Origin of the sequence: Pseudoalteromonas sp. CO109Y (assembly GCF_004208935.1) — a bacterium.
In the GTDB taxonomy this organism is placed as follows: Bacteria; Pseudomonadota; Gammaproteobacteria; order Enterobacterales; family Alteromonadaceae; genus Pseudoalteromonas; species Pseudoalteromonas shioyasakiensis.
Genome location: NZ_SGPD01000022.1, coordinates 1 through 57,671 on the forward strand (window position 1 = coordinate 1; position 57,671 = coordinate 57,671).

The window sequence follows — 57,671 nt, forward strand, 5'->3', positions numbered from 1 at the left end:
TTGGCTCCCCCTCCCCGACTCGAACGGGGGACCTGCGGATTAACAGTCCGTCGCTCTAACCAACTGAGCTAAGGGGGAACAATCATATTCATAAACTTGGCTCCCCCTCCCCGACTCGAACGGGGGACCTGCGGATTAACAGTCCGTCGCTCTAACCAACTGAGCTAAGGGGGAAGCGTCATGCCTTTCAACGGGGCGAAATATTAATGACAGCATTGCAAAGTGTCAACATAAAAACTTCATAAATTCAAAAAAGAAGCTTATTCGATGTTTTTATGTTCGATCTGAGCAAAATGTGGCTGAAAAGCTCAACATTTTTTGCTTAGCAGCGGGGGATCTATGTCGAATGCATCACTTTTTTGCATGCTTTTTGAGCTGAGTCATTTTTCAAAAATATAAAAAAGGTTTATTTGCTAAGTCATTCTTTACCAAATCGAGGAAATCACTATTTATGTAATGTTTTTTTCGGATGGCAAAAAATAGATCTAATTCTTTTCGTGGCAGTTCCCACTCCTGATATTTTTTCGTGTATTTCCTTAATGAGGTAAAGGTAGGCTTCCCCGATTTTTGATAGAAAATTCTAAAATTAGTTGGCTTCAATTATACACAAGGTAATTTTAGTTCTTTTTATCAGATGGTTAGCTTGTAATCTTTCCTTGTATTTTAATTGTCATACTTAAGTTCACGTTGCTGTAGAACATTTTTTGCGCCTTCTTTTCACTAAACTTATAAAACGGTTAAAACAAGATGCTTTGCTATTTATAGTATTGTGCGTTTCAGGCTAGCCTTAAAAGCCTTTATATTTGCGGCTTCTAGAGAGTTATCCACGGTTTCTGTGGATAACTCTGTTTATTAAACTTTAAGAACAGCTATAGTGCTAGGATTTTCGAGGGCTACAGCAATTTCAAGTATTTAATTCACTTTTTTTAATTCATTTTAAATCAATGTGTTAGTGTTTTTATCTGAAGCCTTGCTGAATTGATGAGTAAATTTATTCGTGACGATGAAATGGCGCTATTTATTGTGTAAAAAAACAGCGAATACTGCCTTTTAATTGTAACAAAGCTATTAAACTTGTTTTTATATTGTTTTTTATGAGGGTTAGTGGTTATTTTTATGTCAAAGCGCCAAAAGTAATAGTTTTGTGTATGAATTTTGATTCTGTTAATAAAGCATAGCTTGCAAGAGAAGGATGCTTTAAACTTACAGGTTCAGAAAAAGAGGCAAAGTATTCCCATGAGCGTGAAACCGCAGAGCAAAACTAAACCTGATCTTTTAAACTCACCCATTCTGCCAACCTTGAAAAAAATGACCATCCCAATGATCTTTGGCATGATCACCCTAATGATGTTTAATTTGGTTGATACCTTCTTCATTAGTTTGTTAGGTACAGAGCCTCTCGCCGCTGTCAGTTTTACCTTTCCTGTTACTTTTACTGTTATTAGCCTTGCAATTGGTTTAGGGATAGGTACCTCTGCGGTGATAGCTAAAGCACTAGGTAGTGATAAGTTAGATGAAGCACGTTTTGATGCCAGCATGTCGTTGTTGGTATCGGTGGCGATGGTGTTTAGCTTATCTGTAGTAGGTTATTTATTAATAGATCCGATCTTTAAGTTATTGGGTGCTGGCGAATTAGTCTTACCGCTTATTCATGAGTATATGAGTGTGTGGTTCTTAGGCAGCGTATTTCTAATTACCCCTATGGTTGGCAACTCTGTACTTAGAGCCAGTGGCGATACTAAAACGCCAAGTATTGTTATGGGGGGAGCAGGGCTGATTAATGCTATTTTAGACCCTATACTTATTTTTGGCTTTGGACCTGTTCCGGCATTAGGTATTCAAGGCGCAGCTATTGCCAGTGTTATTGCATGGTCAGTTGCTGTCGTTATCATTTTATACATCCTTGCGGTAAAAAATGGTCTATTGAGTTTACATGCTGGTGTACAAACGCCGCTTAGCTCGATTCGTAAAATTCTTAAAATTGGTTTACCTGCGGCTGGCGCAAATATGCTGACACCTATTGCCATGGCGGTCATGACAGCATTAGTGGCTAAACATGGTCCTGAAGCGGTAGCGGCGTTTGGTGTGGGAAGCCGAATTGAATCTATTGCAAGCCTTGTGGTGCTTGCTTTGTCGATGACCTTGCCGCCATTTGTGAGTCAAAACTTTGGGGCAGGCAAGTTTGAGCGTGTTAAAGGAGCCTACACAAAAACCTTGAAATTCGTGATGATTTGGCAGTTCGCTATTTATATTTTACTGCTGTTAACCTCTGGCTTTATCGCTGATGTATTTGGTAAAGAGCAAGCAGTAATGGATGTAATTAAGTTATTCATTTATATCTTGCCATTGAGTTATGGCTTGCAAGGGGTGATTATTTTATCTAACTCTTCATTTAATGCCCTGCATAAACCAATGAATGCACTGATTTTAAGTGTAGTACGTCTGTTTGTTTTTTATGTACCTTTTGCTTATATAGGCAGCGAAATCGCAGGCTTAACCGGTTTATTTATTGGTGCGGCGATTGGTAACTTATTTACTGCAATGGTTGCCTATAAATGGTTTATCAAAGAAGTTGATGGGTTAAGTGAGTCATATATGAAGGAGTGTCATTCATGAGCGACCATTTCCAACTAGTTTCGAAATTTCAGCCAAGTGGTGACCAACCAACGGCAATCGCACAATTAAAAGATGGCCTAGAGGCTGGGCTTGCGCATCAAACATTATTAGGGGCTACGGGAACGGGTAAAACCTTCACCATGGCCAATATTATTAATGATTTGAATCGTCCAACTATCATCATGGCACACAACAAAACACTCGCTGCACAGCTTTATGGCGAAATGAAAGAGTTCTTCCCTCATAATGCGGTTGAGTATTTTGTATCTTATTACGATTATTACCAGCCAGAAGCCTACGTTGTTGCCAGCGATACCTTTATTGAAAAAGATGCGTCTATCAATGAGCACATTGAACAAATGCGTTTAAGTGCCACCAAAGCGCTGCTTGAGCGACGCGATACCATTATTGTGGCTTCGGTGTCTGCTATTTATGGTTTGGGCGACCCTGACTCATACATGAAGATGATGCTCTTGCTTAAAGTGGGTGAAACCGTCGATCAGCGCGATATGCTGCGTCGTCTTGCTGAACTGCAATATACTCGAAACGATATTGAATTTAGCCGTGGTACTTATCGTGTACGTGGTGAAGTGGTCGATATATTTCCTGCTGAATCGGATACTTACGCAGTTCGTGTGGAAATGTTTGACGATGAAATTGAGCGCTTAAGTATTTTTGATCCGCTTACGGGGGCTGTTGAAAAGCACATTGTACGCGCGACTATTTATCCGAAAACCCACTATGTAACACCCCGTGAAAAAATTCTTGATGCCATTGATAAAATTAAAGATGAGCTTAAAGACCGCCGAGCTCAGCTACTTAGTGCCAACAAGCTTGTAGAAGAGCAGCGTATTGCTCAGCGCACCCAGTACGATATTGAAATGATGACCGAGCTTGGTTATTGCTCAGGCATTGAAAACTACTCGCGTTACTTATCAGGTAGAACACCGGGCGATCCACCTCCGACATTATTAGATTACTTACCTGATGATGCATTGATGATTATTGATGAATCACACGTTACTGTGTCGCAAATTGGTGCTATGTATAAAGGCGACAGAAGCCGTAAAGAAAATCTTGTTGAGTATGGCTTTCGCTTGCCATCGGCATTAGATAACCGCCCATTACGTTTTGAAGAATTTGAAGCCATTGCGCCGCAAACTATTTATGTGTCGGCAACACCTGGTGACTTTGAGCTTGAGCGCTCATCAGGGGAGGTTGCTGAGCAGGTCATTCGTCCAACCGGGCTTATAGACCCTGAAATTGAAGTGCGCCCTGTGGGCACCCAGGTTGATGACTTACTTTCTGAGATCTATAAACGAGTTGAAGTGAACGAGCGGGTACTTGTTACTACTTTAACTAAGCGCATGGCAGAAGATTTAACCGACTATCTCAACGACCATGATGTAAAAGTTCGCTACTTGCACTCAGACATCGACACCGTTGAACGAGTCGAAATTATCCGTGATTTACGTGCCGGTGTGTTTGATGTGTTAGTGGGCATTAACTTATTGCGAGAAGGTCTCGACATGCCAGAGGTTTCACTTGTTGCGATACTTGATGCTGATAAAGAAGGCTTCTTACGTTCGACTCGCTCACTTATTCAAACCATTGGTCGTGCTGCGCGTCACTTAAATGGTAAAGCGATTCTGTATGGCGACCGCATAACTAACTCGATGCGACAAGCCATTGATGAAACAGACCGTCGCCGTGAAAAACAACAAGCTTATAACCTTGAGCATGGTATAGAGCCGCAAGCACTGGTTAAAAGTATCACCGATATTATGGATGTGGGTGAAGAGGCAAGTCCGAAAGATAACCTTAAGTTGGTGCGTAAAGAGTCTAAACAAGTGCTCAGCGCGAAAGATATTGCTAGCCAAATCAAAACCCTTGAAGCGAAAATGCATGCTTATGCTAGCGATCTTGAGTTTGAAAAAGCGGCGTCTGTGCGTGATGAAATTCACGAATTACAACAACAGTTAATTAACTAAAGATGATGACAAACGATTTTTCTGCCATTTTAAATGCCTTAGCAGAGGCTCCACTTGATGCTAATGAATTATGTCGTGTATTCCATGGCCGTGGTCACTCAGTCGCTGAGCTGAGCCACATAAACTTAGACTTTTATCCGCCAGCACTTTTTTTAGTTTCATATGAAGAAATAGATGAACAAGTGCTAGCGCAATTAACTGATACCCTGTGGCAATGGGCGCAACAGAATGCGCCAGAGCTTGTAAGTGCATTGGTTTACCAACAACGTAGCGGCATTAACACTCGTAATGCCCTGATGTTTGGTGAATTACCCCAAGAGCACCATGTCAGTGAAAATGGTATTAAGTTTAAAGTCGATTTATTGAGTCGCCAAAATACTGGGATTTTCCCTGATATGCGCCGTGGCCGAGAGTTTGTTCAAGCCAATAGTAAAAATGCAAAAGTGCTCAACCTATTTTCATACACGTGTGGCTTCTCTGTTGCAGCAATGCAAGGCGGTGCTGACCAAGTTATTAATATGGATATGAATAAAGGGGTGCTGCGAACTGGTAAACAAAACCATCAGTTAAATGGTTTTGCTCAAGGGGTTAGTTATTTTCCGCACGATATTTTAAAATCATTCGGTAAACTAAAAAAATCAGCGCCGTATGAATTAATCATTGTTGATCCACCGAGCTTTCAAAAGGGCAGCTTTATATTGACCAAGGATTATCAAAAAATCTTGCGTCGTTTACCTGAGCTGTTAAATGAAAACACCCAATTATTACTGTGTGCCAATAGCCCTGAGCTTTCAGAGCAGGCGTTTAAAGACCTCATTAGCGATCATACACAAGGAGCAATTAGTTTTGTTGAGCGATTAGCTCCTACCGATGGTTTTATTGAAGTAGACAGTGATCGCAGCTTAAAAGCGTTAGTTTATAAAACAGCAAACTAATGGCACTGAGTAAACGACTATCAGCCATCATTGATGTGGTAGATTCTGGTTATGACGAAATCTGGGATTGTTGCTGTGATCACGGTTTGTTAGGCATTGAGCTGCTACAGCAAGATAAAGCACCGCTTATACATTTTGTTGATATTGTGCCTGAGTTAATGCAGGCACTAGGTGATAAACTCGAACGTTTTGCTAAAAGAGAGCAACGCGGCCGTTGGCAGGTACATTGCCAAGATGTGGCAATGATTTCACCAGATCCTAAAAAACGCCATCTTGTTATTATTGCTGGAGTGGGGGGTGAGTTGTTAGTGCAGTTCTTAGCGAAGATTGTAAGCCAACAGCCAAATACGCACATCGACTTTATTGTTTGCCCAGTGCATCACAGTTATCAAGTTCGTAGCTATATACAAACACTGCCATTGGGGCTCGTCTCTGAGCAGTTAGTGTGTGAAAACAAACGATTTTATGAAGTTATTGCCATGAGTGCGTCATCCTCGCAACAGATCACTCGAGTCGGGCACTCAATGTGGCAGCTAACAAATAAAGAGCACCAAACATATTTAAAGCAGTTATGTGCTCATTACCAACGCATGTTAAATCAAGACGCCGATTATTATCAGCCAGTGCTTGAACAATACAGTGCATTATTGTCTTAATTAGAGTTAACTTAATTAAAGTTTATTAATCTCTTGTTTTACGTTGTAGCTAGAGTCAGTGACAATGGCTTCGAGGGTTTGTACACGCTCTCTTAGCTCTTGCAACTCCTTTGTTACTTCGGCTACATGTTCGTTTGCTTCTTTTGAATTTTTTAAAGTTCGTGATTTAAACTCAAGGTGTTTTTTATACATATCATAAATTACACCAGAGCCGACTGATATCAGCACGATTAACACCACCATGGTAGTACCTGACATACACTTCTCCTTCCTTTTTTAGTATCTAACAGAATATAGATTGTATTTAAAAATGCAATTTGCATTCTGTTACAAGGTGTTTCGTTTTAGAAATGGCTTGATGCGAATAAAGCCTGTAACGAGCATGGTACCTGCGATAACACACAGTGCGCCAACTAAGGTATTGGGACCAATTTGCTCATCTAAAATTAAATTTCCCCACACTATGCCAAAAAGTGGAATCAAAAAAGTAACAGTCAATGCAGAGGTTGGGCCAATGTCATCAATCAAACGAAAGAACAAGATATATGCTACTGCAGTACACAGTACTCCGAGTGCCACCACACCAAGCATCACTACGTTAGTTGGCATTTCTCTGGCAGGAATAACAAAAATAAGCGGCAGTACCATGATACTCGCCGCCCACATACTGCCATGGGCATTATCAAAAGCAGATAACTTAGGTGCATGTTTAGTGTAATGGGATGCGATGGCGTAGCTGAGTGAAGCACACAATGCTGCAACAATGGCCGTGATAGCTTGGCTGTCGATAGTGAGGCTATTTTGACCTACTAAAATGGCTACGCCCGTTAAGCCTAATAGCAAACCAAGCAGCATACTTTTAGTGGGTTTTGTTTTACTCCAAATAATACCGACTATGGCACCCCAAATTGGCGTTGTTGAGTTTAATATGGATAAAGTGGAGGCATTGATGGTTTGTGCTGCATAGGCAAACAATAAAAAAGGAATAGCAGAATTAAGCGCGCCAATAATGAAAAAATGCTTTTTGTGGGTCGCGAACGCAAGTTTCTTGCGTAAGTACAACGCAAAAATAAACAGTGTTATTGCTGCAAAACCAACTCTTAACTCAATTAATACCGCAGGGCCTAAGCTATTCGCTGCCATGCGCATAAATAAGAAGGAAGCGCCCCAAATAGCAGCAAGGATGAATAAGCGTAATAAACTTGGCAATGACATGGTTTTACATTCTTAAATTATAAAACCTGAGCATATCAAATTTATGCCCCAATACTCGCCATTTTCGGACTATTAATCAGTTGATTGTGGCAGTTTCTTTTCGAAATCAGACTTTACGATTTCTAAAGCTGCTAATACATCTTCGGCGGGAACGTCGTTTTGCTCTAAGAGCATAATGAGATCAACAGCAATTTTTATATAGTTAGGTGCGCTTTCTAACTCATTGCTCATTTTTGCAGTTCCTTTTTCTTAGCAACTTGGCTGATGGCCACATCGATAGCAGTTTGCACTTGTTGCTCCATTTTAATACGCTCTGTTTGTGGTAAGTAAAATTCCATATCGACATCGTAGCGGATGTAGCGGGCTGGCAGTTGATTTAATACGGTGCAGCATAAATCTGCCATAACATCATCACTATAGGTTGATTCTAAGTTGCGCTTAGTGATGTCTTCGACAACTAATTTTTCATAGTAGTTGTGAATGTCGTCATGCAATTTCATACAGAGTGAGCCTAATTAAAAAGTCTTTTTAAGTGTATACCAAGCTTTAAAATAAATCGACAGCAGCCCTAAAAAGCTGACCGTGAACATCAACCAAACGGCTTACATTTCGTTGATAGCCACCGCCCATAGCTGCAAACACTGGGATATCAGCTTCCTTTGCTTGGTTTAATACAAAATAGTCACGTTGATACACTCCCTCTAAACTCACTTGAAAGTGCCCTAACTCGTCATCTGTTGCGATGTCTGCGCCGGCGTTATACAAAATGATATCTGGCTGGTGGAGTCTAGTTGTTAGGGCTAAAGCTTGTTTGACTGTCTCCAGGTATTCTGCATCTGAAGTGCCATGCTCTAAAGCAAAATCGTAGTTTGATTGCTGCTTAATACGCGGGAAGTTTTGCTGACAATGAATTGAGCAGCTAATTATTTGAGGATGTAGTTGCGTAACTTCAGCTGTGCCGTCTCCTTGGTGAACGTCACAGTCAAAGATTAATACGGTGTCGGCTTGCTCAGTATCAATCAAGTGTGCAGCAGCTATCGCTAAGTCATTAAAAATACAAAAGCCACTACCATATCCCGTAAAAGCATGATGATAACCACCACTTAGGTTAAAAGCAGCACCCTGTTGTATGGCAAACTCAGCGCCTTGAATACTCGCCCCAACAGAGTAAAGTGTTCGTTCAACCAATTCAGTGGACCAAGGAAAGCCCATTTTTTTAATTGCTTTGCTATCAAGACTACCAGCTAAAAATGCGTCGACATAGTCGGGGTTATGGCACAGAGTAAGCTGCGCTTTAGTGGCTTGTTGTGGGGTAATGAAGTGCTGCTCATCAATAAAGTTGCTGACAAGCTTTTTTAACAAACGATATTTATCAATGGGAAAGCGGTGACGCTCAGGTAAAGCTAACGCTGAATAACTTGGATGGTAGTAAAACATTATCTCAGCTGCTGTTTCTCGACCTGTTGAATTTTGTCTTCAGTGGCAGAAATTGCCTTACGACAACGGCCAAGTCTTGCGTGTAATGCGAGTATTTCTTTGTTAATTTCGGCTGCTTGCTGTGTATTTGCAGCTTCAAGTTTTAGTTTTCGCTCTTCGATCATCAATACTAACCGGCGTTCAAACTCATGGTTTTGTTTTAGTTCGTCATACAGTTCATGGGATGACTGCATGATTTTTTTAACTGCTTGCTTATAAACCTGTGGCTTAGCTTTTGGCTTAAAACTATACTTATTTTCTTTAGCCCAAACTGGGGTTGATTTGATTACATTAAATACCGCTTCTACCTGAAGGGTAATGCGCTCAAGCGCATATTGGTAAGCATGGCGATGCTCAGCAGGCGGCAGGCTGTTTAGTTCATCTTCGATTTCGCTTACGTAGTCAGCCAGCTTCATACTTTTTGTGCTAAACACGGCTTTATCAAACAAACTTGGTTGGGCTTGCATATAGCGGTTTTTAGCAAATAACTTACCCTTATCAAATTGTGTGGCTAATTGTTTGAGCCTTTCAATTTGTGAACGTAGTTTATCAAAAGCAGTCGATTGCATTTATAAATAAGCCTCATAGATCAACTTTAACGCTAACACTATAACCACAGTGTTAAACACTGGGCGGATCATTTTACCACCAAACTTAATTGCTGAATGTGCTCCTAACCATGCTCCAAGCATCAAGAAAAAGCCCATTGTAATACCAAGTAAAAAGTTCACATGGCCAAGCGCCACGAATGTGATTAAAGAAATAAAGTTTGAAACAAAGTTCATTGAGCGGGCAAGGCCACAGTTAAGCAATAAGCTCATTTTATATAATAGGCTATTTGATGCGGTCCAAAAGGTACCAGTTCCTGGGCCTGCTAAACCATCAAAAAAACCAAGTCCAAGACCTTGCAGCCATTGTTTAACTTTAGTTTTACCATCTAGCTCTGGTAGCTCGTTATGCTCAGTTGTACTTAAGCTGCCAAATAAGCTGTAACAAGCAACTAAAATAATCACCACTGGTAGTAATTTATTTAAAAATTCAATACTTAAGTAATCAACCACTAAAGTACCTATGAGTGCACCAATGGCTGTTGCTAAAATGGACGCAGCCCAAAACCGTGGGTTGAACAACTTTTTACGAAAATAAGTCACGCTGGCCGTCAATGAGCCAAAACTCGCTGCAAGTTTATTGGTGCCTAAGGTGAGGTGGGGCGGCAAGCCTGCAGTTAATAGCGCTGGCACAGTTAACATCCCGCCACCGCCTGCAATTGCATCAATAAAGCCCGCTGCCAGTGCGACTGCGCATAATAGTGCCCAGGTTGCTGGGTCTAAAGCTAATTCAAACATTAATAATCAATTTGTCTTTTAAAAGGTGGCAAGGTATCGAGCATGGCTTTGCCATATCGCTTGGTCACTAAACGGCGATCAAGGATAGTAATGCGACCCTGATCATTTTCTTTGCGCAGCAGTCTACCACAGCTTTGTACTAATTTCTTTGCCGCATCAGGTACGGTTATCGAAAGAAACGGATTGCCACCTTTGCTTTGCACAAACTCAGCCTGCGCTTCTTCTATTGGTGAGGTGGGTACCGCAAATGGAATTTTTGTAATTACCAGGTTTTCTAGGTACTTACCCGGTAAATCAAGACCCTCAGATAAACTTTGAGTGCCAAATAAATAGCTAGCACGGCCTAAATCTACATTGGCTTTATGCTTTTTAAGCAGAGCTTCACGAGACATTTCACCTTGCACTAAGACCTCAATTCCTTTGCTACGCAGCGCTTTAACAACATGATCCATTTGCCAATAAGAGGCAAACAACACCAAATTTGCTTTTTTATCATCAAGGAACTTAGGTAATTGCTCAGCCAAGTGGTCGCTAAACGCTTTATCGGTCGGCTCAATATGACTGGCAGGAATATGCAACGTCGCTTGTTTTGGGTAATCAAACGGAGAAGGGACTTTTATGTATTTTACGCCTTCTTCTTTGGCAAGACCGCATTCATAGGCAAAGTGATCAAATGAACCCAATGCAGTTAAGGTGGCTGAACAAAGTACGGCACCCGCGCATTGATTCCATAATTTATCTTTTAGGTAATAGCCAACTTCAATAGGGCAATCACTGAGTAAATGGTCGTGATAGTTCTTATATTCTAAGCGTTTTATCCATCGCGCATGGGGAATACCTTCGCCTTTTGTGGCGTAACTAAACCACAGCTTGTTTAATAACTCTAGACGATTAATGTACTGACCACTTTCAGCCAAGATTGGATCGGCCACATAAGGTTTTATATCGCCATCACTTACGTCTTGCACTAGGGTATCGTGCATCTTGTTGAGTGCTCTTAGGGCATCAAGGGTGGCATCGCTAATATCTTTTGCTTTGGTATGTAAAGATGCTGGGATTTCACCGTGCTCAAAACGATAGGTGTCATCACTGTTATAGTTAAAGTCTGCGTTATCAAGAATATCACGCACCACTTTTAAGTTTTTACCAGCATCATTGATACTGTCACTGAGCTTAAAATTTTGCCCAATCGCTTTTTGACCTACGAGCACATTAGCCATTTTACCAGCAAATTTAACCAGCTTGTCGAGCCAGTCTATAGTGCCTTTAATGGTTGCTGCAGCAGAAGAGAAATCGCGGGTGATGTGCGCTAAATGGTGCGCTTCATCGATTACATAAATTGTATCGTCAGGCTCAGGTAGAATTTTACCGCCACCCAAATCAAGATCAGCCAGTAATAAAGAATGGTTGATCACTAGCACATCCATTTGCATAAGACGCTGACGTGCCATATGAAAAGGGCAGAGCTGATGAGCGCGCATTTGTCGTTGGCATGAATGCTTATCACAGGCAATTAAATTCCACACTTTATCAGGGATGGTATCAGCCCAGCTATCGCGGTCACCTTGCCATTGCTTTTTTGAATAAGCATCATAAAGTTGCTTTAAGCATTTGGTTTCCATATCAGATAGCGGCGATGACAGGGTCGGCATAAACTCCATTTGCGTTTGACTGTCGCCATTAACGGCGGCACTGAGTTTTTGTGCACAGATATAACGTTGTCGACCTTTCACTAAATCAAACTTGATGTCTAGGCCAGAGTGCTCTTTAAAAAAAGGCAGCTCCTTACTAATTAACTGCTCTTGTAGGGCAACGGTTGCCGTCGAAATCACTAATTTCTTTTTCTTGGCCATCGCTAAAGGCAATGCCCCTAAACAATACGCCAACGACTTGCCGGTCCCTGTGCCTGCCTCAATAACACAAATTCGTTGGCTCTTGTGATACTCGCCAGCCAGAGTTTTTGCTATCTCGGCAACTAAATAGTTTTGACTGCTTCGAGGGCGATAATCGGTGAGGTTATCAGCAACATGCTTATGAATTTGCCGAATTGTTTTTTTTAAAGAGTCAGAAAGCATGCCCAGAAAACCTAAAGTATGTATATAATTACAGTAATGAATTTTAGAGATTTAACCGGGCAACTACAAGCGACTTGTTTGATTATTATTTTATTAGCTTCAATAGCGGCTCTAAGTGAACTTTATAATTTGTCCATTGCGTTAAAGCATCTTTGTAAATCGGTTGTCTTACTTGCTCTGAGCTTGGTGTCATTATCGGACGCTGATGATTATAAAAGCTCATGCAGCTTTCATGCATTTCTAAACTACAATAATCAAGCAACTCAGAAACTGTATTGGAAAAATCATTAACAAGGTTTTGATAGTCAACGTTGAAGATTTCATCTGGATAAAGAGCGTGCCAGTGCGACATTAAATCTGCGTAATCATTTATATATTGTGCAAGCGATTTGAAATCGTAGCTATAGGCGTGGCCCTCAGAAAAAGAATGCTTGTATAAACTCCATGCTGTTGCGGCTTTATCTCTTGTTACTTCGAGAATTTTAGCGTTTGGAAATAGAGTTTTTATTAATGCGATATGATGAAAATTTGCGGGTTGTTTGTCGATAAAGACCTTATTTTTTCCGCGTAGTGGAGCAATAAAATTTAAATACCTTGCGGCATAATGAGTCTTATCTTGTTCTGAAAGTTTATCAAGGCCATAAGGTACATCTGAGAGTTTTTTACTCTCAAGCTCTCGCGCAATTGCGTTAATTTCTGTTAATTCATAACTTGCATCAACATCAGGGTGGCTTGCTAAAATTTGCTCAACTAAGGTAGAGCCACTGCGGGGTAAGCTGACGATAAAAATCAGCTGTAACGACTCATCAAATGCATTATGAGCCATTGGCTTTTGAGTTAAATGTTGCGTGCAACGAGAAGTGAAATTACTCGGCTTATAGGGAGTTAGTGACTTTTGAATACTGTTCGCTTTTTCTAACATCGCAAATGATAAGCTGAAGTTACCTTGTTGTTCATATGCCTTTGCGAGCGCAAAATAGAATTGAGCACTATTAAGGTTTGGCTTAGCAGCTTGCGTGAGCTGTTCTAGAAAGTCTACATCCTTACTGTCAAAAATGTATGTCTTTAAGTTTGCTAAATTCCAGTAAGCCTCACCAAGTCTTTTATCTATTTGCAGTGCTTGTTTGTAGTGATCAATTGCAAGCCCTGTATTTCCTTTTATTTTTTCAATGTTGCCAAGGCGAAGGTGGCATTGGGCTGCGTAATAGTTTGCATCAAGTAACTTGTTATAGATGGTTGTAGCTTCATCAAATTGCATTAATTTTACATGAGCGATCGCTAATAGGCTCTCAATGTATAATGTCGGTGAAGATATCGAAGAGTGGTAAAAAGAGATTAACTCATCAAATTGCTTGGTATTGAGTAGGGCTTTACAGTAGCTTTCTTTAACAGTTTGTTTTTGCGAGTTGTTCTCAAGGTTATGTTTTGATATTGCAAAGTAAGCTTTGCTATCACCCACTTTAAATGCGATCTCAGCCAGCGTTTCGAGTGCTCTATATTCATTTGGTACTAATTTTAATAATTGCTGAATGGTTTGCTGCGCTTGCAGAGGGTTTTGATTGGTTAATTGTTGTTTAGCCGTGTCTAATTGTTTATTAAACCAATGAATCATTTCATATTGTTTGAGTGCACTTTGCTGTTGTTCATGCTCTTGCAGTAGTTTGTGAATATTAGCAAGTAAAGCCCAGCCATCGTGATATTCTGGATTTTCATTGAGTACCTCTAACAACATAACTTTAGCTTTATGTGGTTCTGTAGCAACGAGTGTCTTTGCGTTATTAATCGCATCAATTGGGCTCATAATTGGCTCTTATAATTTTATGTAGTTAGGGTGTACTATACCCCTTCCGTAATAGATATTTGAAGTAAATGGTTACAGATACAGGTTTTATCCTTTCTAAAGAAGCGTTTGATAGCTCATCAGGTGTTAGTTTTGTGTTTTGGCTCTGGTGTGAAAACGGCCCTTTAAAAGTACAGGTTGAGCACCAAGAGGTGGTATTTTTCATTCCTGAAAACCAAGTAACTGCTGCAAAGCGACTATTACAAAATCAAAACATTCATGCTCGTTTTGCTGATGCCAAACTAAAAAACTTCCAAAATCAGTCGGTGATATGCTGTTATTTTAAATCGTTAAAAGATTACTACAGCGCCATTAAGGTTTTAAAAAGTTCACAACTAGTTACTTTTGAAGATGATGTTAGGCCAATTGACAGATTTTTGATGGAGCGTTTCATTAAAGGCTCAGTATGGGTAAAAGGTGAAATACAAATACGAAGCGGTTTTCGACTGTTAAAGAACGCTAAATTAAAACCAAACAATGAATTTAGACCTTTTTTCAAACATGTTTCTATTGATATTGAGTGTAATGGCGAAGGCGTACTATTTTCTATTGGCTTAGTCGGAAAAGGCATTGATAAAGTCTTAATGATAGGGCGCCCAGAGCCAACGGCTCATCTAGATTATCAAATCAATTGGTGTGAAGATGAAATAGATCTTCTTACTCAGTTTGAAAATGAAATTCAGCGAATTGATCCTGATGTACTGATTGGTTGGAATGTTATTGAATTTGACTTCAGTGTGCTTCACGCAAGAGCTGAGGCGTTAGGTATATCTCTAAAGCTTGGTCGCAACAAAGAAATAATGCGAGTGCGCTCGGGAAACATTACTCGCATAACAATGCCTGGTCGCGTAGTTATTGATGGTATTGATACCTTAAAAAATGCCACTTATCACTACGACAGCTTCAGTCTTGCCAATGTAGCGAGTATCGAACTTGGTGAAGCGAAGCTGATCAGCACAGATAATCGTCTTGAAGAAATTATTCGCCAGTTTAATGAAGACAAACTGTCTCTTGCTAATTACAACAGGCAAGACTGTATTTTAGTTCTGCGGATTTTTGAGAAATTAAAGTTACTCGATTTTGCAGTTGTAAGAAGCCAACTCACCGGACTTGAATTAGAACGAATGGGCGGCTCAGTAGCGGCCTTTACTAATCTTTATCTACCGCTATTGCATAGAAGTGGCTATATAGCCCCTAATTTAGGCGATCATGGGTTAAGTTTTGACAGCCCAGGTGGTTATGTTATGTCATCACAGCCAGGCCTTTACAAGAATATCCTGGTGCTTGATTACAAAAGCCTCTATCCATCAATAATGCGTACATTTTGTATAGACCCTCTTGGTCTAGTTGAAGGGTTAAAAAAGCCAGATGACGCAATCGATGGCTTTAACCAAGCACAGTTTTCACGTACTGAGCACCATCTGCCTGAGCTTATTCGTGAACTTGCAGCAACAAGGCAAATGGCCAAAGATAAAAACCAACCTATGCTCTCGCAGGCAATTAAAATCATCATGAATAGCTTATATGGTGTACTTGGCTCTAAAGGTTGTCGCTTTTATGACCCGAGATTGTCGAGTTCAATTACTTTGCGTGGCCATGAGATAATGCAAACAACTAAGCAATGGATAGAGGAGTGGGGCTACAACGTCATTTATGGTGATACAGATTCGACCTTTGTTAAGCTTGATGATGATCTAAATTTACTAAACTGTAATGAAATCGGTACGAAACTGGCGGAGAAAATTAACAAACGCTGGCAGCAGGTTTTGCAGAAAGACTATAAAATAGACAGCTTTTTAGAAATTGAGTACGAAACTCACTATAGCCCATTTTTTATGCCCACTATTAGAGGCAAAACAATGGGTTCAAAAAAGCGTTATGTAGGAAAAGTCGAAAAAAATGGTGCTTCAAAATTAGTTTTTAAAGGTATGGAAACCGTAAGGAGTGATTGGACAGAACTTGCTCATGAGTTTCAAACAGAATTATTTGAGATATTATTTGCTGAAAATTATAGCCAAGAATTAATTTTTCAAGCCTTTGATAGGTATGTTAAAAAACTATATGCAGGTGAGTTTGACGCTAAGTTAATCTATCGCAAACGCCTGGGTCAGCATTTAACTGATTACCAAAAAAACATCCCTCCCCACGTTAAAGCAGCGAAACAGTACTTAGCTGACAATCCTCATCTTGCATTTCAGCGTGGACAAATAATTAAATATGTTTACACCGCTAACGGCGCTGAGTACTACACAGGTCACCATAATTACGATTATGGCATTTATGTTAACAAACAATTGTTGCCAATAGCTGAAATGATTGTTGTTGATTTAGGTACTAAAGTTTCGTCACTAAGTGACCGTCAGATACAGCTTTTTTAGAAAAATTAACATTTTTTTGACTCTTTGTTGCGATGAATGATCGGTAAGCTCAGTTTAAACGCTTATTTGTGTGTTTTTTGTCCACAAAACAAGAAAAAGTAAACTTTTTGCTGCTTCATTAAAAAATTGTAAATAAAGGGCTGGATATTTTGTTTTATTTGTTTATTATTTGTTTGTCGCAGTCCTGATGCGATACAAATAATAAACAAGCTTATGCTAAATATAGCCACAATATAGTGGTCCAGGGAGAATCAAATGTTAAATAATAAAGTTTCAAAAGCAGTTCGCTTAGCGCTTGCTTTTGGTACAGCTTCAACAGCTGCGTTTTCTGTAAACTCTTATGCTGCTGAAGAAGAAGCAGTAGAAAAAGTTGAACGTATTGAAGTTACAGGTTCACGTATCAAACGTACTGATATCGAAACTGCAAGCCCAGTACAAGTTACAACAGCTGAAGAAATCGAAGTAGCTGGTTTCACTCGTGTTGAAGACATGATGAATAGCTTGCCTCAACTAGAAGCTTCAAGCACTGCATTCCAATCAAATGGTGCTTCTGGTACTGCTACTCTTGATTTACGTGGTATGGGTTCACAGCGTACTCTAGTACTTATCAACGGTCGTCGTATGCAAGCTGGTGGTATCTACAGCCAGTCTGCTGATATTAACCAAATTCCAGCTGCACTTATCAAACGCGTTGACGTTATGACAGGTGGTGGTTCATCAACTTACGGTGCTGACGCGGTAGCGGGTGTTGTAAACTTCGTGATGGACGATCAGTTCGAAGGTTTCGAAGTAAACCTTGGTTCAACAGCTTATCAACACGATAACGACAACGAGTACATCCAAGGTTTAATGGATGACCGTGATTTTGATTACCCTGATGGAAGCTCAGGCTTTGACGGTTCATCGTTTGATTTCTCTGCTACTTTAGGTGGTTCATTCGATAGCGGTAAAGGTCATGCTGTAGGTTATTTCACTTACAACAAACAAAACGAATTACGCCAAGGCGCACGTGATTACTCTTCATGTGCTCTTAATGCTGCAGGTACAGCGTGTGGTGGTTCTGGTAACGCGGTAGTTCCTAACTTCTATATCTCAGGTGTAACTGACACAGGCGCATTTGATTGGGATGATTACGATTACTGGACACTTGGTTCTGATAGCAGCTTCATTCCTTCAAGCGGTAACGTTTATAACTACGCACCAGTAAACCACTTTATGCGTCCGGATGAGCGCCACACAATGGGCTTATTCGCTAACTATGAAGTAAACGATAACTTCCACCCATTCATTGAAGCTATGTTCATGCGTGACCGTACTTCTGCACAAATCGCAGAATCGGGTACGTTCTTTAATGAAAACTACGTAATCGATTACGATAGCCCTCTTCTTACAGATGCACAGCGTCAAAACCTAACTGACCGTTTCGGTTTAACTTCTGGTGACCAATTTGCTACTTACATTGGTAAGCGTAACGTTGAAGGTGGCCCACGTGTTAACCAACTTGAGCACAGCTCATTCCGCTTAGTACTAGGTAGTAAAGGTGAAATCAGTGACCTTTGGTCATATGAAGCGTTCATGCAATATGGTTCAACTTCTTCATCTTCTGCATACGAAAATGACTTCTTCGGTCCACGTATCAGTACTGCGCTTTCTGCAAATGGTGAAGACTGTGCCGCAACTGATGGCTGTATCCCTTACGAAGTATTCACATACCAAGGTGTTTCTGCTGAATCAGCTGGCGCATTAACTGGTACTGCGATTCTTAACGGTGTTACTGAACAGTTCATCGTAAGTGGCTTCGTAACAGGTGAATTTGAATTTGGTCTTCCTTCTTCAGATTACCCACTTGCTGCAGTATTCGGTGCTGAGTACCGTGAAGAAACATTTGGCCGTACAGCGGATGAAGTTTACGCACAAGGTCTATTACTTGGTCAAGGTGGTCCTACTAAGAGCCTTAACGGTGAGTACGATGTAACTGAATTCTTCGGTGAGTTAAGTATTCCTATCGTTGAAGGTATCACTGGTGTTGAAAGTCTATTAATTGACTTAGGTTATCGTTGGTCTGATTACAGTACTTCAGGTTCAGAGCCTACTTATAAAGTAGCAATGAACTGGGACGTAACTGAGAACTGGAAAATCCGTTCAAGCTACAACCGTGCTGTACGTTCTGCAAACAACGGTGAGCTATTCGCTCAACAAAGCCAAGGTTTATGGGCAGGTGTAGATCCATGTGCGACTGCAACTCCAGAACTTAGCCAAGCAGCTTGTGCTAATACAGGTATTACAGCGTCTCAATACGGTAACGTAGGTAAGAGCCCTGCAGATCAGTATAACGGTTTCTTCGGTGGTAACCCTGATCTAAGCCCTGAAATCGCAGATACAATCACTCTAGGTGTTGTTGGTAACCCATTTGAGAGCTTTAACTTCTCAATCGATTACTGGGATATCGACCTTGAAGATGCAATCGGTGCAATTGACCCAGAGTTAATCGTTCGTCAGTGTGGTCTAACAGGCGATGCTCAATTCTGTGATAAGATTGAACGTACTCCTGGTAGCGGCAGCTTATGGATTGGTTCTGGTCAAGTTGTAGCAACAAACACTAACTTAGGTAACATTCATTTTGAAGGTGTTGATTTAAGTGCTAACTATGACATGGAAATCGGCGGTGGTACACTTTCTACAAGCCTAATCGGTACTTACATGATGACTAAAGAATATGAAGATATTCCAGGTGTAAGTGAACCGTATGACTGTGTTGATACACTAGACAATGGCTGTTTCCCACAACCAGAATGGCGTCATGTTCTAACTGCAAGCTACGACACAGGTAGCTGGTGGAAAGCTACTGCTAAATGGCGTTACTTCAGTGCAGTTAATGACTACACAGGTTCTGACACTTTAGTTCAAGACGGCATTGGTTCACAAAGCTACCTTGACCTTAAAGGTTCATTCACTATCAATGATTACACTCGCGTACTTGTTGGTGTGAACAACGTATTAGATAAAGAGCCACCACTAGTAGGCGGTACATTATCTACAAATGGTAACGCAGTTGCTGGTTACTACGACACTCTAGGTCGTTACTTCCACGCAAGCGTTTCATTAAAATTCTAATTTGAATTAATTAATGTATGATAAAGCGAGCTTCGGCTCGCTTTTTTTATGGGGAAGCTTTTTTATGGGGAAACAATGACATCAGAACAACACGCGTTTACCCAAGCTGTTGCTTTACTTCAGCAAGGTAAAGTTAGCCAGGGGATAGAATTATTAAAACCGTTAACACATAACAATGAGTTTGCTGAAAAAGCGTTACAGATCCTTTTCAAAGTTGCTATGCAGCAACAAGATACTGAAACAGCCATTGCCTATTGCCAAAAACTGGTATCGATAGCTCCAAAAAAGTTTGATTATGTACTGACCTTAGTACAATTAAGTATAAGTTGTGGTGAGTTCAAAATTGCAAAAAGCGCGTTATTACCTTTATACGAGACAAATCCGCAGCAAGCTGATATTTGCTTTCAGCTAGGAAAAATAGAAAGAAAGCTTGATAACCATGATTCAGCGATGCGCTTCTTTGAACAAGCTCTAACATTATCTGAGCAGTTTAAAGCACCCGCTTTAATAGAAATTGCTTTTATGCATAATGAGCAATTACATCAACCCGATGATGCCGTACGTTACTTACAACAAGCGATTAGTCATGATGAAAATAATCTTCAAGCTCACTTTTCATTGGCAAATATTTACGAACAGCTTGGTGATAAAGAGAAAGCGAAAAAAGGTTTTCAACAGGTTTTAAAAATAGATGCATTTAACGCGATGGCACAAGCAAGGCTGGCTGACATCGAGACATTTTCTGAACAAGATGCGACTAACTACGAACAAGCATGCCTAGCTATATTACAACGAGAGTCAGATGATATTGCCTGTGCTGATCTTTATTATGCACTTGGTAAGGTATTTAATGATTGTAAAAACTATCAGAAAGCTTGGCATTATTATGTAAAAGCTAATCATTACAATAAAAAGTATTTACCAGCCTATGATCGCCAATCTGCTGAGAAGATTACTGACTACACCTTAGCTCGTAATATTGCTTTGCAAGAAGCGAATAGTTCAATAACACCAATTATAATTTGTGGTATGTTTCGTTCTGGCTCAACACTAATTGAACAAATCATCAGCTCTAACGAGCAAATAGCGGCAGGTGGTGAAATTGCCTATTTACATTCATCGTTATTCAATTTGATTGGCGATGAAAAGACACTTGTTAATAAGGCTAAAGAGCCTGAATTTATTGATGGTTATAAAGAACAATTAACTTTAAGAGCTGAAGGGGCGCTTTATGTAACAGATAAACGCCCTGAAAATTACCTTTACTTAGACATTATCAAGCAGCTCTATCCAAAAGCTAAGATTATATGGACAGAGCGAGATATTAAAGACAATAGCTTGTCAGCTTTTTTCCAGCATTTGGGTCCGAGCTTAAACTATGCTGTATCCCTAGGTGATACTCTACATCACTATGAGCAGCAGCAACGTATTAAGTCACATTGGCAGTCGTGTTTCAGTAATGATATTTTTACTCTGAATTACGATCAGCTCGTTTGCTCACCCGAGCAGATTTTAGAACAACTGTTTCGCTTTCTAGGGCTTGAATATACTGATGAAGCCCAGCGATTTCACAATAAATCTGGCACTGTAAGTACAGCGAGTGTATGGCAGGTTAGAAAGCCACTTTATAAGTCATCCTCAGGACGATTTGCAAATTACCTTGAACACATACAGGCCGATGAAAAATCCTACCAAGATGCCAAAGCGCTGTTAAATAAGTAATTGGTAATAAAAAAGACCATCATTTAGATGGTCTTTTTTATTATTTTAAGGGCATGATATCACATGGAATAGTTAGCCGAGGGCTAGTGCTTTTTAGTTGGTATGTACCATGCCAAATATAGCTTGGAAATATAATAATTTGACCTTCCTCAGGGCAGATTTCACGATCTATAGACTCACGCTCACCTAAGTTAAGACTGGTTTCTCCTAGCTTAAGCCAGCCATTTTTAGTTTCATCATCTTTACTCATCTCATTAGGAATAGAAATATAACTCGGCGCTGATAACCAACCTTGAGGGTGGATATGATTAGCATGAAAACCGCCTTCTTCTAGTTTCACCGACCAACTACCTCTGGCAACAAAGCGTTTATGATTTCGCGCTAATAGGGGGTGGTTAGCATCCTCTGGTAGCTGCATCAGGTATTGATTAATGCATTCATTCATAGATGACTTAAATAAATCAATAAGTTGGTTTGAACGGTGTAACAAGTGACCTTGTGTTTGGCTGCCACTGCGCACACTTTGATCTAATGGTTGGAGTTTATTTGTGTGAAGGCTGATCATTAGCTCCTGCAACTGCTTATTAAAATCAGCAAAGGTCTTAAAGCCAGGCGGAGCAGGTAGCTCCATCACTTTAACGAATTTATCTAGGTCAGTTAACCAGTGATATTTATCATTATTTGATAGTCGCCAAGCAATACTTAAATATGCCCAAAGCTCTTGGTTGTGAGGATTAAATTTTACTGCGGTTTCTAAATGAGAGATCGCTGAGCTGTAATCGCCTTGTTGTATGTAAAAGTTTGCTAAATCAATACAGTAACGAGCATTTTGAGGGGCTGCTTTAACTAGTTGCTGAAGGAGTGAAAATGCTTTTTCTTCGTCACCTGTTCTATCTAGAATTATACTGTGTGCATGATGTAAATCTAAATTTTGTGGATGGTTTCGTGTTGCATCACTGCTTACTAATAATGCTTCTTCCAGCTTATCTAGTTGCAGTAGTTGGCCAATTTGAGAGTGGATCAGAACAGGGTTTGCATCATAATTTTTGAAAGTTTGAGCATATGAACTCATTAATTGGCTCTGCGAGTGCTCCCAGTAGAGCTTGTTAAGGCTTTCATGCGCTGGTACATAGTTAGGTGCAAGTTCTAAGCATGCCTTAAGGTGAGCTTGTGCTTGTTCATATTGCTGTAAATCATAGTATGTACAACCAACTATGTAGTGCAACTCGGCACTTGGTTGCTGTTTTAAAAGCATTTGCAAAAGCGCTAAGGCCTCGGCAAATTGACCTAAATTTCGATAATTACAAGCATGTTTATAAACGAAATGAAATTGCCCCTTTAATTGAGCTGGCAATTTTGTTTGAAAATACTCTTCGATACGTTGTAAGTCACCAAAGCGCTCGAAAAGTTCTAAAGTGAGCCAATGGTAACGAACGAATGTGTTCTGCGAGGGCGATGTTTTGCTCAATAAATGTTCGGCTTTTAATAATTCATCTTGATTAATTAGGCTTTCAATGTAATTAAGTCGTGGCTTTTCGAGTGATAAAGAAGCTGTGTTGTATTCACAAAACTGAATACACTCTGCATACTTTTTTTGTTTACAAAGTAGATTTGTGTAGTTGTCTAAAAGGCCAACATGATTGCTAAATTGGCTAAGGCCTTGTAGATAACACTGCTCTGCTTCAATAGTTTTGTTTACAGCTGATAAACATAAGCTATTTAATGTATACCAATCAGCGGTTTTATTTGTATGTAAAGAAAGGAGTTGTAATGCCTGCACATATTGTTGTTGATTGAATGCGTGCAAAGCTCTTTGCAATGAATTATTCACTCGTACACCCTGTTTTTGCTTTATGTTAACAGGGCGTACAGTAAAGTAAAATATTACTCTTGATTTACATCAAGGTCTTTGATTTCTACAGTACCTTTAATGCGTTCTCTTTGTTTATAAAGCTTGCGAATTTTCTTCCAAACTTGTGGTGGGTATCGACCAAATTGAGCTAGCCGCTTCGTTAAGGGATCGGTGATATAGCTTCCGTCTGCTGCACGATATCCATATGTCATTCCTCCTATCCCCTCTAGCGCGGCCCTGTTAATAGCAGAAGAGGCGCCATAGGCTCTATGCGTGCGATATAAATCCACGATATGCCAATCATCTATTGTAAGCTTAAACCCTTTAGAAGACTCTACAGCATCTTTTAAAGAGCCATTAGTATAGTGTTCAATATGAGACTTTTAATCTTGCTCAAAGTCGTCAAACAAGGCTTCTGTTTGCTGGTAATAGACGGATAGGTAAAGTCTATCTTTCCCTTTAATTTGCATACCTCGGTTAGAATTAACAAATTCCTCACCATTGTCTGCTAGTTGGTAATACACTTTGCTTCCTACATAGGCCTCTGGGCGAAGATTTGGGCTGCCTATATTTCCTTGGTGAAATCCATACATAACAATCGGTTTATTTTTACCAAACTTTTTAAAGACAATGTTGTGTTGTATGTCATTTAAAGACAGGCTATGTCCCATAACAGTGATAAACTCCTCATCAAGTAATGAATTATCACCAAATAATAAATCTTCAGTACTAAAGATAGGGTAGTGCTCAATGAGTTTCTCTAATAATGCTGTGGTATATAAATTTAGCCAATAAGCCAGTTGCTCAGATAAAACGAGCTCATTAAGTGGGATTTGTTCAGGAACTTGTTCAAGGCTCAGACGTATTTTTTTAAAACCAGTTTTCAGGTTTGCCTTTACAACTTCTTCATAATAAAAACGATTTGCTTCTAAAGCTGTATCGTTATTTTTATGTGCTCGGGTGCGTGTACCAATGCCTGATTGGCCTTTTCGAAAACCTCGGTCTGAGCGGCCTAAGTCAATAACTGTGATTTTAAGTAACTGATCTAAATCACCATAAGATATTGTTAAATCACTATCTAAGCCGAAATCGGCAAATTCTTCAGGTAGAGTGTCTAGTTTTGCTGACGAGTGTGCAGTAAAGAAAATTGCGGTTATTAATAAGAGTGGTTTAAGCATAGCGAACTCCCTGTTCAGAAAAAGCCACCCGTAACATTCTTTTGACGAGTGGCCCTCTTATTTTAATTGTTTGAATCAAGATCTTTAATCTCAACAGAGCCACTGTTGTCTTGGCGCTTTAAGTTAAGTTTTTTGATTTTCTCTAACATTTCAGGAGAAAAACGACCAAAATCCATGGTGCGCATCATAATTGAATCTGTAATATGACTCACATTAACCGCTCCAATACCTGAGCCACTACCTTCAGGACCGATTGGTACAGCTGAGTTGCTTACAACAGCATTAAGCATTGCTGCAGGGTTAGTTGATGCAGAACCGCCATAGTCACGGTCGGTACCATATAAATCAGTAATACTCCAATCTTCGATATCAACTTTGAAGCGTTTGGCGTATTTAACATCGCTTTTCATTTGACCTTCAGCGTAGTCTTCTAAGTGCTCACGTAAGTCACTTTCGAAATCTGAAAATAAAGACTCAGCTTGCTCATAATACTTAGATACATAAAGGCGGTTTTTACGTTTAATTTGCATGCCTCTATTTGAGTTTACAAATTCTTCTCCATTTTCAACAAGTTGATGGTAAACCTTGCTACCTTTATACGCTTCATCTCGAAGGTTTGGGCTGCCAATGTTACCTTGATAAAAGCCATACATAACTATCGGCTTTTTTTTACCAAATTTTTCAAAAACAATTTTATGTTGAATATCATTGAGTGAAAGTTTGTAACCGGCAACGGTTAAAAACTCATCTTCTAAAATCGAATCATCACCAAATAGAAGGTCTTCTGTGTCGCGAATAGGGTAGTGTTCAATTAATTTTTCGACCATGGCTGTATTATATAGGTTAAGCCAGTAAGCTAACTGCTCGTCTAGGCTTAAATCATTCAGCGACACTTCGCTAGGTACCTTCTCCAAGCTAACTCTAATCTTGTGAAAGCCATCCTTTATCTCAGACTTAGTAACACCTTCGAAGAAAAAACGATTGGCTTCAAGCGCAGTATCGTTGTTTCTGTGCGATTTCATGCGGGTGCCAATGGAGGATTGAGATTTGCGAGAGCTTCGGTCTGACATCCCCATGTCGATAACAGTCATTTCAAGTAAGTTATCAAGGTCCTCATACGAAATTTTAATATCTCGATTAAGGCTAAAGTCTGAAAATTCTTCTGGTAGTTCATTTATTTTTGCATACGAAGAAAGTGAGCAAAACGTAAATGCAATTAGTAATAATTGTTTAAACATGATTTTTCCTTGTTGTTTTAACAATCTTACTATCAGTGATTGTTACAGTTTTTTCAAGTTTATATGTACCGAATTCGTTCTAGTTTTACTTGTTTATCTTCAGAAAATATAAGGGGTTAAATGTTTTTCTACACTTTTCGTTAGTTATTGCTAGTTAATAGAATGTTCATTCTATTAACTTTTGCATCATTTTGTCCTTTTTCTACATGTATCAATCATTTTGACCATGTTTATTGTGGTTTCATCTTAATTGTAAGGTCTTAAAATTTTATTTTTTTATTTTTAAAGATAAAAAATGCCATTTATCAGTACTGGTTTTGTTGTGTAAATTGCAATTGTTGGTGGGTTTTGCTTTAGTACCCATATTAATACTAAAAAATTAAATTCTTTTTGATCTTTGTAACCTGTTGTAAATGTTGCTGTGTCTATTGTATTTAAAGGGGTTTGAAGGTGTTAATTATGTTTTATTATTTTGGTTAGTGTTTTATTTATTGTTAAAAATTGAACTTTTGAGTTAGCGAAGTGTTGACCTTTAAGAGTGGCGAGTATTATTATCAAAGCTCAAAATTACTGCCTAATATGCATTTTTTTTGAATAACTATAAATATTCCATGAATAACATGGTCCAGGGAGAATCAAATGTTAAATAATAAAGTTTCAAAAGCTGTTCGCTTAGCGATCGCTTTTGGCGCAGCTTCTACAGCTGCATTTTCTGCAAGCACATTTGCTGCAGATGAAGAAAACGCAGAAAAAGTTGAGCGTATCCAAGTTACTGGTTCACGTATCAAGCAGGTAGATCTTGAGAACAGCTCTCCAGTTACCGTTTTATCAGCGGCAGAAATCAGCCTTTCAGGTGAGCCTACAGTTGCTGACGTTTTAAATAACCTTGCTTCTAACTCTTTCGGTTCTTGGAAAGGTGTATCTGGTTACGGTGCTGGTGGTGCAGCTTCTTCTAACATTAACTTACGTGGCCTTGGCTCTGACGCGACACTTGTATTATTAGATGGTCGTCGTATGCCTGGTACAAGTTCATCTTCTGGTTCATCGGCTGATACATCAATCATCCCAATGGCTGTTGTTGAGCGTGTTGAAATTCTTCGCGATGGCGCATCAGCTGTTTATGGTTCATCTGCAGTTGCTGGTGTAATCAATATCATCACTAAAAAAGACTTTGATGGCGTTAGCGTAAAATACGATTACGAAGTACCTAAAGTTGAAGGTGGCGAAAGCAAAACTTTCTCAATTACTTCAGGTTACACATCTGAAAAAGGTAACATCATCTTCACGTATGAAAACTCACGTGACAATGCAATCTTCGACAAAGAAATTTGGGCGATGGACGATCCAACTTACGGTGCGTACAGCGGTTATAGCCATGTTCCAAACTACCGAATCGGTGGTGCGGGTAGCTATATCTCTAACCCTGAGCTTTGTGACCAAACAGCTGACGTCGTAAATTCTATGGATGAGAACGGCGTTGGTGGTTGTTTATACAATTACGGTAACGTTACAAAATTCTACCCAGACGTAGAAAACAACTCATTCTTAACTAACTTTAACTATGAATTGACTGACAACATTCGCTTTGTTGGTCGTGCAATGGCAAGTTTCAACGAAACAAACTCTCGTTACGCAGGTACGCCAGTATCTACCGGTGCAGTTTGGATGGATGCTGACAACCAATATAACCCAGAAGATGAAGATATCCGTCTTTACATGCGTTCTGTGCCAATTGGTAACCGTGATACAAAAACAGAAGTTGTAACTACAGACATCGTATTAGGTCTTGAAGGCTTCACTGATATTGGTAATGGTTTTGATTGGGAAATCAACTATCAAAACAGCATCTCTAAAACAAATGTTTTTGGTAGCAACCTAGTTAATGACGTAATGTTACAAAGCGCAATTGACTCTGGTGAATATGATATTCTTAACACTACTGGCATGAGCTACGAAGAGTGGAATACTCAACTTACAGACTTATACCAATATGCAGCGCATACAGGTACTTATGAAGGTCGTTACGAAAGCCAACAAATTGATGGTTTAGTATCTACTACATTCGTTGATAACGGTGATTTCGTTATTGCTGGTGTTGTTGGTGCAGAATTTGAAGAAATTGATTTCACTCAAGTATCTGATCCTGAGTCTGCAAATGGTTTCATCTCAGGCGGTTCAGGCGGCGATGACGTATATGCAACTCGTGACCGTACTGCTGCATACATGGAAATTCAAGCAAGCTTACCTTACGAAATTGATGTAACTGTTGCTGGTCGTTATGAGAAATACGAACAGTCAGGTATGACTAACCTTGGTGAAAAGAGCACTACATTTGATAAGGTTGTTCCAAAAGTAGGTGTTACTTGGCGCCCAACTGACACATTATTAATCCGTGGTTCTTGGGGTGAGTCTTTCCGTGCTCCTAACATGGGCGAAATGTTCCAGTCTTATGCATTAAGCTTCCCAACTGTTCGTGATACAGCATGGTGTGATGCTAACCCTGGTCAATCATTAGAAGGTTATTGTTCTGACGCTGGTGAGCAAGTAGCGACATGGTTCGGTGGTAATGCAAACCTTACTGAAGAAACGGGTGACTCTACGACGCTTGGTTTCGTATGGGATATCGTTGATGGCTTAGCAGTAGAATTAACTTACTACGATATCAGCTACGAAAACCGTATCGATGACGTAAGCACAACTGAACTTCTACGTATTGAACAAGAAGAAGGTGGTTTAGGTTCTACACCAGATGCTATCGACCGTGCTAATGGTACTGGCCAAATTGATTACATCTACACAGGTTATATCAATAAAGCATCACTACAAACGTCTGGTTTCGATTTCTCAACTCGCTACAAGCATGAAACTAGCTTCGGTGACTTTGGCGTAATGCTAAACGTTTCAAAAGTTATGGAATTTGAAGAGAAAGCTGACAAAGATGCAGAACCGTTTGATTATGCTGGTCTTCAAGATTACCCAGATTGGAAAGCTGATTTAGGTGTTAGCTATTCTTATGAAGATTACAGTGCTTCTTGGACTATGTTCTACGTAGGCGCTCAAGAGTCAGGTAACGAAGAGTGGGGTGTTGATTACCTTGCTGACGTTCCTTCATACTTCAAGCATAATGCTCAGTTCACATACACTGCACCAACAAATACTAAAATTTCTGTAGGTGTTAACAACGTATTTGATAAGAAAGCACCTTCTTGGTATGACGGCTTCCGTGATTACCGTGATTCAAGCTGGTCATTATACGATCAAACAGGTCGTTCAATGTACCTTCGTTTAGAACAAAAATTCTAAGCTAAAATAATTAGTATAAGCTCTTAAAACCCTGCTGTAGCAGGGTTTTTTTATGCAAAGTACTAAGTTATAAATAACCCAAACATTTATCGTCATAATTAAAGGGAATATTAAAATGAAAATAATATGGTTTTTACTTTTGAGTAGTTTGCTCAGTTTATCTATGAGTGTCGGCTCCAAAACGCAAGACATCCCAATTGAGGACTTCTTTAAAACACCTAAATTTTCTAATTTGCAACTTTCTCCAAATGGTAAGTATCTTGCGGTTTTATCGCCAATTAACGAGCGTAGAAATATTGTTGTAATGGAAGTTGATGGCTTTAAAAATGCGAGGCCAATAACAAAGTTTGATGAGCAAGATATCAATAGTTTCTCTTGGGCGAATAATGATGACATTATTTTTACACTAGACAGTAATGGTAATGAAGCATTCAGTATTTATACAATTGATGCCCATAAGAAACGTGCGAAGGTCGTGCAGTTAGTCGGATCAAAAGTTGGCGCATCAGGTATCCGCTCTGCATCAGTTGTGCATTTATTACCAGATGATCCGAAGCATATTCTGGTGCAATATAACGGCCGAAACATTGTTGCTCCAGATTTATATAAACTGCCAATCGACAGCCGTTGGGATCGTAAACACGAACGTAATTACAAGATGGACTTACTTGCAAAGAACCCTGGTAACGTTCAGGGGTGGATGCTTGATCATGATGGTGAGGTACGTGGCGCTTTAACGATTGAAGGTTTAAAAGGTACTTTACTATATAAAGGAAAAGGCGAAGAAAAATTCAGAGTATTACGAGAGTACAATGCCGAAGAAGCAAATATTGAACCATTGGCATTTGATTTCGATAATAAAAGGTTGTTCGTCGCTTCTGATTTAGGTCGTGATACCAAAGCTGTTTTTTATTTCGACCCAGAAACGAATAAGTTAGGCGAACAAATTTTTGCCCATGATAACGTTGATGTTACATCGCTTAGCTTTTCGAGAAAGCGTAAAAAGCTTACTTCAATTAGTTTTTATGACAAATACCCTGAAGAAGTATACTTCGATGAACAGACTGCAAAAATGATGACCTCATTAAAGCAGACATTTCCCGATAAAGTTGTGACAATTACCAGTCGCTCTGATGATGAAGTGCTCAATATTGTCTATGCAGCGAGTGACACTGATCCCGGCCAATATTATTTATTCAATAAAAATGACAATAGCTTAAAAGCATTATTAAGCCCAATGTCATGGATAGATCCTAAAGCGATGTCGCCGATGCAGCCTATCGAATTCAAAAGTAGAGATGGTTTAACATTAAATGGTTATATCACAATTCCTAAAAACTCGTCGGGTAAACAGCTACCTCTTATCGTAAATCCACATGGTGGTCCCTTTGGAATTCGAGATTATTGGGGATTCAATCCTGAAGCCCAGTTTTTTGCAAGTAGAGGCTATGCCACAGTCCAAGTTAACTTTAGGGGGTCTGGCGGTTATGGTCGCAAATTCCAGCAAGCGGGCTATGGTGGTAAATGGGGCGCTGAAATGCAAAATGATATTACAGATACCGTTAAATATTTGGTTTCAGAAGGTATCGCAGATGCGAATAAGGTCTGTATTTATGGCGCGAGTTACGGTGGCTATGCCACAGTAGCGGGCCTTGCGTTTACACCTGAACTTTATAAATGCGGAATAGATTACGTTGGCGTAACAGATGTGTCTTTATTATTTGATACATTACCAAAGCATTGGGAGTCACAACGTGAAGTGCTTGAAATGCAGATTGGTGATCCATCTGATGAAGCCCTAATGAAACGAATGTCACCGTTGCAACATGTTGATAAAATTAAAGCGCCACTAATGATAGTGCAAGGTGCGAAAGACCCGCGCGTAGTTAAGCAACACGCAACTGATTTACGCGATGCACTGGCAAAAAAAGGAGTAATTTTGTCAGATGATGAATGGATAATGAAAGAAAATGAAGGTCATGGCTTTCAGAAGCAAGAAAATAAAGTTGAGCTTTACACAAAAATGGAAAAGTTTTTGGCTAGATATTTGAAATAATAAATTATCAAAAAAATATAAAAAACCCAGAAACTAAGGCTCGAACCTTGTTCTGGGTTTTTTATTGTTTCGAATATATAAACTAATGTGAAATATATGTAATCAAATTTTTCTTTAATCTTATATACACATGAAACTTAAAATTTACATTGAAAAACAATGGTTAAAAAACTGTTGACCAAAAGTTGTCCCTAATATTAGTATTTAATTCCCTTATGGGGTACTAGTACCTTTTTAAGGGGTAAAATAAATTAATAAAGTCATAACATGGATATGACCAGGGAGAATCAAATGTTAAATAATCAAGTTTCAAAAGCAGTTCGCTTAGCGATTGCTTTTGGTGCAGCGTCAACTGCTGCATTTTCAGCTTCGTCTTTTGCTGCTGAAGAAGAAGGTGTAGAAAAAGTTGAGCGAATCGAAGTTACAGGTTCACGTATTAAACGAACTGACATTGAGGGTGCAAACCCTGTTGTTGTAATCGACCGTGCATCTTTAGATAATTCAGGTCAATTAAGTGTTGCAGACGTATTAAACCGTTCAACATTTAACTCATTTGGTTCGATTCAACCATCATCAGGTAGTACTGCGCAAAGTCAGGCAACAGTAAACTTACGTGGTTTAGGTTCTTCAAGAACACTTGTTTTAATTAACGGTAAGAAAATGCCAGGTTCACCTGTTATGGGTGGTGGTGCAGCTGACTTAAATACCATTCCTTTTGCTGCTGTAGAGCGCATTGAAGTTATGGGTGATGGCGCATCTGCGGTATATGGTTCTGATGCGATCGCCGGTGTAGTTAACATTATTTTAAGAAAAGATTTTGAAGGTGTTCAAGTTCAGGGTCGTATGGGTACTCCGAGCCGTGATGGCGGTGGTGATGAGTCATCATTCTCAATTATCACAGGTCTTAAATCAGAAAACTCTAACCTAGTATTCAGCTATGAGCATGATGAGCGTGATATTATTTTTGCTCGTGATCGTTGGTTCTCACGTGCAACAGACGATGGTTCAGGTACATTCGCTGGTACAACAGGTCAAAGCTGGTATGGCCGTAACATTCTAGATATGCAAACATTTGAGTTTAACCCAATGATCACTGGTCAAGACTGTTCGCAGTACGGTGATTCTTTTGCTTATCATAATGATGCACCAGATTTCCCTGCTGACGACGGCTGTCACTATGATTATACTGCTGTTGCTGCTGACGCTGCTTCAACAAAGCGTGACTCAGTATTTGTTAACTTTGATTATGACATCAATGATGATTTAATCTTTAACTTCCGCTCATTACATTCGCGTAATGAAAGCTTTGGTCGTTTCGCACCTGCAGCAGGCTGGTTTACATTCCCTATTGCGCTTGCTGAAGACACAGAAAAAGGCTTAATGGCTGTTAATGAAGGCGACCGTGGTTATTACCGCTTTAATAACGTAGGTACTTCACGTGACACTTGGCAAGTTAGCAACATGGCTGATTGGAGTGCATCTCTAAATGGTATGGGTGAAGTGTTTGATTGGCATGTAGATGCACACTACAACCGTTATGAAATGAACGAGTGGGGTCAAGGCTATGTTCATCGCCCAAGCGTAGAAAATGCGATCATTGATGGTTGGGATCCACGTGACCCAGATCAATCTGCGTATGCTACTCAATTAGCTAATATCGCCGCAAATAGTAACCGTCGTTCTGGTAGTACATTACGTGAAGTAACTGCAGGCGTAAGCTTTAATGAGTTAGCTACTTTACCTGCAGGTGAACTAGGCCTATATGTTGGTGCTAGCTACCGTGAAACTGATTACTTTGACCAAGCGGAAGCTCAAAACGAAGCGAAAAACATCATTGGTACTGCTGGTGGTTCAGCGGCAGGTGACCGTACAGAATCAGCTGTTTTTGCTGAAATGTTAATCCCTGTAGTAGACACATTAGAGTTAAACTTAGCTGCTCGATATGATGATTACAGCGATGTAGGTTCATCATTTGTTCCTAAAGTTTCACTTAAATACCAGCCATTTGATGAGTTAGTTTTACGTGCTGCTTGGGGTGAAGGTTTCCGTGCTCCAACGTTGGAAGATCTATATAAAGCACCACAAGAGTCAGCTTCATCAGCTAAAGATGTTGTGGTATGTACATCAGCAGGTACATCACGTTCTGATTGTCGTACACAACAACATACAACTTACTTCATCGGTACTGATTCATTAAAACCTGAAGAATCAGAAAGTGTAAGTTTCGGTATGGTTTATAACATCACTGATAATATCGATATGTCAGTTGATTACTATGATATCGAAATCACTAACCAAGTTAGCTCGTTATCTACACAAGACGTATTTGACCTTGAGTTAGCTGGTCTTCTAGGTGACCCTGAAGATCCAAATGATAACGCTGCTGGTTATGACCAAGTATCTGTAGACCGTGGTGGTAATCCAACAGGTCGTTCATTACTTGTTACTGCACCAATGGCTAACATCCCTGGTTTCTCTACAGATGGCTTAGATTTCAAACTTAACGCAGTATTTGACTTAGGTGGCGCAGGTCTACTTCGCTCTAAGTTTGCTTGGTCAGAAGTACTTAGCTATGAAGAGCCAGATATCATCGGTTACCCTAACGTTGATAAAATTGGCCGTGCTGGTTTACCAGAAAGAAGAATCAGCTGGGGCTTAACATGGGATATCGAAGCTCACATGTTAAACGTAAATTGGAATCATATTGCTTCTACAGCTGAAGAAACTGAAGATGCAAATGATGAAGGTACTAAGTTCAAAGCAGTTGGTGAGTTATCTTCGTATAACATTATCGATATTAACTATACTTACGCAACGCCTTGGAATCTTGATCTAACACTAGGTGTTAATAACTTAGCTGATAAAGATCCAGTATTGAACTCTGAATTAGACTACGACGACACTCTTTATAGTCAAGTTGGTCGTCTGTACTATGCAGGTTTCAAATTTAAGTTCTAAACGAACGATTTAAATACTTGTATATTAAAACCCTGCACTTGCAGGGTTTTTTATTTTATAAACAAATTCACTACAGGTTTTACAGTTATAAAATAATTAATTTTTAAGGCTTAATTATTTACTTAAGCTCTTGCTCAAGATTTATGTGCAGTTGTTTAAATCAATTTATGCTCTTATACTTAAAAAACCTTAATAAAAGCGATGTTTAAGTTGAGTTATTTCCATAAAATCATAGTGTTGTTTTTGACGCTGTGTCTTTCATTCGATGTGTTAGCCACACAACTCAAAGCGGGTATCGTTAACTATAATTTTTTTCCTTACCATACCCGGGATGCTGATGGGCAGTTTTCGGGTGTTATTGTTGGTTATAGTAATGAAATCGCTCGCTTGGCTGAAGCCGATCTTGAATATCGTGTTTACGACAGTTTAGATGAGTTGTTAGATGCGCTTAAAGTTGGTGAGATCGATTTTGCTGTAGGCCTAAATAAAACCGCACAACGCAAAAAGCATTATTTATTTTCAACCCCCTTCATGGAAGCGCCAAGAGGTATTGTCGCAAATCAGTCTATCGCAAATGATGCTTTGAAAAACTTAGCAAGCTTACGTTGGGTGTGCATTACGGGTAGTTCACATTGTGAATATTTAGTTGAAAATGGCGCGCTATTTATCAATCGTTTTATAAAACCCGAAGACGCCTTTAAAAAAGTAGCAGATGGCTCGTTTGATGCTTTTATGGGGGATTACTCGGTTTTATCCCACCAACTAAAAAATCGCTCTCAAGAAAACCTAAAAGTTGTGAGCCCAGTTTGGTTATCGAGCGAAACCTTGCATGTAATGTTTAATAAAAATAAAACAGCATTACGCAATCAGGTTAACTCGGTATTAGCCGCTATTTCACCAACCACGAGACAATTATGGGAAAGTTCTGCTAGTGAAGAATATTTAGCCGCTAAAGCGTATAGTCAATTTAAGCGTGACTTTAACCGTATTGATAAAAAAGAAGAAAATAATTACTTACTGACATTCTCTTTTGTCGATGGTTTATATCCAATTCATGCGACAAGTAATTTAGGGGAAGCTAATGGCTATTTAAACGATACTCTTGAGCTTTTAGCGCAGCGCAGTGACTTTCAGTTTAAGTATATACCTGCGGCTAATTCGAAAGAGTTGGAACGACTATTTTTAGCCAATAAAATTGATTTAATTCCGACCATGAACCCTACTAAAATTGATGAGGGTGTGTTGATAGCACTGCCTGCTCACTACAGTTTAGAGATGGTGTTAATCTCTAAACGAGCAAGCCAAACTAAACGAATTGGTTATTTAGAAGCGTTTGCTGACCCTAAGCAAAAGCTTGTAACGAATGAACTCGTTGAAACGGTATCATTTGACTCAATTAAAACGCTATTTTATGCACTGAGAAATGACAACATTGATGCTGTGATATTGCCGCAAAGTATTGCGGCATACCAGTTAAACCAATTCTATATTGGTGAGTTTTATATTAATCCAAAATACCGTTATACCCAGCCTATTTATTTTTTAGTGAATAAGCACTTTTCAGAGTTTGCGACTTTGCTAGACAGCTTATTTAAAACACTGACCAGCAACGATTTTAGCCATGTTGTGAACCGTCATGGCATTTTTAGTATTGAACGTGGCTACGACCGTAAAACAGTGAATACCACGGCAATTCTTATTTTAATTTTAATCGCTGTGTCGGTGATTTATTTTATTAGCTGGCGGTTAACTATTAATCGCGAAATTGCAAAGCGTAAAGAAGCTGAAGAAGTGGCATTGATTAAGCTTAACTTTACCCAAAAACTCATTGATGACTTACCCACTATGGTGGTGATTCAAGATCAGCATCAAAAACGCGTTATGTGGAATCGTGCCTACAAAGAAAATTTTGCTCACTTATGGGATGAAAATAACCAATATCTGCGCGGCGACATTAAAGTTGTAAAAAAACTAATTTCACAAAATGAACAAAGTTTAAATTCAGGCAAAGTCATTAATCAGCATATTAATTACACTAACAAATCTGGCAAAGAACTGGAGCTGCTTTATACTAAAAAGCCGTATGTGGGGTTAGATGGTGAACTAGCAGGCATCATGACAGTACTTACTGATGTTACTGAGCACCGCCATTTACAACGTGAGAATCAGTCAGTTCAACAGCTTCTACAAACCATCACAGATACCATACCCGGCGGCGTTTTCCAGTATGAGTATTATGACAATGGTGAGGGGTGTTATACCTATATAAGTAAGGGCGCGCAGAGCTTATTAGGTGTCACTTCACGAATGATTAACCAGCGCGGTATGACGGGATGTATCTCGCCATTTATTGTTGATGAAGACCGCGTGCAAATCGCCAAGAGTTTTAAAGCAGCGACAAAATTTAACAAACTGATTGATATTGAGTTTCGGATAAATAATCTCGGCCAGCAAATTTGGTGTCGTTATATTGCTAATGCTGAAATTAATAAACGAGACGATAAGCAAGGTGTGCGTTGGAACGGGATCTTGCTGGACATCAGCTTACTTAAACGTCAACAAGCAGACTTAAGTAAAGCTACTCAGCTTGCGCATCAAGCTGATCTAGCAAAAAGCCGCTTTATTGCCACTATGAGTCATGAATTAAGAACGCCAATGTCTGGGGTAAATGGCTTTATAGAGTTGTTAAAATCATCACCGCTTGATGAAGAGCAGCATTACCTCGTTGAGCACATTGACAGCTCTGTAACCAAGCTTCGCACATTAGTGGATGATATTTTATATTTTGCTAACACCACGACAGGCAATATTGAAGTTGAATTACGTGAGGTCGACCTAGAAGCACATTTATGTCGTGTTTTGCGTGCCCATGAATACCTAGCTAAGCAAAAAGGGCTTGAGTTTAACGTGATTTGGCGCACAGCTGCTTATACCTTAGCTTCTGTTGACATAAGCCACTTGATGCAGGTTCTCTCTAATGTTTTAAATAACGCTGTGAAGTTTACTGAAAATGGTTCAATAAGCTGCGATGTGTTATTTGAGAAGCAGTCTTTAAAAATTGAAATATCAGATACAGGTAAAGGTATGACGGCTGAGCAGTTGGCGCATACATTTACCCCTTTTGAGCAAGCTGACAACTCAATTCAACGTCGCCATGGAGGTACAGGCTTAGGCTTGAGCTTGGCAAAGCAACTTGTTGAAGCAATGCAAGGTGAAATATCCATTTCAAGTACTTTTGGTAAAGGTACCAATGTTTACATTGCTGTGCCACTTAAAAGCGTCAGCAAACAAAAACTGCAGGCTGTATCAGTGAATTGGGCTGTGTGTTCTCAAGACCATCAGTTATTAAATAATCTAGCTAATATGGGTGTAAAGCATCATCAATTAAGTTGGCCAATAGATAAAGAAGCATTTACGCAAGAAGATAATATTCTTATTGATGAAAGCTATATTAAAACGTTGTTGGGCGCTAACTGGCTGCAATCAATCAGTACTGCAACCAACAACTACATTTTAGTCGCAAGTGCAAAAAAAGAGCATAGGCCGGCTAATTGTAGCTGTCATATTTTACCTATAGAGCCATTATATCCAGATACTCTAAGAGAGCTTTTAGATAATGTACATACCAGCAATGATGAGGGGTTGGCTGCGCAAAATGCTCAGTTACATGGGCAAATATTAATTGCTGAAGATAATAAAACAAATCAATTATTACTCGAAAAACAATGCCAGAAGCTCGGTATCAAAGCAGTGATGGTTGATGATGGTATTGCTGCACTCAGAGCACTTGAAACAGGACGGTTTGATTTATTACTAACCGATTGTCATATGCCTGACTTAGATGGGTTTAAGTTAACGGAGCAATTACGCAATCAAGAAAAATTTAAACATTTGCCAATTATTGGCTTTACCGCCGATGATTCAAAAGAATGTTTTAACAAAGCATTAAAGTCAGGAATGAATAGTGTTTTATTTAAGCCTTATAAACTTAATGAATTATATAATCGTCTAGCTGAGTTTATAGATTTAAGCTCTAATGATTTGCCTAATAGCAGTGAAGGCGTTGATATCAGTTTACAAGGTATAAAAGATAAGCAGCATTGGTTAACTGTTTTTGGTAATGAGAGTGATGCAAAAATGCTTGCCGACGTATTTATTAACAGTTTGCATAGTGATTTAAATACTCTACAAGAGCACTTGGAAGCTCAAAATTTAGAAAAGGTTTCTGCTGCAATACATAAGCTTAAAGGCGCTATTGTTATGCTGCAATACCCACCTTTATCTGAGCTAATAGTGACAACAGAAAATACCTTTAATCAACAGCAAGATACATTAATAGTGGAACAATTAATTACTGAGTTAAGGGATGTAATAGATAAAATAAAGCTATGGCTATAATAAAAAGATAGGATAAAAAATAAACATGGAATAGATTATTTCATTAAATCCTCATATACTAGCTACTGTTGAACATTTAACTTAACTTTTAATACTTAAGAGAGCTCTCAATGAAAGAAATCCGATCTTTTGTGAAATCTGCGTCATTATCTGAATTAGAAAAAGCAAAACAGCTAATTGACACAGCAATCGAGAAATATACTCAACAGCAAGAAGCTAAAAAAGAAGTACTCGATCTACTAAAAGAAAAAGGACTTACATTAGAAGATTTACAAGATGTTGCATCAACAGATAAGCGTACTAAGGTAAAACCAAAGTACCGCATCGAATTTAATGGCGAAATTGTTGAATGGACAGGCCGTGGCAAACGTCCTAAAGCATTCCAAGGTGTCGATTTAACAAAACACCTCGCTTAATTTTTGCTTTAAAGAATATCAAGGGAAGCGTATGCTTCCCTTTTTTATGTCGATTATAGTCCGATAACATGAAGTACGTACTCAGACCCTACCAACAAGAGGCCGTAGCACGCACGGTTGCTCACTTTCGACAAACAGATGACGCCGCACTGATTGTTTTACCAACAGGGGCTGGAAAAAGCCTTGTTATTGCTGAACTTGCGCGCATTGCTAAACAAAAGATTATGGTGCTCGCGCATGTTAAAGAGTTAGTAGAGCAAAACGCCGAGAAATATATTAGCTTTGGTTTTAAGGCGAGTATTTTTTCTGCGGGGTTAAAGCAAAAGTCTTTAACAGAGCAAGTCACCTTTGCGAGTGTGCAATCACTGGCACGCAATACAGAAAAGCTCACTGATGCTTACTCTTTGTTGATCATTGATGAATGCCACCGTGTAAGCGGTGATGAACAAAGCCAGTACGGGCTGGTGATAGCGAGTCTAAAAAAACAAAATCCCAATCTTAAAGTACTTGGCTTAACCGCAACACCATTTCGTATGGGGATGGGTTGGGTTTACCATCATCACTATCATGGTTTTGTTAGAGGTGATAAAGATGCACCGTTTAAAAAGTGTATTTTTGAGTTACCACTGCGCTATATGATCAAGAACGGCTATTTAACGCCGCCCCATGAAGTCGATGCAGCCATTAGCCATTATGACTTTTCATCATTACCGAGTGATTCATTTGGTCGGTATAGTATTGAGAATATGAATGCGTTATTGAAAGATAATACACGCGCAACAAAAGCGATTATCAAGCAAGTTATAGAATACAGTGAACAGCGTCATGGCGTGATGATCTTCGCTGCAACCGTAATGCATGCCAAAGAAATTACCAGTTACTTACCTGAGGATAGTACGGCACTTATCACGGGTGATACTGATAATAACGAGCGTGATCGAATTATTAATCAATTTAAAGCAAAACAAATAAAATATTTAGTAAATGTATCCGTACTCACGACGGGTTTTGATGCGCCTCATGTCGATTATATTGCGATTTTACGTCCCACCGAGTCGGTCAGTTTATATCAACAGATTGTTGGTCGAGGCCTTCGTTTAAGCGAAGGAAAAAAAGACTGCTTAGTGATTGATTATGCAGGTAACGGCTTTGATTTGTTTTACCCTGAGGTCGGCAGTAAAAAAGCGCAAAGTGATAATGTGCCTGTTCAAGTGCTGTGTCCAGGCTGTGGATTTGCGAATATTTTTTGGGGTAAAACAGACAGCGAAGGCAAAGTGGTTGAGCATTTTGGTAGGCGCTGCCAAGGCTTGCTGGACGATGGTGAAGAACAAGTACAGTGCGATTATCGTTTTCGGTTTAAAGAATGTGAGCAGTGTGGTGAACAAAATGATATTGCTGCAAGGCAGTGTCAGTCCTGTGGTGCCATGATGGCAGACCCTGATGATAAACTACGAGAAGCACTAAATTTAAAAGATGCCTTGGTATTAAGGTGTAGTGGTTTGTCAGCTCAGGTGCTCGCAAAAGGGTTACTTAAAATTAGCTATTATGATGAAGATGGAGCCAGTTGTGATGAGGTATTTAACTTAGCAAATGACACCGGACGATTTATTTTTAATAAGCAGTTTGGTAAGCGAGCTGCACCAGGTTTTACCCCAATAGATTGGCAAAGCGCGGAGCAAGTTGTCAATTTACAACAGCAGCTACTAGCACCCGATTTTGTGATTGCGCGTAAAAATAAAAAATACGGTTGGAAAGTGGCTGAAAAGCTATTTGATTATCAGGGCAATTTTCGTAAGGCGAATCAATTAAATTGATCCCCTTACGAGATTGTGGGAATGGCTTATTCTTCTTCGGCCATCAACCCCCAACCATCGCCATAACCATTATGGCTATTAGCAATGCTTTCTAAGTATTGTTCTGTTTGGCTAAGTAAGGTGTGATCTGGCACCATCTTCACACGAGTAATTACTTCCCACACCCCTGTATCTGGACATTTGGCTAACTCTGTTGAAGGGGCAAGTTCATCACTTGTAATGGTTTCAGCAAATTTTTCTGCTTCAGGCTTTTGTTCAAAAAGAATATAGAAATCGATAGTTTGCATACTGGTTAAATCGACACCAGCGTCAGCAATTTCAGCTAATAATTGACCGTTTTCGTCATCAGGGAAGTGCATTTAGTCGCTCATTCATTATAAATCTAGGTATTATCCGCTATTGTAGCGAAAATAATTGTTTAACGCGTACTAATTTTAACATTTCAATTATGTCAGTGGCTATTGCACTGTGCTAGTATCTTTTTGTACTCATTTTAGATTATGACTCTTCCAAAAAAGTAAGGATATTTTTTGTATACTCGGCATTTCTTTTTTGTCTTTGTGTTTATCTGCTTTTCATACAGCCAGCACGCAATTAGTGCCTCAACTGTTATTAAAGATTATAAAATTCAAGGGATCAGTGATGATCTCGAAAAAAACGTTGAGCTTTACATTAAGCAACTGGTCGATGAAAAAACTTCTAAGGCATTAAGGCGTCACGCTAAAAGCCAAGTTGAAATGAGTTTAAAGGCGCTTGGTTATTATAAGCCGATAATCAAAATTAGTTTCGATGATGCTCAGCAGCTTTTAATTGTTGATGTTCAACGTGGTCCTGCTACCCGTATTGCAGATATTAACGTGACTATCACGGGTGCCGGTAAAGATGACGCTGAATTTATGTCTGCCGTCAACAGCATCAAAATCAAACAAGGTGACTTTTTAAATCACGGTAAATATGAGGCCGCAAGAAAACGTATTGAAAGCCAACTATTAGACTTAGGCTATTTTGATGCAAAATGGCATGAGCATAAATTGGCAGTTTCGCTAAAAAATAATAGCGCAAAAGTCATTTTCAATGTCGATACTGGGCCCCGTTATCAGTTTAGTGACATCACAATTGGTAGTGAGACTCCAGCCGAAAAATACATTCGTTCGCTGGCTGAATTTAAACAAGGTCAGCCTTATAAAGCGACCGAGGTTTCTGATTACAACTTAGCACTGTCGAGTACCCCTTACTTTGCCAGTGTTCGTGTGTATGCAGATATTGCAAAACGTAAAAATAACCAAGTGCCTGTCAACGTTGATGTATTACACAAACCTGCCAATAGTTATGAAGTGGGTGGCGGTTATAGCACTGACCTTGGACCAAAAGTCCGTTTCAAATGGACCAAGCCTTGGATCACCGAAGATGGTCATTATTTAGAAAGTAACCTTAATGTATCTGAGCGCCAGCAAGATATTTCACTTGGCTATACGGTGCCAGTTGACGACCCTAATGATGATCTTTGGCGCTTTTCTGTGGGTTACAAGCTCGAAGATGAATTAACCAATGATTTATACAGCCGTATATTCACGGGGCAGCTTCAGCGGCAGTGGCTCACTGATGACGATTGGGTACGTACTGCTTTTTTAAGACGCGATTACGAGGCCTATCGAATAGGGGATGAAGAACAAAGCGCAAAAATGCTGATGCCTGGTATTAGTTATGCCAAAAAAGACACCGAGGGGGGCACAACGCCTTATGAAGGCTATCAATGGATGATGTCAGTAGAGTTTGGTTTAAAAGATATGATGTCTTCAACCAATATTTTGCGCTTACAACTGCAAAATGCCTGGTTAACTACTTTTGCAGAACGCCATATGCTGTTTTTAAGAGCCAATCTAGGTGCCATGTTGGTCGATAATATAAATGATGTGCCGTTATCACTGCGTTTTTATGCCGGTGGTGATCAGAGTGTACGTGGTTTTGCCTATGAATCTATCTCCCCTGAAGATGGGGAAGGGCGCCTAATTGGTGGTAAATATTTAATGAGTGGCACTGTTGAATATAACTATCAATTTGCTGAACATTGGCGCGCAGCCTTATTTGTCGATAGTGGTACTGCGACTAATGATTTTAGTGATCGCGTCGAAGTTGGTGCCGGTTTTGGTTTTCGCTATTTAACACCGGTTGGCCCTGTACGTATCGACCATGCTTGGGGTTTAACAAAAGAAAGCAAAAGTACCCGATTAAGTATTACCATAGGGCCTGAAATCTAATGAAGATGTTAAAAAAGATAACCAAGGTTCTATCAATCACGTTGGCAAGTCTGCTAGTTATTGTGTTTTGTTTGCTATTCACCGCGCCCGGTAATCACTTTATTGCATACACAGCGAATAAGTTAGTTGATGGTTTAAAAATCAACCTGCCATCTGGGCGTTTTTTATATAACGATGCGTTTGATGTTCACTTTGAAAATCAAGGCATCAAGCTTGAGGCAAAGCAGCTAAAAATTGATTTATTCTGGTGGCGTTGTGATGGTATCTGCCTAGATAATTTAAGTGCCCAGTCGATTGATCTAAGCATTAAAAGCCAAGCTGTATCAACTGAGCAGAGCACTGAAGCAGAGCCTGAAGCTGAGCAGGCTGGTCAAATCAACTTACCAATGAAAGTTGCTGTTAAGCGAGTTGCAATTAATCACTTTAATCTCGCGCACCCGAGTGCCGATGTAACAGTCAACAAATTAAACTTAAATGGTCGCGGCGAAGCATCGGATATTACAGTGGATTCACTGACCATTGCTGATGTTGATGTGTTATTACATCAAGCAAAAGAGCAGCCTAAATCAACGCCATTAACAGAGCTTCCAGCATTACCAGCACTTGATATTACGCTCCCGATTAATGTTGAGCTGAAGCAATTTCAAATCAGTAAAGTTGCTGTTACCCCTTATGGCGCAGAAGAGGCTCAGCTTATTGAAAATATCGAGTTGATTGCGTCAGCCAAAGGAAGCGATATTAATCTTGAAAAGCTTGCTGCAGGTTATCAGCAATGGCAATTGCACTCTAACTTAATGGCAGAGCTTTCGGGTGAAAATACAATTGAGGGAGCAGTGTCTGTAAAAAGCACTGAGCATCAAGCTAGGTTATCGGTTTCAGGCCCGCTTGAGGATTTAACGTTAGAATTAGTAACGCAAGGAGCGTACCCAGCAGAGTTAAAAGGGGCTGTGAACCTAAAACAAACAAATTACCCATTTGATTTAACAGGCCAGATAGCAAAGTGGCAAATTACGACAGATACACAGCAGTTGCAATTATCAGACTTTGATTTAAAAGCCAAAGGCCATGCCGATGCTTATGCTGTTGATTTGAGCCTAGTAACGCAGTTAGACGCATTACCTGCAATGACTGTGAAATCGCAATTACAAGGTAGTTTAACAAACGCAAAACTTGAGCAGTTAAGCCTCAATGCTAATGACAGTAAAGCAGACATTAACGCATCAGTTGATTGGTCGAACGGGGTAAAAAGCGAGTTTAAAGGGGTTTTAAGCCACTTAAAAGCCCAATACTTAACGGATGCATTAAGCAGTGATTTATCTGGTGAATTTAATGGTTCATTTAATTTACAGGCAGGTGAGTGGCAGCTTGCCTTAGATAACACGCAATTAAATGGTTCAGTTAATGAAGTGCCAGTGACCTTGTTGTCGGATTTTGAACTTGATAGCAGCCTGCATGCGAGTTTTAAAAAACTTGAAGTGAAAAGCGGTAAAAATGAAATTGCGCTATCGGGACAGGTTGATGACGTATGGCGTGTAGACGGTAAATTGCGTCTAGATGCAAGTGGTCAAGATATCTTGCCTATGCAAGGCAAGGGCTTTGCTGATTTGAGCTTACGTGGTGAGCGTCTTGCGCCAACGGTTGATTTAAATCTAGTCCTTAATACATTGAGCTATCAAGATATTCAGGTTGATGGTTTAACATTAAAAGGGCAATTTGATTACGCAGCAGATTGGCAAACGGATGTATCACTGGTGCTTGATTCTGCATCGATTAGCGAACACAAAATTAATCAAATTGAGTTAGACGCCAGTGGCGATAAAACAGATCATCATTTAACTTTTTTACTCGATGCAGATCAAGGCAAGGCATCATTTGATGTAGACGGTAAATTTAATAAAGAGACCTGGCAAGGTGCGCTAAGCCAAATTCTTGTTACCGATAATCAGGTACGCTTTGGCACTGATAAACCGGTTAATATTCAAGTAAATACCAAAACCTTTGACTTTAATGTAGGCGCGCATTGCTGGCAAAGTGATAACTCAAAACTATGCTTTGAGACCTTGCAGCAAACTAAGCAATTAGGCCAGTTAAATGCACAGCTTGCAGCGCTATCAATTGCTGAATTTAAACACTTCTTACCCGATAACTTGAAAGTAACTGGCGATGCAAACGGGGAGTTTGTTGCTAATTGGAATAATGGTGCATTGAAAACGATTCGTGCCAATATCAAAACCAACCAGCTTGAAGCATCTTTAATTGATGACGCAAATGTTTATAAGTTACCGATAGAGGTTTTAGATATCTCGGCAATGAGCGATGCGCAAACGGGTAAACTTAATGCCACTATTGATTCATCTGTATTAGGTAAAGTGACGTCAGAGCTCAACATTGATGATATTCAAAATCAACAGACCTTAGCGGGCGACTTGGTTATTGAGAAAATTGAGTTAACAAACTTACGACCCTTTATTGCATCACTTGAGCAACTAACAGGCGACATAAAAGGCCGGTTAGCAATCGCAGGTACTTTAAAAGAGCCATTACTCAATGGTGATTTTGATGTTGAAAAAATCAATCTAGAAGGGGCAACCTTGCCGGTGTCGCTGCAAAACTCTTATGTGAACATTGCCTTTAATAACCAAAGTGCAAAGCTCACTGGCGAGCTCAAAGACACCGAAGGGGGCGCGCTTAATTTATCTGGCGGTGTTGATTGGCAGCAAGATTTACCGGACGTTGACGTGAGATTAAACGGTAAAGAGTTTTTTGTGCGTGCTCAGCAAGATGTCACCTTTAAAGTGTCTCCAGATTTAACTATGTCGTTAAAAAATAATGCGTTTAATCTTGATGGCCAAGTCGTCGTGCCATGGGGACGTATTGCGATTGAAGAGCTACCAGAAGGTGCTGTGCAAGTCAGCGATGATGAAGTCATTGTTGATATTGAGCAGCAACAGTCAGAAAAAGTGCCCTTTGATTATGCTATTAACTTAAAGGTGTTGGTTGAAAATGATGTGCGCGTTGACTCGTTTGGCTTACAGTCGAAAGTTGAAGGTGACATAAACATCAGCATGGACCAAGTTACGCCGATGATAGCAACGGGTGAGTTGAACCTAGTTCAAGGTACCTATCGTGCTTTTGGTCAAGACTTGCAAATTCGTACCGGTCAGGTGGGCTTTAGTGGCTCAATTGATAAACCGTACTTGAACATTAAAGCAATTCGTAATCCAGACAATACCTCGAATGGCGTGATTGCGGGTATTACCTTAACTGGTAATGTTGAACAGCCTTCATTAAAAGTATTCTCAGAGCCTGCGATGGACCAAGCCCAAGCATTGGCTTATTTATTAAATGGTCAACCTCTTGATGAAGGAGATAGTTCAACCGATGCGATGCTCACCCAATTACTGCTTGCCCAAGGTGTAAACCGTAGTGAAGGTGTGGTATCTAAAATTGGTGAAAGCTTTGGTTTGTCTGATGTTAGCTTAAGTTCAAGCGGTAGCGGGGATGACACCAAAGTTGAAATATCTGGCTATGTTACACCGGGTATTCAAGTGAAATACAGTGTTGGCATTTTTGATTCACTAAGTGAAGTGGCAGTTCGTTATCAATTGTTGTCGCAATTATATATTGAGGTCACCAGCGGCCTTTATCAAAATGTTGATATTCTTTATAAATTTGATTGGGACTAATAGCTCTACTTGTGATCAAACATCGCTTTTACTTGCTTATTAGGGCATAAGTTAATAGGCTGAATTGTCAATTACTTAAAGATAATAACAATGAAATTAAGTCTATTAACTCTGTGTCTTGGCGTAGTTTTAGCTGCACCAATTACTGCAAAAGAAACAAGGCAAAAACGTTCCGCTGGCGAAATCATTAAAACCGCAAGTAGCAGTGAGTGGCGAAAAGTCAGTGCCGAAAACGTCATTAAATTAACCTTACCTACGGGTGCTGCTTATATCGAACTAAACGATAAACTAGCGCCCATTCATGCAAATAACATGCGACAGCTTGCCAAAGAAGAGTTTTATCAAGGCCTGAGTATGTATCGCTTTGTTGAAGGATTTGTTGCGCAGGGCGGAGATGCCAGCGAAAGTAAACCTGTTAAAAATGCCAAAAAAGGGTTACCTGCTGAGTTTTATCTACGCACCGAGGCTCCTTTAGCGATTACAGAGCTTAAAGGGCCTGATGGCTATGCCGCTAAAACGGGCTTTTTAAATGGCTTTGCTGTGGCACAAAACCAAAGCCAAACCGAAACATGGCAAGTACATTGCCCAGGAATTTTTGCTATGGCCCGCGGTAATGATATTAATTCCGGTGGTACCGAGTTTTATGTCACCATCGGCAATAGCCAGCGCTATTTAGACCGTAATATCACCGTGTTTGGTCGTGTTTTAGAAGGCATGGAGCATTTTAATCTATTGCAGCGTAAAGCCACTGAAGGTCAGCCGTTTAACCCCATCACAGATATGCAAGTATTAGCAGATATTAAAGATACTGATAACAGTGAATTTCGGGTGATGAAAACAGACTCAAATGCCTTTAAAGACCTCATCGAAGCACGTAAAAATCGAGTAGAAGCATGGTTTGTTGAAAGCCCTGATTACATCGATGTTTGTGCAATGCCAATTCCAACCGAGAGGACTATGCCAACTCGCAATAATACTTAATCATTTTGAGGGATTAAATCTGTCGCTAACTGCGTTAAAAATCTCTCATTTAGAACAACTAAATAACGAAATTTTTGCCTTGTTATCAACGAGATTTTATTGCCTCAAAACTGTTCACTTAATTAAGCGAATTGGCATAAATAAAGCCATGACCACCTGATAGATTATTTGATACAATATCAGTCTATTGGTTAAGAAATATAAGGGTATCGGGTGGTTAACCTAGGTCCGCTGTTCGGCGAATTAAAAACGTGTTTACGCAAAGATCAATTCATCTTCAAAAAACGCCTTCATGGCATTAAAAAAATCAACGATGAAACTAAGCAAGCGAGCATAGCGCAAAAAATAGCAGAAGATATTAGCCGTTCGCAGCAATTGCGCGAGCAACGTTTGGCTGCCTTGCCTAAAGTGACCTACCCAGAACAACTTCCTGTTAGTCAAAAGAAAGATGACATTAAACAGGCGATCGCCAATAACCAAGTAGTGATCATCGCCGGTGAAACAGGCTCAGGTAAAACGACGCAGATCCCAAAAATGTGTTTAGAGCTTGGCCGGGGTGTTGATGGATACATTGGTCACACCCAGCCTCGCCGACTCGCGGCTCGAAGTGTCGCGAATCGTATTGCAGAAGAAATGCAATGCGAGCTAGGCCAACAAGTGGGTTTTAAAATTCGCTTTAGTGACCAAGTTTCTGACAATAGTTACATTAAATTGATGACAGACGGTATTCTGCTGGCTGAAATTCAACAAGACAGATACCTAAATCAGTACGATACCATCATCATCGATGAAGCCCACGAACGTAGCCTAAATATCGACTTCATCTTAGGCTATTTAAAAAATTTACTGCTAAAACGTCCTGACTTAAAAGTTATTATTACCTCAGCGACGATTGACCCTGAGCGTTTTTCTAAACATTTTGATGATGCACCCATCATCGAAGTATCCGGTCGTACTTTCCCAGTAGAGGTTCGTTATAGACCAACCACTGAAATCAACAAAGATGAGATGGAAGCGGATGGTGACCAATTACAGGGTATTTTTGATGCCGTTGATGAGCTGTGCGATGAAGGCCCTGGCGATATTCTGATTTTTATGAATGGTGAACGAGAAATTCGCGATACCGCTGATGCGTTATCGAAGCGAAACCTCAAAGGCACGGATGTTTTACCGCTATATTCGCGTTTATCAAACGCTGAACAGAACCGAATTTTTGCGCCGCACAGCCGTCGTCATATTATTTTAGCCACCAACGTGGCTGAAACATCACTAACGGTACCGGGTATTCGTTATGTTATTGACCCAGGTACTGCGCGCATCAGCCGTTATAGCTACCGTACTAAGGTACAACGATTACCGATTGAGCCAATTTCACAAGCCAGTGCCAATCAGCGTAAAGGTCGCTGTGGTCGTATCGAAGCGGGTATCTGTATTCGTTTGTATAGCGAAGAAGACTTTAATTCGCGCCCAGAGTTTACTGATCCTGAAATTTTACGCACCAACTTAGCCTCTGTTATTTTGCAAATGCTTGGTTTAGGGCTTGGCGACATGCAGCAGTTCCCGTTCGTGCAAGCGCCAGATAGCCGAAATATCAACGATGGTTTAACGCTACTTGAAGAACTCGAAGCCATTAAGCCAGCTAAACGTCATAAAAAGACTGAGCTTACTAAATCAGGAAGAAGTTTAAGCCGTTTACCGGTTGATCCACGGTTAGCTAAAATGGTGCTGACTGCCGATGGCTTAGGTGCACTGCGTGAAGTGATTATTATTGTTGCGGCATTGTCGATTCAAGACCCAAGAGAGCGACCACAAGAAAAACGCGGTGCAGCGGATGAAAAGCATGGCCGTTTTGATGATCCTGATTCAGATTTTATCGCCTTTTTAAATCTGTGGAATTACCTTGAAGAGCAGCAATCTGAATTGAGCAATAGCCAGTTTAGAAAGTTATGCCAAAAGGACTTTTTAGCCTATATGCGTATTCGCGAATGGCAAGATATTGTTTATCAGCTATCAACGGTATGTAATGAAATGGGCATGAAGGCCACTACAAATGTTGCTGATAGCGAGCGAATTCATCAATCTTTATTAAGCGGTATGTTAAGTCATATTGGTTTTAAAGATGAAAAACAAATTTATAAAGGCGCTCGCAACAGCCAATTCCATATTTTCCCAGGTTCAGGATTATTTAAAAAGAGCCCAAAATGGATTATGTCGGCAGAGCTTGTTGAGACCAGTAAGCTTTATGCGCGGATCAACGCGCGCATAGACTTGAAATGGGTTGAAGGCTTTGCACAGCATTTAGTAAAGCGCAGCTACAGTGAACCGCATTGGGAGAAAAAGCCGGGTGCAGTTATCGCGTTTGAGCAGCAAACCTTGTATGGCCTATTAATTGTTAATAAGCGCCGCTGTGTATACAGCAATATTGATCCAAAAGTAAGTCGCGAGTTGTTTATTCGCACCGCTTTAGTAGAGCAAGAACTGGGTCAAAATGAAGGCTTTTTACAATATAACCAAGAGTTAATTGAAGATATTCAGGTTCTTGAAAATAAATCTCGCCGCCGTGATATTTTAGTTGATGAACAAACTCTATTTGAATTCTACGACAAGAAAATTCCACAAGATGTAAATAATCGTGCCGCGTTTAATAAGTGGTGGAAAGGGCAAAAGCAAAAAGATAAGCGCTTTTTGCACATGTCTCGAGAAGAATTAATGCAGCATGGTGCTGATCATGTTACCGAGTTTGATTACCCAGATACTTGGCAGCAAGAGAACTTATTATTACCACTGGCATATCACTTTGATCCAGGGCAAGCCGTTGATGGTGTTGCGGTACAAATTCCAGTTGCATTGTTAAACCAAGTACAAGAAACCGGTTTTGATTGGCATATTCCTGCATTTAGGCATGAGTTAATTTGTGCGCTTATCAAGTCGCTACCAAAAACAATTCGTCGTAACTTTGTGCCTGCGCCAAATTACGCCGATGCAGTACTTGCTGCAATCGAGCCAATGCAAGGCAACTTAATTGATGCAATTAGCACGCGCTTATTACGTATGACAGGTGTGCGTGTTGAGCCAGATGCATGGGATTTATCAACCCTTGCTCCGCATTTACGCTTACAGTTTGAGGTACGCGATGAACACGATAAGTTACTCGCTCGCGGTTTAAATTTATCTAAACTAAAAGCCCAGTTACAAGGTAAGTTAACGGATACCTTATCGAAAGTAGCAGACAAAGGCATAGAAAAAGCTGATTTGACTGAGTGGAGCTTTGGTGAGTTACCTAGTTCTTATGTGAAAAAACAAGGTCAATATGAAATCAAGGCGTTTCCAGCGCTGGTGGATAAAAAAGACTCAGCCGCGGTTGAGTTATTTGATAATGAACACAAAGCACAGCAAGCGCACCAACAAGGTTTACGTCGCTTAGTGTTATTAAACGTGCCATCACCAATTAAGTATTTACAACAAAACTTACCAAACAAATCTAAATTAGGTTTGTACTTTAATCCGTTTGGTAAGGTCAATGACTTAATTGATGACTGTATCGCTGCAGCCGTCGATAGTTTATTAATTAAATATGGCAATATCCGCACTGCAGATGCGTTTGAAAAAGCGAAAGAGCAAATTCGCGGTGAGCTTGGTGATACGGTTGTTGAGATCGCTACCCAAGTAGAGCAAGTGTTGAGTATTGCTCATGGCTTAAATAAACGTATGAAAGGACGCGTTGATTTAACCATGATCACGGCGCACGGTGATATTAAATCACAGTTACAAAGCTTAGTGTTCAAAGGCTTTGTAAGCCAGCACGGCGCAGCAAAAATGACAGATTTAATACGTTACTTAAAAGCCATTGAACGCCGCTTAGAAAAGTTACCTGTTGATCCTAATCGTGATAGGTTGTGTGTGCTTGAGCTTGATAAAGTAGCTGAGCAATATCAAAAATTAGCGAGCAAAATCCCTAAGGGAATGCCAATTCCTGAAGAGATCAGTGCGATATTTTGGATGCAACAAGAGTTACGTGTTTCTTTATTTGCACAAACACTAGGGACGCCTTATCCTGTATCTGCTAAACGTGTTTTAAACGCAATTAAAGAATGTGAGTTATAATACTAAGGAATGAGGTTAGCGCCTCCTTGCTTTAAGTTACAAACACAGATGCTAAAAGGAGATTATGTGGGCATTGAAAAGGAAAGACCTATCTCAGTTTCTGAGCGTACGGTAAATCGGCCGCGACCAACTATTTTGGTCGTCGATGATGAATATTTTAATTTTGAAATGCTCAAAGCAAGCCTTGGGAATGAGTTTTCGTTAAGCTATGCAAACTCAGGCACATCGTGTTTAACATCGGCTATTGCTGAGCCGCCGGATGCTATACTACTCGATGTGTGTATGCCGGGCTTAGATGGTTATGATACCTGCCGATTACTAAAAAACACCCCAGAAACAGAGCAAATTCCTGTTGTCATGGTGTCTGGCCTTGAAACCGAGCTTGAACAAAAAGCAGGGTTTGATGCCGGGTGTGACGCCTATGTAGTGAAGCCTTTTTCTGTTAAAACATTAATAGAGAAAATAAAAACACTGGTATAGGAGGCCATATGTTTCATGAGGAGAAACGCGACTTTCGCCGCATGCAAATTCATACACCTGCAAAACTAATCCCATTAGATGTTGTTAACGGCGAAGAAATTCAGGCTATGTGTACTGATTTAAGTGCAACAGGGCTGGCAATTCACCTTGATGAAGTTTTAGAAATAGGCAGTCTGTATCGGGTGTTAATTGCTTCGGCTAGCACGGCTATTACCTCATTTGATGCAACAGCCCGTGTGATACGAGCAACCAAGGAGCAAGATGGCTCCTTGAGTGCCGGTTTAGAAATTGTAAATTTTAACTAGTAAACTTTACAGATCAGGCCTTTAAGATAAAAGCCTTCTGGGTAGCTGCCAGCAATCGGGTGGTCGGCAGCTTGGTTTAATCGTTCCATGATCAACAAGTCTTTACCTGCATCAAGGGCTGCATCCGCAACCACTTTTTGAAATAAATTTTGTTCCATTAATCCAGAGCACGAGAAAGTGAGTAAAGTGCCACCTGGTTTTAAGATTTGCATCGCAATCATATTAATATCTTTATAACCACGGCAAGCACCGGTTAATTGCGCTTTGTTGTCAGCAAATTTTGGTGGATCCATAACGATAGTATCAAATTGCACACCTTCATCACGGTATTGGCGCAATAACTTAAAAACATCTTGTTTCACAAAATCAACTTTAGACAAATCAAGGTTGTTATGCTCAACGTTACGCTTAGCCGTATCAAGTGCTGGCTGCGATACATCGACGTTAGTAACGTGTTTACAACCGCCACGCAAAGCATAAAGCGAGAAAGTACCTGTGTAGCTAAAGCAGTTTAATACTGTTTTGTCTTTAACAAAGCGCTCAAGGGCTGCACGGCTATCACGTTGGTCTAAGTAAAAGCCAGTTTTGTGGCCTTCAAGAATGTCTACCTCGAGTTTTAAGCCATTTTCTTCAATGATGACTGGCTCAGTTGGTTCCTTGCCCCAAAGTAGGCCCTTGATTGGCTCAAGGCCTTCTTTGGTGCGAACATCAACATCTGAACGTTCATAAATATCGCAGCCTGGGAAAATAGTCATTAGTGCAGCAACAATTTCACCTTTATGACGCTCTGCACCGGCACTAAGCAGTTGGCACACCAATACATTATCAAATTTATCGATAGTGATGCCTGGCAAGTAGTCAGATTCTGCAGCGCTTAAACGAAAACCTGTTAAGCCGCCTTCGCTGATCACCTGTTCGCGCGCAGCATAGGCACGGCGCAAACGCTTTTCAAAAAATGCTTGGTCAATTACTTCGTTTTGATCGAAGCTCCATACGCGAGCACGAATTTGCGACTGCGGGCTGTAAGCAGCAATCGCTAAAAATTTGCCGTCATTGTCATAGATAGTGACAGTATCACCTAGTCCTGGCTTACCTTTTACTTTTTTAATGGCTTTTGAGAACACCCACGGGTGTTTTCTTTTTAGTGATTTTTCTCGTCCAGCTTGCAGGTAAATAGCAGATGACATAGGGATTCTCGCGTCAAACAAAAGGGAGCATAGTTTAATGAAGCACTGGCAAACATACAATGAATGTTTTGAACAAATCCAGTAAGCACGCTAAAGTAAGCATAATTTCAATCAGTTAATGGTGATAGCCAGTATATGCAGCCAGAAATAGACTTTGCAGCGTTAGAAACTCAGTGTCGAGACTTTATTTTGTCTTTACTCCATGCCGATGTCGCACACGATATTAGTCATATTGAGCGAGTAGTGAGGGTTGCAAAACAATTATGTATTGCCGAGCAGGCAGAAATGGCTGTGGTGTTACCCGCAGCTTGGTTACATGATTGTGTTGCGGTTGCTAAAAACCACCCAGACAGGGCAAAAGCATCGACCATGGCTGCAGATAAGGCGTTAAGTTTTTTAGCCTCAATTAATTATCCTGAGCAGTATTTTAGTGCTATTCATCATGCTATTGCGGCACATAGCTTTAGTGCCAATATCAAAGTCCAAAGTGTCGAAGCGCAAATTGTGCAAGACGCTGATCGAATGGATGCATTAGGTGCAATTGGTGTGAGTCGCTGTATGAAAGTAGGAGGCTCAATTGGTCGCTATCTGTATCATAAAGACGACCCATTTTGCTTAAACCGTGAACCTGACGATACAAAATATACCCTAGATCATTTTTTCATTAAGCTGTTACACATTAGCGAGAGCATGAACACGCCATCAGCGAAAGATGAAGCCAAACGACGTACAGCTTACATGCTCGAATTTTTAGAGCAGTTAAAAACCGAAATTGGTGAGTAACATGGCTATTCCATCTTTATGTGGTGTTGATCATTGCCACTTAAATGTTGATGATTTAGCGGCTGCGCTAAAGTGGTATCAGCAAGTACTTGGTTTTAATGTGGTACCAGAACTCGCTTTTTGGGATGAAGGAAAAGGGCCTTTAACCTTAGAAGATCAAGCAAAAACAATTCGTTTAGCACTCTTTGAAGCTGAGGGTAGAAGCAAAGGTATTGCCTTTGGCGCAAATGCAGCACAGTTTTTAGCCTGGCTTGAACATCTCGCTCAGTTTGATATTAAAACAATTGTTGCCGACCACGGTGTTACTTATTCAATGTATTTTAAAGATTGTGCTGGTAATAGCCACGAAATTACTTCGCATGATTACGATACAATTAAAAAAGGCCTCAAATGAGGCCCTAAGATATTAGCTCGTATAAGTATTTTTGATTTCTATGATGCTATCTATTTGACCGATAAATAAATCAACTAGTTGCGGGTCAAAATGCTTACCGGCTTCGTCTTTCAATAAGTCGAGGGCTTCTTCAACCGACCAGGCTTTTTTATAAGGGCGTTTTGAGGTTAAAGCATCAAACACATCTGCAATTGTCACGATACGCCCTTCAATACTAATTTCTTCGCCTTTCAGGCCATAAGGATAACCCGTACCATCCCACTTTTCATGGTGTTCAAGGGCAAGCTTATGAGCAAGTTGTAATAGCGGGGAAGTAGAGTTCTCTAAAATTTTCGCACCGATTAAGGCATGTTGTTTCATGTGCTCGTATTCGGTTTCGTTCAAGCGCCCAGGTTTTAATAGTACTGAATCAGGAATACCTATCTTACCTACATCATGCATAGGCGCTGCCTGTTTAAGCTGTTCGGCCTCGTACTCACTCATGCCATAGGCAAGGGCGAGTACTTTACTGTAACGGCTCATTCTTGCAATGTGCTCACCAGTGTCGGTGTCTTTATATTCTGCAGCACGGCCTAAACGTTGTATCAAATCAATATGGGCTAATTGCAGTTGTTCAGCTTGCACTAAAGATAAATGATTTTTAACCCGTGCTCTGACAATCGCAGGGCTAATTGGTTTGGTAATATAATCGACTGCACCTAGAGCAAAGCCTTCAGACTCATCCTGTTCATGGAAAAGTGCGGTAACAAAGATAACAGGAATATGAGCGGTTTTAGGGTTTGCTTTTAACACTTTACAGACTTCGAAACCGCTCATATCTGGCATCATAATATCGAGCAAAATCAACTTAGGAGGTTCATTCTCAATAAGCTGAAGAGCAAGCTTGCCAGATTTTGCAAACGATAAGCGATAATCGTTAGCGAGTACTTCACGGATCACTTTTAAATTGGCTGGTTCATCATCGACGACCAAAATTCTTGCACGTTCTGAGATTTGCGTCATAGGTGTTCCTTAGCAGCTTGGAGAGTGTGCTTTAAAGCTGATAAAGCAGTGCTTGCTGCATCAAAGTCAAAGTTTTCAAAATGCGCACAAATTTCAACAACCTGATCTTGGTAGGTTGCAGGTGCTTGGGATTGCAGCAGGCTTAATAAATCATCGTCTATCTCTGCATGCTCAGCTTGCGCTTGCAGTGCCTCAATTTGGCTAATAAATGCGCCCAACGACGTTTCGTGTATGGGTTGCTGTTGTGAACTAGACTGCGGCTGTTCTGCAAGTAATGCAATCAGCGTTTGCCATTCCTGTTCGCACTCGGCAATGAGTGTAGGGAAGCTTTCCTTTTCACGTTCTTTCTCAGCGTTTGATAACAAGTATAATAATTTTGCGAGGGCTAAATTACCCGCGACTCCTTTAAGAGTATGCAAAATTGCTTTTTGTTCGTCTTCACTGAGTTTCTGATCCTTCAGTCGTAGAATACTCTGTTGATGATTACTAAGGAATAAGCCAATTTCCGTATTTAATTTCTCTTTGCTTCCCCACATCAAAACACCTTTGTCGTAGTTGATGTGCTTTTTCTCATCACCGACTTTATTGTTAGTGATTTTATTTACTTCTAAACCAAGCACTTTCGCAATTTCATGGTTCAGCTGGTTAATATCAACGGGTTTATTTGCAAAGCCATTCATACCGGCTTGCTTTGTAGTAATTTTATCTTGTTGTAAAACACTCGCCGTCAACGCGATGATAGGTGTAATTTTTAAGCATCTGATTTTCTCTATTTCGCGGATTTCTTTACAGGCCGTAATGCCATCACATTCCGGCATATGTATATCCATCAAAATCACATCAAAGCTTTGCTGTTCAAATGCAGCAATGGCTTCAAAGCCATTTTGAGCCGTACTAATGGTGTGCCCAGCTTGCGATAATAAAATGTTCAGTAGCTCAACATTCTGCTCAATGTCATCAACCACTAATATGCGAAGTTTCGGTAAGTTTAATTGATTGCCAGGTAAGGTATCGACTTGGCTGATATCACCTTCTTGTAATGGTAGGGTAAAGTAAAAGCAGCTGCCTTTGCCTTCTTCACTGATAGCACCAATTGAACCACCCATTAATTCAACAAGCTGCTTACTAATAGTTGTGCCAAGACCTGTGCCACCAAATCGGCGTGTCATTGTGCCGTCGGCTTGTTCAAATGGCTGGAAAATAGCTTCTAAGCGGTGCTTGGCTATGCCAATACCGCTGTCTTGTACTTCGAAAAACAATTGTTTATTTTGAGTTTGACTCACAGTAATTGTTACAGACCCTTGCTCTGTAAATTTAATGGCATTACCGATGAGATTATTCATCACTTGGCGAATACGAGACTCATCGCCAATATAAATAGGCGCAACATTTTCAGCTATAATCAAATCAAGCAGGATATCTTTTCGCTTCGCCTCGAGCCAAAAGGTCGATACTATGTTGTCGAGTAGCGCTTGTAAGTTAAAGTGCTCAGCCTGAATATCGAGTTTGCCTTTTTCTAACTTTGCAGAATCTAGTACTTCATTGAGCAAATGCAGCAGTGAGCGAGCTGACTTATTCACAGTAATGATATGCTTTTGTTGCTCTTTACTGAGTGGGCTGTCCATTAATATGTCGCTAAAGCCGATTATGGCATTCATTGGCGTGCGTATTTCATGGCTCATGTTTGCCATAAATGATTGTTTTGCTTGCGCTGCGGCTTCAGCTTCTTGTTTAGCCTTTTTGAGTGATTCTTCATATTCGTGACGAGCGGTAATATCGATAAGTACACCATCGATCCACTTTTGTTCAGAATCACTATTTTCGTTAATTGTTCCTTGGTCTAAAACCCACACAACTTTGCCATTTCGGTGGCGAATGCGGTACTCAACCGCATATTGTTTTTTTTCAGCTATG

General features: G+C 40.0%; 38 protein-coding genes and 2 tRNA genes (1 of these 40 running past the window's edge). 21 read left to right on the forward strand and 19 right to left on the reverse strand.

The features are described 5' to 3' along the window. Position 1 precedes the first annotated feature (1 nt). Positions 2-78, reverse strand: a tRNA-Asn gene (locus tag EXT43_RS08295). 19 nt (positions 79-97) lie between these two features. Further along, positions 98-174, reverse strand: a tRNA-Asn gene (locus tag EXT43_RS08300). Positions 175-1,236: 1,062 nt separating this feature from the next. On the opposite strand from EXT43_RS08300, the gene EXT43_RS08305 reads away from it, so the two are divergent. Genes EXT43_RS08305 through EXT43_RS08320 form a run of 4 tightly spaced genes read left to right on the forward strand, consistent with a single transcriptional unit; the run spans position 1,237 to position 6,198 of the window. After that, the gene (locus EXT43_RS08305) at positions 1,237-2,616 is read left to right on the forward strand and encodes an MATE family efflux transporter (RefSeq protein ID WP_130166762.1); all 1,380 of its coding nucleotides are present in this window, start codon (positions 1,237-1,239) and stop codon (positions 2,614-2,616) included. Then, positions 2,613-4,607: an excinuclease ABC subunit UvrB gene (gene uvrB, locus EXT43_RS08310; RefSeq protein ID WP_130166763.1), complete on the forward strand. Its 1,995-nt coding sequence runs from the start codon at positions 2,613-2,615 to the stop codon at positions 4,605-4,607. The genes EXT43_RS08305 and uvrB overlap by 4 nt, the downstream gene beginning before the upstream one ends. Positions 4,608-4,612: 5 nt before the next feature. After that, the gene (locus EXT43_RS08315; protein WP_130166784.1) at positions 4,613-5,542 is read left to right on the forward strand and encodes a class I SAM-dependent methyltransferase; all 930 of its coding nucleotides are present in this window, start codon (positions 4,613-4,615) and stop codon (positions 5,540-5,542) included. Beyond that, positions 5,542-6,198, forward strand: a complete 657-nt coding sequence (locus EXT43_RS08320) for a tRNA (adenine(22)-N(1))-methyltransferase TrmK (protein ID WP_130166764.1) — start codon at positions 5,542-5,544, stop codon at positions 6,196-6,198. The genes EXT43_RS08315 and EXT43_RS08320 overlap by 1 nt, the downstream gene beginning before the upstream one ends. A 15-nt stretch (positions 6,199-6,213) precedes the next feature. Here EXT43_RS08320 and EXT43_RS08325 read toward each other — a convergent pair whose 3' ends face one another. From EXT43_RS08325 to EXT43_RS08365, 9 genes are all read right to left on the reverse strand, one after another. Then, on the reverse strand, positions 6,214-6,456 hold the full coding sequence (locus tag EXT43_RS08325; RefSeq protein WP_058583760.1) for a hypothetical protein: 243 nt from the start codon (positions 6,454-6,456) through the stop codon (positions 6,214-6,216). Between the two features lie 69 nt (positions 6,457-6,525). Then, positions 6,526-7,413, reverse strand: coding sequence for a DMT family transporter (locus tag EXT43_RS08330; protein ID WP_130166765.1), 888 nt, complete (start codon positions 7,411-7,413; stop codon positions 6,526-6,528). A 72-nt stretch (positions 7,414-7,485) separates the two neighbouring features. Beyond that, on the reverse strand, positions 7,486-7,644 hold the full coding sequence (locus EXT43_RS08335; protein ID WP_082710998.1) for a YbaM family protein: 159 nt from the start codon (positions 7,642-7,644) through the stop codon (positions 7,486-7,488). Further along, on the reverse strand, positions 7,641-7,913 hold the full coding sequence (locus EXT43_RS08340) for a late competence development ComFB family protein (RefSeq protein ID WP_062567015.1): 273 nt from the start codon (positions 7,911-7,913) through the stop codon (positions 7,641-7,643). The genes EXT43_RS08335 and EXT43_RS08340 overlap by 4 nt, the downstream gene beginning before the upstream one ends. A 46-nt stretch (positions 7,914-7,959) precedes the next feature. Further along, entirely contained in the window at positions 7,960-8,853 is an 894-nt protein-coding gene (locus EXT43_RS08345; RefSeq protein WP_171037167.1) for a histone deacetylase, read from the reverse strand. Beyond that, entirely contained in the window at positions 8,850-9,458 is a 609-nt protein-coding gene (locus tag EXT43_RS08350; protein ID WP_130166766.1) for a primosomal replication protein, read from the reverse strand. Before EXT43_RS08350 ends, EXT43_RS08345 begins: the two co-directional genes overlap by 4 nt. Then, entirely contained in the window at positions 9,459-10,235 is a 777-nt protein-coding gene (locus EXT43_RS08355; RefSeq protein WP_062567012.1) for a TSUP family transporter, read from the reverse strand. It lies immediately after the preceding gene. Next, on the reverse strand, positions 10,235-12,310 hold the full coding sequence (gene dinG / locus EXT43_RS08360; protein ID WP_130166767.1) for an ATP-dependent DNA helicase DinG: 2,076 nt from the start codon (positions 12,308-12,310) through the stop codon (positions 10,235-10,237). Before dinG ends, EXT43_RS08355 begins: the two co-directional genes overlap by 1 nt. 85 nt (positions 12,311-12,395) lie before the next feature. Next, complete coding sequence (locus EXT43_RS08365) at positions 12,396-14,111, reverse strand: tetratricopeptide repeat-containing sulfotransferase family protein (RefSeq protein WP_062567011.1); 1,716 nt, start codon at positions 14,109-14,111, stop codon at positions 12,396-12,398. A 68-nt stretch (positions 14,112-14,179) separates the two neighbouring features. Here EXT43_RS08365 and EXT43_RS08370 point away from each other — a divergent pair, with 68 nt between their 5' ends. The 3 genes from EXT43_RS08370 (at position 14,180) to EXT43_RS08380 (ending at position 21,364) form a co-directional block, all read left to right on the forward strand. Continuing rightward, complete coding sequence (locus EXT43_RS08370) at positions 14,180-16,528, forward strand: DNA polymerase II (protein WP_130166768.1); 2,349 nt, start codon at positions 14,180-14,182, stop codon at positions 16,526-16,528. A 255-nt stretch (positions 16,529-16,783) separates the two neighbouring features. Continuing rightward, positions 16,784-19,642, forward strand: a complete 2,859-nt coding sequence (locus EXT43_RS08375) for a TonB-dependent receptor (protein ID WP_058583752.1) — start codon at positions 16,784-16,786, stop codon at positions 19,640-19,642. Positions 19,643-19,717: 75 nt separating this feature from the next. Then, positions 19,718-21,364: a sulfotransferase gene (locus tag EXT43_RS08380; RefSeq protein ID WP_165385090.1), complete on the forward strand. Its 1,647-nt coding sequence runs from the start codon at positions 19,718-19,720 to the stop codon at positions 21,362-21,364. A gap of 40 nt (positions 21,365-21,404) precedes the next feature. Here the strand turns inward: EXT43_RS08380 and EXT43_RS08385 are convergent, their stop codons facing one another. From EXT43_RS08385 to EXT43_RS08400, 4 genes are all read right to left on the reverse strand, one after another. Continuing rightward, on the reverse strand, positions 21,405-23,195 hold the full coding sequence (locus EXT43_RS08385) for a putative 2OG-Fe(II) oxygenase (RefSeq protein WP_130166770.1): 1,791 nt from the start codon (positions 23,193-23,195) through the stop codon (positions 21,405-21,407). Between the two features lie 53 nt (positions 23,196-23,248). Beyond that, the gene (locus EXT43_RS08390; RefSeq protein WP_130166771.1) at positions 23,249-23,428 is read right to left on the reverse strand and encodes a hypothetical protein; all 180 of its coding nucleotides are present in this window, start codon (positions 23,426-23,428) and stop codon (positions 23,249-23,251) included. A 171-nt stretch (positions 23,429-23,599) separates the two neighbouring features. Further along, the gene (locus EXT43_RS08395; protein WP_130166772.1) at positions 23,600-24,394 is read right to left on the reverse strand and encodes a DUF547 domain-containing protein; all 795 of its coding nucleotides are present in this window, start codon (positions 24,392-24,394) and stop codon (positions 23,600-23,602) included. 62 nt (positions 24,395-24,456) lie between these two features. After that, entirely contained in the window at positions 24,457-25,632 is a 1,176-nt protein-coding gene (locus tag EXT43_RS08400) for a DUF547 domain-containing protein (protein ID WP_130166773.1), read from the reverse strand. Between the two features lie 639 nt (positions 25,633-26,271). Between EXT43_RS08400 and EXT43_RS08405 the strand changes: the two genes are divergently transcribed. The 6 genes from EXT43_RS08405 (at position 26,272) to EXT43_RS08430 (ending at position 40,577) form a co-directional block, all read left to right on the forward strand. Further along, a complete protein-coding gene (locus EXT43_RS08405) occupies positions 26,272-28,935 on the forward strand; it encodes a TonB-dependent receptor (RefSeq protein ID WP_062567005.1) in 2,664 nt (887 codons plus the stop codon). 115 nt (positions 28,936-29,050) lie between these two features. Further along, entirely contained in the window at positions 29,051-30,991 is a 1,941-nt protein-coding gene (locus EXT43_RS08410; RefSeq protein ID WP_130166774.1) for a S9 family peptidase, read from the forward strand. Between the two features lie 291 nt (positions 30,992-31,282). Then, entirely contained in the window at positions 31,283-33,949 is a 2,667-nt protein-coding gene (locus EXT43_RS08415) for a TonB-dependent receptor (RefSeq protein ID WP_054564038.1), read from the forward strand. Positions 33,950-34,192: 243 nt separating this feature from the next. Then, a complete protein-coding gene (locus EXT43_RS08420; protein ID WP_165385091.1) occupies positions 34,193-38,347 on the forward strand; it encodes a transporter substrate-binding domain-containing protein in 4,155 nt (1,384 codons plus the stop codon). 110 nt (positions 38,348-38,457) lie between these two features. Further along, the gene (locus tag EXT43_RS08425) at positions 38,458-38,763 is read left to right on the forward strand and encodes an H-NS histone family protein (protein WP_054564036.1); all 306 of its coding nucleotides are present in this window, start codon (positions 38,458-38,460) and stop codon (positions 38,761-38,763) included. A gap of 68 nt (positions 38,764-38,831) precedes the next feature. Beyond that, positions 38,832-40,577: a DEAD/DEAH box helicase gene (locus tag EXT43_RS08430; protein ID WP_063529177.1), complete on the forward strand. Its 1,746-nt coding sequence runs from the start codon at positions 38,832-38,834 to the stop codon at positions 40,575-40,577. A 26-nt stretch (positions 40,578-40,603) separates the two neighbouring features. Here the strand turns inward: EXT43_RS08430 and EXT43_RS08435 are convergent, their stop codons facing one another. Beyond that, entirely contained in the window at positions 40,604-40,936 is a 333-nt protein-coding gene (locus EXT43_RS08435) for a ribonuclease E inhibitor RraB (RefSeq protein ID WP_062567001.1), read from the reverse strand. 171 nt (positions 40,937-41,107) lie between these two features. Between EXT43_RS08435 and EXT43_RS08440 the strand changes: the two genes are divergently transcribed. The 6 genes from EXT43_RS08440 (at position 41,108) to EXT43_RS08470 (ending at position 52,391) form a co-directional block, all read left to right on the forward strand. Further along, positions 41,108-42,835, forward strand: coding sequence for an autotransporter assembly complex family protein (locus EXT43_RS08440; RefSeq protein WP_240701479.1), 1,728 nt, complete (start codon positions 41,108-41,110; stop codon positions 42,833-42,835). After that, positions 42,835-46,521, forward strand: coding sequence for a translocation/assembly module TamB domain-containing protein (locus tag EXT43_RS08445; protein ID WP_130166776.1), 3,687 nt, complete (start codon positions 42,835-42,837; stop codon positions 46,519-46,521). The genes EXT43_RS08440 and EXT43_RS08445 overlap by 1 nt, the downstream gene beginning before the upstream one ends. 90 nt (positions 46,522-46,611) lie before the next feature. Then, positions 46,612-47,502, forward strand: a complete 891-nt coding sequence (locus EXT43_RS08450; RefSeq protein WP_130166777.1) for a peptidylprolyl isomerase — start codon at positions 46,612-46,614, stop codon at positions 47,500-47,502. A gap of 213 nt (positions 47,503-47,715) precedes the next feature. Then, positions 47,716-51,606, forward strand: coding sequence for an ATP-dependent RNA helicase HrpA (gene hrpA / locus EXT43_RS08460; RefSeq protein ID WP_130166778.1), 3,891 nt, complete (start codon positions 47,716-47,718; stop codon positions 51,604-51,606). A 66-nt stretch (positions 51,607-51,672) separates the two neighbouring features. Beyond that, complete coding sequence (locus EXT43_RS08465) at positions 51,673-52,086, forward strand: response regulator (RefSeq protein WP_276319705.1); 414 nt, start codon at positions 51,673-51,675, stop codon at positions 52,084-52,086. Between the two features lie 8 nt (positions 52,087-52,094). Continuing rightward, entirely contained in the window at positions 52,095-52,391 is a 297-nt protein-coding gene (locus tag EXT43_RS08470; RefSeq protein WP_063527531.1) for a PilZ domain-containing protein, read from the forward strand. Here the strand turns inward: EXT43_RS08470 and EXT43_RS08475 are convergent. Beyond that, the gene (locus tag EXT43_RS08475; RefSeq protein WP_063707115.1) at positions 52,388-53,578 is read right to left on the reverse strand and encodes a class I SAM-dependent methyltransferase; all 1,191 of its coding nucleotides are present in this window, start codon (positions 53,576-53,578) and stop codon (positions 52,388-52,390) included. The two genes, EXT43_RS08470 and EXT43_RS08475, sit on opposite strands and share 4 nt — an antisense overlap. Positions 53,579-53,713: 135 nt before the next feature. On the opposite strand from EXT43_RS08475, the gene EXT43_RS08480 reads away from it, so the two are divergent. After that, positions 53,714-54,361, forward strand: coding sequence for an HD domain-containing protein (locus EXT43_RS08480; protein WP_054564028.1), 648 nt, complete (start codon positions 53,714-53,716; stop codon positions 54,359-54,361). Next, the gene (locus EXT43_RS08485) at positions 54,354-54,755 is read left to right on the forward strand and encodes a VOC family protein (RefSeq protein ID WP_171037166.1); all 402 of its coding nucleotides are present in this window, start codon (positions 54,354-54,356) and stop codon (positions 54,753-54,755) included. The genes EXT43_RS08480 and EXT43_RS08485 overlap by 8 nt, the downstream gene beginning before the upstream one ends. A 12-nt stretch (positions 54,756-54,767) precedes the next feature. Here EXT43_RS08485 and EXT43_RS08490 read toward each other — a convergent pair whose 3' ends face one another. Both EXT43_RS08490 and EXT43_RS08495 read right to left on the reverse strand, forming a co-directional pair. Further along, positions 54,768-55,757: a two-component system response regulator gene (locus tag EXT43_RS08490; RefSeq protein ID WP_130166780.1), complete on the reverse strand. Its 990-nt coding sequence runs from the start codon at positions 55,755-55,757 to the stop codon at positions 54,768-54,770. Further along, a protein-coding gene (locus EXT43_RS08495; RefSeq protein ID WP_130166781.1) for a PAS domain S-box protein crosses the window boundary here: on the reverse strand, positions 55,754-57,671 show its 3' portion. The gene runs 1,412 nt beyond the window's last position; only the last 1,918 of its 3,330 coding nucleotides appear in the window; its start codon lies off the right edge, out of view; the stop codon is at positions 55,754-55,756. The genes EXT43_RS08490 and EXT43_RS08495 overlap by 4 nt, the downstream gene beginning before the upstream one ends.

Bases quoted from the DNA above. Each gene is read 5' to 3' on its own strand.
- EXT43_RS08305 (WP_130166762.1), top strand. From the start codon at position 1,237: ATGAGCGTGAAACCGCAGAGCAAAACTAAACCTGATCTTTTAAACTCA.
- uvrB (WP_130166763.1), top strand. From the start codon at position 2,613: ATGAGCGACCATTTCCAACTAGTTTCGAAATTTCAGCCAAGTGGTGAC.
- EXT43_RS08315 (WP_130166784.1), top strand. From the start codon at position 4,613: ATGACAAACGATTTTTCTGCCATTTTAAATGCCTTAGCAGAGGCTCCA.
- EXT43_RS08320 (WP_130166764.1), top strand. From the start codon at position 5,542: ATGGCACTGAGTAAACGACTATCAGCCATCATTGATGTGGTAGATTCT.
- EXT43_RS08325 (WP_058583760.1), bottom strand. From the start codon at position 6,456: ATGTCAGGTACTACCATGGTGGTGTTAATCGTGCTGATATCAGTCGGC.
- EXT43_RS08330 (WP_130166765.1), bottom strand. From the start codon at position 7,413: ATGTCATTGCCAAGTTTATTACGCTTATTCATCCTTGCTGCTATTTGG.
- EXT43_RS08335 (WP_082710998.1), bottom strand. From the start codon at position 7,644: ATGAGCAATGAGTTAGAAAGCGCACCTAACTATATAAAAATTGCTGTT.
- EXT43_RS08340 (WP_062567015.1), bottom strand. From the start codon at position 7,913: ATGAAATTGCATGACGACATTCACAACTACTATGAAAAATTAGTTGTC.
- EXT43_RS08350 (WP_130166766.1), bottom strand. From the start codon at position 9,458: ATGCAATCGACTGCTTTTGATAAACTACGTTCACAAATTGAAAGGCTC.
- EXT43_RS08355 (WP_062567012.1), bottom strand. From the start codon at position 10,235: ATGTTTGAATTAGCTTTAGACCCAGCAACCTGGGCACTATTATGCGCA.
- dinG (WP_130166767.1), bottom strand. From the start codon at position 12,310: ATGCTTTCTGACTCTTTAAAAAAAACAATTCGGCAAATTCATAAGCAT.
- EXT43_RS08365 (WP_062567011.1), bottom strand. From the start codon at position 14,111: ATGAGCCCAATTGATGCGATTAATAACGCAAAGACACTCGTTGCTACA.
- EXT43_RS08370 (WP_130166768.1), top strand. From the start codon at position 14,180: ATGGTTACAGATACAGGTTTTATCCTTTCTAAAGAAGCGTTTGATAGC.
- EXT43_RS08375 (WP_058583752.1), top strand. From the start codon at position 16,784: ATGTTAAATAATAAAGTTTCAAAAGCAGTTCGCTTAGCGCTTGCTTTT.
- EXT43_RS08380 (WP_165385090.1), top strand. From the start codon at position 19,718: ATGACATCAGAACAACACGCGTTTACCCAAGCTGTTGCTTTACTTCAG.
- EXT43_RS08390 (WP_130166771.1), bottom strand. From the start codon at position 23,428: ATGACATATGGATATCGTGCAGCAGACGGAAGCTATATCACCGATCCC.
- EXT43_RS08395 (WP_130166772.1), bottom strand. From the start codon at position 24,394: ATGCTTAAACCACTCTTATTAATAACCGCAATTTTCTTTACTGCACAC.
- EXT43_RS08400 (WP_130166773.1), bottom strand. From the start codon at position 25,632: ATGTTTAAACAATTATTACTAATTGCATTTACGTTTTGCTCACTTTCT.
- EXT43_RS08405 (WP_062567005.1), top strand. From the start codon at position 26,272: ATGTTAAATAATAAAGTTTCAAAAGCTGTTCGCTTAGCGATCGCTTTT.
- EXT43_RS08410 (WP_130166774.1), top strand. From the start codon at position 29,051: ATGAAAATAATATGGTTTTTACTTTTGAGTAGTTTGCTCAGTTTATCT.
- EXT43_RS08415 (WP_054564038.1), top strand. From the start codon at position 31,283: ATGTTAAATAATCAAGTTTCAAAAGCAGTTCGCTTAGCGATTGCTTTT.
- EXT43_RS08425 (WP_054564036.1), top strand. From the start codon at position 38,458: ATGAAAGAAATCCGATCTTTTGTGAAATCTGCGTCATTATCTGAATTA.
- EXT43_RS08430 (WP_063529177.1), top strand. From the start codon at position 38,832: ATGAAGTACGTACTCAGACCCTACCAACAAGAGGCCGTAGCACGCACG.
- EXT43_RS08435 (WP_062567001.1), bottom strand. From the start codon at position 40,936: ATGCACTTCCCTGATGACGAAAACGGTCAATTATTAGCTGAAATTGCT.
- EXT43_RS08445 (WP_130166776.1), top strand. From the start codon at position 42,835: ATGAAGATGTTAAAAAAGATAACCAAGGTTCTATCAATCACGTTGGCA.
- EXT43_RS08450 (WP_130166777.1), top strand. From the start codon at position 46,612: ATGAAATTAAGTCTATTAACTCTGTGTCTTGGCGTAGTTTTAGCTGCA.
- EXT43_RS08470 (WP_063527531.1), top strand. From the start codon at position 52,095: ATGTTTCATGAGGAGAAACGCGACTTTCGCCGCATGCAAATTCATACA.
- EXT43_RS08475 (WP_063707115.1), bottom strand. From the start codon at position 53,578: ATGTCATCTGCTATTTACCTGCAAGCTGGACGAGAAAAATCACTAAAA.
- EXT43_RS08480 (WP_054564028.1), top strand. From the start codon at position 53,714: ATGCAGCCAGAAATAGACTTTGCAGCGTTAGAAACTCAGTGTCGAGAC.
- EXT43_RS08490 (WP_130166780.1), bottom strand. From the start codon at position 55,757: ATGACGCAAATCTCAGAACGTGCAAGAATTTTGGTCGTCGATGATGAA.